Source organism: Rhodoplanes sp. (genome assembly GCF_013377085.1).
In the GTDB taxonomy this organism is placed as follows: Bacteria; Pseudomonadota; Alphaproteobacteria; order Rhizobiales; family Xanthobacteraceae; genus Rhodoplanes.
This window is the reverse complement of sequence record NZ_JACAAX010000021.1, coordinates 1-56384: the sequence shown is the minus strand read 5'-3', so window position 1 is coordinate 56384 and position 56384 is coordinate 1. Positions and strand designations below refer to the sequence as shown.

The 56384-nt window shown below is 68.9% G+C and carries 52 protein-coding genes and 1 pseudogene (1 of these 53 running past the window's edge); 35 read left to right on the top strand and 18 right to left on the bottom strand.

From position 1 onward, the window contains the following. On the top strand, nucleotides 1-283 hold the final stretch of the coding sequence (locus tag HXX10_RS15905; RefSeq protein WP_296523734.1) for an SPFH domain-containing protein. It extends 503 nt beyond the left edge of the window; 283 of the gene's 786 nt are visible here — the last part of the coding sequence; its start codon lies beyond the left edge, outside the window; its stop codon occupies nucleotides 281-283. Nucleotides 284-429: 146 nt separating this feature from the next. Here the strand turns inward: HXX10_RS15905 and HXX10_RS15900 are convergent, their stop codons facing one another. Together HXX10_RS15900 and HXX10_RS15895 are read right to left on the bottom strand one after the other, a co-directional pair. After that, on the bottom strand, nucleotides 430-2589 hold the full coding sequence (locus HXX10_RS15900) for an adenylate/guanylate cyclase domain-containing protein (RefSeq protein WP_296523733.1): 2160 nt from the start codon (nucleotides 2587-2589) through the stop codon (nucleotides 430-432). A gap of 111 nt (nucleotides 2590-2700) precedes the next feature. Next, entirely contained in the window at nucleotides 2701-3411 is a 711-nt protein-coding gene (locus HXX10_RS15895) for a hypothetical protein (RefSeq protein ID WP_296523732.1), read from the bottom strand. A 243-nt stretch (nucleotides 3412-3654) separates the two neighbouring features. Here HXX10_RS15895 and pap point away from each other — a divergent pair, with 243 nt between their 5' ends. From pap to HXX10_RS15835, 12 genes are all read left to right on the top strand, one after another. Further along, nucleotides 3655-5169 carry a polyphosphate:AMP phosphotransferase gene (pap, locus tag HXX10_RS15890; protein WP_296523731.1) on the top strand — a complete coding sequence of 505 codons (1515 nt, stop codon included), beginning with the start codon at nucleotides 3655-3657 and terminating at the stop codon, nucleotides 5167-5169. A gap of 257 nt (nucleotides 5170-5426) precedes the next feature. Next, nucleotides 5427-6461, top strand: coding sequence for a patatin-like phospholipase family protein (locus HXX10_RS15885; RefSeq protein ID WP_296523730.1), 1035 nt, complete (start codon nucleotides 5427-5429; stop codon nucleotides 6459-6461). Nucleotides 6462-6682: 221 nt separating this feature from the next. Then, on the top strand, nucleotides 6683-7366 hold the full coding sequence (locus tag HXX10_RS15880) for a GntR family transcriptional regulator (protein WP_296523729.1): 684 nt from the start codon (nucleotides 6683-6685) through the stop codon (nucleotides 7364-7366). Nucleotides 7367-7383: 17 nt separating this feature from the next. Beyond that, a complete protein-coding gene (locus HXX10_RS15875) occupies nucleotides 7384-8676 on the top strand; it encodes an ABC transporter substrate-binding protein (RefSeq protein WP_296523728.1) in 1293 nt (430 codons plus the stop codon). A 266-nt stretch (nucleotides 8677-8942) separates the two neighbouring features. Beyond that, nucleotides 8943-9836 (top strand): branched-chain amino acid ABC transporter permease, encoded by an 894-nt coding sequence (locus tag HXX10_RS15870; RefSeq protein WP_296523727.1) that lies wholly within the window; start codon nucleotides 8943-8945, stop codon nucleotides 9834-9836. A gap of 16 nt (nucleotides 9837-9852) precedes the next feature. Further along, nucleotides 9853-10857: a branched-chain amino acid ABC transporter permease gene (locus HXX10_RS15865; protein ID WP_296523726.1), complete on the top strand. Its 1005-nt coding sequence runs from the start codon at nucleotides 9853-9855 to the stop codon at nucleotides 10855-10857. Next, on the top strand, nucleotides 10854-11633 hold the full coding sequence (locus tag HXX10_RS15860) for an ABC transporter ATP-binding protein (protein WP_296523725.1): 780 nt from the start codon (nucleotides 10854-10856) through the stop codon (nucleotides 11631-11633). The genes HXX10_RS15865 and HXX10_RS15860 overlap by 4 nt, the downstream gene beginning before the upstream one ends. Then, on the top strand, nucleotides 11630-12343 hold the full coding sequence (locus tag HXX10_RS15855) for an ABC transporter ATP-binding protein (RefSeq protein ID WP_296523724.1): 714 nt from the start codon (nucleotides 11630-11632) through the stop codon (nucleotides 12341-12343). The genes HXX10_RS15860 and HXX10_RS15855 overlap by 4 nt, the downstream gene beginning before the upstream one ends. A 103-nt stretch (nucleotides 12344-12446) precedes the next feature. After that, complete coding sequence (locus tag HXX10_RS15850; RefSeq protein ID WP_296523772.1) at nucleotides 12447-13379, top strand: carbon-nitrogen hydrolase family protein; 933 nt, start codon at nucleotides 12447-12449, stop codon at nucleotides 13377-13379. Between the two features lie 136 nt (nucleotides 13380-13515). Beyond that, the gene (locus HXX10_RS15845) at nucleotides 13516-14001 is read left to right on the top strand and encodes a YcgN family cysteine cluster protein (RefSeq protein ID WP_296523723.1); all 486 of its coding nucleotides are present in this window, start codon (nucleotides 13516-13518) and stop codon (nucleotides 13999-14001) included. Further along, entirely contained in the window at nucleotides 13998-15512 is a 1515-nt protein-coding gene (locus tag HXX10_RS15840) for an MFS transporter (RefSeq protein ID WP_296523722.1), read from the top strand. The genes HXX10_RS15845 and HXX10_RS15840 overlap by 4 nt, the downstream gene beginning before the upstream one ends. A gap of 446 nt (nucleotides 15513-15958) precedes the next feature. Then, the gene (locus HXX10_RS15835; RefSeq protein ID WP_296523721.1) at nucleotides 15959-17260 is read left to right on the top strand and encodes a hypothetical protein; all 1302 of its coding nucleotides are present in this window, start codon (nucleotides 15959-15961) and stop codon (nucleotides 17258-17260) included. Nucleotides 17261-17266: 6 nt separating this feature from the next. Here the strand turns inward: HXX10_RS15835 and HXX10_RS15830 are convergent, their stop codons facing one another. Together HXX10_RS15830 and HXX10_RS15825 are read right to left on the bottom strand one after the other, a co-directional pair. After that, complete coding sequence (locus HXX10_RS15830) at nucleotides 17267-17392, bottom strand: hypothetical protein (protein WP_296523775.1); 126 nt, start codon at nucleotides 17390-17392, stop codon at nucleotides 17267-17269. Between the two features lie 12 nt (nucleotides 17393-17404). Beyond that, nucleotides 17405-17467 (bottom strand): annotated as a pseudogene (locus HXX10_RS15825) (hypothetical protein); the annotation flags it as partial. 15 nt (nucleotides 17468-17482) lie between these two features. Between HXX10_RS15825 and HXX10_RS15820 the strand changes: the two are divergent. Both HXX10_RS15820 and HXX10_RS15815 read left to right on the top strand, forming a co-directional pair. Continuing rightward, nucleotides 17483-18688, top strand: coding sequence for an MFS transporter (locus HXX10_RS15820; RefSeq protein ID WP_296523720.1), 1206 nt, complete (start codon nucleotides 17483-17485; stop codon nucleotides 18686-18688). Between the two features lie 263 nt (nucleotides 18689-18951). After that, nucleotides 18952-19560, top strand: coding sequence for a hypothetical protein (locus HXX10_RS15815; protein WP_296523719.1), 609 nt, complete (start codon nucleotides 18952-18954; stop codon nucleotides 19558-19560). 386 nt (nucleotides 19561-19946) lie between these two features. Here the strand turns inward: HXX10_RS15815 and HXX10_RS15810 are convergent, their stop codons facing one another. Continuing rightward, nucleotides 19947-23042, bottom strand: coding sequence for a DNA methyltransferase (locus HXX10_RS15810; RefSeq protein ID WP_296523718.1), 3096 nt, complete (start codon nucleotides 23040-23042; stop codon nucleotides 19947-19949). 214 nt (nucleotides 23043-23256) lie between these two features. Here HXX10_RS15810 and HXX10_RS15805 point away from each other — a divergent pair, with 214 nt between their 5' ends. The 3 genes from HXX10_RS15805 (at nucleotide 23257) to HXX10_RS15795 (ending at nucleotide 25014) form a co-directional block, all read left to right on the top strand. After that, a complete protein-coding gene (locus tag HXX10_RS15805) occupies nucleotides 23257-24462 on the top strand; it encodes a phage portal protein (protein WP_296523717.1) in 1206 nt (401 codons plus the stop codon). Nucleotides 24463-24652: 190 nt separating this feature from the next. Further along, the gene (locus tag HXX10_RS15800) at nucleotides 24653-24841 is read left to right on the top strand and encodes a hypothetical protein (protein ID WP_296523716.1); all 189 of its coding nucleotides are present in this window, start codon (nucleotides 24653-24655) and stop codon (nucleotides 24839-24841) included. Then, complete coding sequence (locus HXX10_RS15795; protein WP_296523715.1) at nucleotides 24841-25014, top strand: hypothetical protein; 174 nt, start codon at nucleotides 24841-24843, stop codon at nucleotides 25012-25014. The genes HXX10_RS15800 and HXX10_RS15795 overlap by 1 nt, the downstream gene beginning before the upstream one ends. Nucleotides 25015-25030: 16 nt before the next feature. Here the strand turns inward: HXX10_RS15795 and HXX10_RS15790 are convergent, their stop codons facing one another. Then, complete coding sequence (locus HXX10_RS15790; protein WP_296523714.1) at nucleotides 25031-25642, bottom strand: carbonic anhydrase; 612 nt, start codon at nucleotides 25640-25642, stop codon at nucleotides 25031-25033. Nucleotides 25643-25853: 211 nt separating this feature from the next. On the opposite strand from HXX10_RS15790, the gene HXX10_RS15785 reads away from it, so the two are divergent. From HXX10_RS15785 to HXX10_RS15765, 5 genes are all read left to right on the top strand, one after another. After that, on the top strand, nucleotides 25854-26348 hold the full coding sequence (locus tag HXX10_RS15785) for an HK97 family phage prohead protease (protein ID WP_296523713.1): 495 nt from the start codon (nucleotides 25854-25856) through the stop codon (nucleotides 26346-26348). 45 nt (nucleotides 26349-26393) lie between these two features. Beyond that, entirely contained in the window at nucleotides 26394-27665 is a 1272-nt protein-coding gene (locus HXX10_RS15780) for a phage major capsid protein (protein ID WP_296523712.1), read from the top strand. A 573-nt stretch (nucleotides 27666-28238) separates the two neighbouring features. After that, the gene (locus HXX10_RS15775; RefSeq protein ID WP_296523711.1) at nucleotides 28239-28469 is read left to right on the top strand and encodes a hypothetical protein; all 231 of its coding nucleotides are present in this window, start codon (nucleotides 28239-28241) and stop codon (nucleotides 28467-28469) included. 263 nt (nucleotides 28470-28732) lie between these two features. Beyond that, nucleotides 28733-29284, top strand: coding sequence for a hypothetical protein (locus tag HXX10_RS15770; RefSeq protein WP_296523710.1), 552 nt, complete (start codon nucleotides 28733-28735; stop codon nucleotides 29282-29284). Then, nucleotides 29253-30521, top strand: coding sequence for a terminase family protein (locus HXX10_RS15765; RefSeq protein ID WP_296523770.1), 1269 nt, complete (start codon nucleotides 29253-29255; stop codon nucleotides 30519-30521). The genes HXX10_RS15770 and HXX10_RS15765 overlap by 32 nt, the downstream gene beginning before the upstream one ends. 111 nt (nucleotides 30522-30632) lie before the next feature. On the opposite strand, the gene HXX10_RS15760 is transcribed toward HXX10_RS15765, so the two are convergent. Both HXX10_RS15760 and HXX10_RS15755 read right to left on the bottom strand, forming a co-directional pair. Beyond that, nucleotides 30633-33017, bottom strand: coding sequence for a PAS domain S-box protein (locus HXX10_RS15760; protein ID WP_296523709.1), 2385 nt, complete (start codon nucleotides 33015-33017; stop codon nucleotides 30633-30635). A 165-nt stretch (nucleotides 33018-33182) separates the two neighbouring features. Next, entirely contained in the window at nucleotides 33183-33974 is a 792-nt protein-coding gene (locus HXX10_RS15755; RefSeq protein ID WP_296523708.1) for a trypsin-like serine protease, read from the bottom strand. A gap of 51 nt (nucleotides 33975-34025) precedes the next feature. On the opposite strand from HXX10_RS15755, the gene HXX10_RS15750 reads away from it, so the two are divergent. From HXX10_RS15750 to HXX10_RS15725, 6 genes are all read left to right on the top strand, one after another. Continuing rightward, a complete protein-coding gene (locus HXX10_RS15750) occupies nucleotides 34026-34589 on the top strand; it encodes a head-tail connector protein (protein WP_296523707.1) in 564 nt (187 codons plus the stop codon). Continuing rightward, nucleotides 34586-34909 (top strand): phage head closure protein, encoded by a 324-nt coding sequence (locus tag HXX10_RS15745; protein WP_296523706.1) that lies wholly within the window; start codon nucleotides 34586-34588, stop codon nucleotides 34907-34909. The genes HXX10_RS15750 and HXX10_RS15745 overlap by 4 nt, the downstream gene beginning before the upstream one ends. Nucleotides 34910-35101: 192 nt before the next feature. Continuing rightward, on the top strand, nucleotides 35102-35509 hold the full coding sequence (locus tag HXX10_RS15740) for a DUF3168 domain-containing protein (RefSeq protein ID WP_296523705.1): 408 nt from the start codon (nucleotides 35102-35104) through the stop codon (nucleotides 35507-35509). Nucleotides 35510-35533: 24 nt separating this feature from the next. Next, a complete protein-coding gene (locus HXX10_RS15735) occupies nucleotides 35534-35941 on the top strand; it encodes a phage major tail protein, TP901-1 family (RefSeq protein ID WP_296523704.1) in 408 nt (135 codons plus the stop codon). Between the two features lie 94 nt (nucleotides 35942-36035). Next, nucleotides 36036-36740 (top strand): hypothetical protein, encoded by a 705-nt coding sequence (locus HXX10_RS15730; RefSeq protein ID WP_296523703.1) that lies wholly within the window; start codon nucleotides 36036-36038, stop codon nucleotides 36738-36740. Nucleotides 36741-36752: 12 nt separating this feature from the next. Continuing rightward, nucleotides 36753-37148, top strand: a complete 396-nt coding sequence (locus HXX10_RS15725; RefSeq protein WP_296523702.1) for a hypothetical protein — start codon at nucleotides 36753-36755, stop codon at nucleotides 37146-37148. 113 nt (nucleotides 37149-37261) lie between these two features. Here HXX10_RS15725 and HXX10_RS15720 read toward each other — a convergent pair whose 3' ends face one another. The 10 genes from HXX10_RS15720 to HXX10_RS15675 form a co-directional block, all read right to left on the bottom strand. Further along, a complete protein-coding gene (locus HXX10_RS15720; protein WP_296523700.1) occupies nucleotides 37262-37732 on the bottom strand; it encodes a DUF992 domain-containing protein in 471 nt (156 codons plus the stop codon). A 367-nt stretch (nucleotides 37733-38099) separates the two neighbouring features. After that, the gene (locus tag HXX10_RS15715) at nucleotides 38100-39137 is read right to left on the bottom strand and encodes an ABC transporter ATP-binding protein (protein ID WP_296523697.1); all 1038 of its coding nucleotides are present in this window, start codon (nucleotides 39135-39137) and stop codon (nucleotides 38100-38102) included. Then, nucleotides 39134-40219 carry an ABC transporter ATP-binding protein gene (locus HXX10_RS15710; RefSeq protein WP_296523695.1) on the bottom strand — a complete coding sequence of 362 codons (1086 nt, stop codon included), beginning with the start codon at nucleotides 40217-40219 and terminating at the stop codon, nucleotides 39134-39136. The genes HXX10_RS15715 and HXX10_RS15710 overlap by 4 nt, the downstream gene beginning before the upstream one ends. Beyond that, the gene (locus tag HXX10_RS15705; RefSeq protein WP_296523692.1) at nucleotides 40216-41109 is read right to left on the bottom strand and encodes an ABC transporter permease; all 894 of its coding nucleotides are present in this window, start codon (nucleotides 41107-41109) and stop codon (nucleotides 40216-40218) included. The genes HXX10_RS15710 and HXX10_RS15705 overlap by 4 nt, the downstream gene beginning before the upstream one ends. Nucleotides 41110-41122: 13 nt before the next feature. Further along, entirely contained in the window at nucleotides 41123-42076 is a 954-nt protein-coding gene (locus tag HXX10_RS15700) for an ABC transporter permease (RefSeq protein ID WP_296523691.1), read from the bottom strand. Between the two features lie 176 nt (nucleotides 42077-42252). After that, nucleotides 42253-43860 (bottom strand): ABC transporter substrate-binding protein, encoded by a 1608-nt coding sequence (locus HXX10_RS15695; RefSeq protein ID WP_296523689.1) that lies wholly within the window; start codon nucleotides 43858-43860, stop codon nucleotides 42253-42255. Between the two features lie 204 nt (nucleotides 43861-44064). Beyond that, nucleotides 44065-45654: an ABC transporter substrate-binding protein gene (locus HXX10_RS15690; protein WP_296523686.1), complete on the bottom strand. Its 1590-nt coding sequence runs from the start codon at nucleotides 45652-45654 to the stop codon at nucleotides 44065-44067. Between the two features lie 396 nt (nucleotides 45655-46050). Then, complete coding sequence (locus HXX10_RS15685; protein ID WP_296523684.1) at nucleotides 46051-48147, bottom strand: methyl-accepting chemotaxis protein; 2097 nt, start codon at nucleotides 48145-48147, stop codon at nucleotides 46051-46053. 186 nt (nucleotides 48148-48333) lie between these two features. Then, the gene (locus HXX10_RS15680) at nucleotides 48334-50430 is read right to left on the bottom strand and encodes a methyl-accepting chemotaxis protein (protein ID WP_296523681.1); all 2097 of its coding nucleotides are present in this window, start codon (nucleotides 50428-50430) and stop codon (nucleotides 48334-48336) included. A 189-nt stretch (nucleotides 50431-50619) separates the two neighbouring features. Next, nucleotides 50620-52665: a methyl-accepting chemotaxis protein gene (locus tag HXX10_RS15675; RefSeq protein ID WP_296523679.1), complete on the bottom strand. Its 2046-nt coding sequence runs from the start codon at nucleotides 52663-52665 to the stop codon at nucleotides 50620-50622. A gap of 284 nt (nucleotides 52666-52949) precedes the next feature. Between HXX10_RS15675 and HXX10_RS15670 the strand changes: the two genes are divergently transcribed. The 6 genes from HXX10_RS15670 (at nucleotide 52950) to HXX10_RS15645 (ending at nucleotide 56321) form a co-directional block, all read left to right on the top strand. Then, nucleotides 52950-53351: a gene transfer agent family protein gene (locus HXX10_RS15670; RefSeq protein ID WP_296523677.1), complete on the top strand. Its 402-nt coding sequence runs from the start codon at nucleotides 52950-52952 to the stop codon at nucleotides 53349-53351. Beyond that, the gene (locus HXX10_RS15665) at nucleotides 53348-53545 is read left to right on the top strand and encodes a rcc01693 family protein (RefSeq protein ID WP_296523675.1); all 198 of its coding nucleotides are present in this window, start codon (nucleotides 53348-53350) and stop codon (nucleotides 53543-53545) included. The genes HXX10_RS15670 and HXX10_RS15665 overlap by 4 nt, the downstream gene beginning before the upstream one ends. Further along, the gene (locus tag HXX10_RS15660; RefSeq protein ID WP_296523674.1) at nucleotides 53538-54137 is read left to right on the top strand and encodes a phage tail tape measure protein; all 600 of its coding nucleotides are present in this window, start codon (nucleotides 53538-53540) and stop codon (nucleotides 54135-54137) included. Before HXX10_RS15665 ends, HXX10_RS15660 begins: the two co-directional genes overlap by 8 nt. A 172-nt stretch (nucleotides 54138-54309) precedes the next feature. Beyond that, entirely contained in the window at nucleotides 54310-54945 is a 636-nt protein-coding gene (locus tag HXX10_RS15655) for a DUF2460 domain-containing protein (RefSeq protein ID WP_296523671.1), read from the top strand. A 30-nt stretch (nucleotides 54946-54975) separates the two neighbouring features. Beyond that, complete coding sequence (locus HXX10_RS15650; RefSeq protein ID WP_296523668.1) at nucleotides 54976-55827, top strand: DUF2163 domain-containing protein; 852 nt, start codon at nucleotides 54976-54978, stop codon at nucleotides 55825-55827. An 8-nt stretch (nucleotides 55828-55835) separates the two neighbouring features. After that, complete coding sequence (locus HXX10_RS15645) at nucleotides 55836-56321, top strand: NlpC/P60 family protein (RefSeq protein ID WP_296523667.1); 486 nt, start codon at nucleotides 55836-55838, stop codon at nucleotides 56319-56321. Nucleotides 56322-56384 lie beyond the last annotated feature (63 nt).

Genomic DNA, 56384 nt, shown 5'->3' with positions numbered 1-56384 from the left:
GCAGCGCGCCATGGCCAAGGAAGCCGAGGCCGAGCGCGAGCGCCGCGCCAAGATCGTCGCCGCCGAAGGGGAATACCAGGCGGCCATGAAGCTCGGCGAGGCCGCCGACATCATCACCGAGCATCCCGTGGCGCTGCAGCTCCGCACCCTGCAGACCATGGCGGAAATATCGGTCGAGAGGAACTCCACCATCATCTTCCCGGCGCAGTTCATGACGACCGTGCAGGACGCCGTCCGGCTGTTTTCGAAGGAACCGGAGACCGCGAAACCGTCGAAGAAATGATACGGCCTTCACAAACTCCGATTCGTCATTCGCGGGCTCGACCCGCGAATCCATCGCTCAAAAAGAGCTTCTTTCGAAGCTCGATGGATTGCCGGGTCGAGCCCGGCAACGACTATAAAGGTCGAGGACAACGAAGATCGGTATGACTACTTCCCCTCCAGCGTGAACACCGGCTCCCAGCCGGGGCCGGGGGGATGGGCGGCAAGATCCTCGGCGCGGGTCTTGAAGCGCGCGGCCGGCGGGTCGACGGCGGCGATGCGGGCGAAAACCTCGGCGGCGCCGGCGAAATCGCGGGCTCGGAAGCGGGCGAGGCCCATCGCGTACACGGCGGCGCACTCGGCCTGGGCGGGCGTGACGTGGCCGGCCGCGGCGATCGGCTCGAGGATCTTCACCGGTTGCATGCGGCCCTTCACCCGGATGGCGTCGAGCTCGCGCCAGGCGAAGGCGTCGCCGGTGCGGGAGACCGTCGTTTCCGACGCCATGATCGACGTGCCGAAATACTTGTTGGCGCCCTCGAGCCGCGAGGCGAGGTTCACGGCGTCGCTCATCACCGTATAGTTGAAACGGCGGCGCGAGCCGATATTGCCGACCAGCGCCTCGCCGGAGTTGAGCCCGATCCGGTGCGCCAGATGATGGCCCTGGAAGGTCGCGGTCTCGTTGAGGACGGCCAGCCGGTCGCGGCAGCGCAGCGCCGCCGTGACGGCGTTGCGGGCGTGGTCGGGATCGTTCGCCGGGGCGCCGAACACGGCGACGATCGAGTCGCCGATATACTTGTCGACATAGCCGCCGCAGCCCTCGACGATGTCGGTCATCTCCGACAGGTAGGTATTCATCCAGTTGACCAGCGCCTGCGGCGTCATCGTCTCGGCGATCGACGAGAAGCCGGCGATGTCGGAGAAGAACACCGTGACGTCGCGCATTTCGCCGCCGAGCGCCGGCGGTTCGTCGGCGTCGAGCATGCGGTCGATCACCTGGGGCGACAGATAGAGCGCGAAGCTCTTCCTCAGGAACCGGTCCTCGCGGTCGGCGGCGACCAGCCGCCAGCCGATCGTGCCGGCCGTCGAGGCGAGCGCGGCGACGAGCGGGGCGACGAGCGGCAGCGCGAGGCCGTGCTGGAGTGCGAGCGTGGCGGCGGCCGTGAAGGCGAGTGCGGTTCCCGCGACTGCGAGGGCGGCGCCGCCGGGCGCCAGCATCATGGCCGCGACCGCCGCCAGCGCCGCCATGGCCAGCGCGATCGCCGTCGCGCCGAGGCGGCCCGGCTCGGCCAGCACGTCTCGGCGCAGCAGGTCGTTGACGCCGGTGGCGTGGATGTAGACGCCGGAGATCGAGCGGCGCGTCGGCGCGGCGTCCGGGGCAGCGGCAGGGGCGGGGAGGGCGCAGCGCGGCGCGCGGGTGCCCTCGATGCCGGTGGCGAAGCGCTTCGACGTGAGCTTGCGGTCCTCGATGTCCAGGAGCGTGCCGAACAGCACCACCTTGCCGGCGAAGGCGCGGCGGAAGAAGTCGGTGTCGCCCTTGTCGACACAGGCGCGCAGATCGGCGAACGAGAAGGTCGGCACCTCGTCGGCGCCGCCCTCGAAGGCGAGCGTCTGGGTTTTTGCGACTGCGCTCGGGACCCGATAGTCGCCCAGCACCGTGGTGTCGTCGGCCTCCAGCCGCGGCTCGACGCCGCGCGCCCGGGCCGCGAGCTCCAGCGCCATCGACGGCAACGGACGGTTTCCGACCGTGAACCACAGCGGCAGGCGGCGCACCACGTCGTCCGGGTCCGCATGGGTGTTGAGGGCGCGGATGTTCGCCTGCTGGCCGACCGCGATGCGCTGCGCCGCTGCCGGCCGCACCGGCCGGTCCTGGTGCAGCACCTCGCCGAGCACGACCTTGCCGGCCCGTGCCCCGCCCGCCAGCGCCCGGAGGAAGTCGCGGTCGAACCCGCGCAGCCGGGCCCCGAGCGGCGCCTCGCCGAACGGGATCTCGGACTGCTCGATCGAGGCCGGGAAGACGATGTCGAAGCCGACCACGGCGGCGCCGGCGTCGACCACGGCGGTCAGCACGCGGCCGATCTCGCGCGTCCAGGTCAGGCTCGGCGAGCCGGCGAAGGGCGGGGTGCGGAACGTCTCCTCGTCGATGGCGACGACGACGGCGGGCGCGGTCGCGGGATCGTGGCGCAGGCCGAAGGCGCGCCAGCGCAGCGCCGTGAGAATGTCGAGCGAGACGCCGGCGAACCGATCCAGCGCCGGCGAGGCCGCGAGCGTGCCGCACAGCACCGCGACGAGGGCGACCGCAAGCACGTCGCGTTTACGGAAGCGCCTCATGGCACCTGCAGGGCGGCGTAGCCGCTCCGGACAATGACGGCGCAGGCGCGCCGCATGATGGCCGGCGACGCGGCGCCGGCCTGCGACCGACGCCGCCGCGCCGAGAAAGGCCTACTCGAACCGCACCAGGCGGCCGACCACCGGGGTCGCGCCCGTCTTGGCGTCGGGCGAGATCCGGAACACGACCTTGCGGCTGCCGAGCGTCGCCACGTAGCTGCCGCCGGCCGCCAGCATCTTGTCGGCCTTGGCCAGGTCGTAGAAGCGGCCGCGCACCAGGGATTTGCCCCGCAGCGTGATGGCCTGCTTCTCGCCCGCCTTGTCGAGCCGCTCGATCGTCAGCGTATCGGGCTCCTTCACCTCGAACACCGGCGAGCGGCCGTACAGGATCAGGGTGCGGGCGGGCTCTCCCGCCGCCGGCGTCTGGCCGGGACCCATGCTGCGGAACACCGTGGCGGCGCTCTCGATGCCCTGGCGCTCGCCGAGCTGGGCGGTGGCGTCGCACGGCACCTTGGCGCTGTCGATCGTGCCGAGATGGACCTTGCTCTGCTCGGCCCCGACGACGACCGTGCCGCCCGTGATGGTCTCGCGCAGGCAGGACTTCAGATAGCCGAGCACGATGGTGTCCTTGGCGCCGAGCTTGATGACCCGGCCCGCCTCGACATAGTCCATGAACTCGAGGCCGGAGGCCTTGCCCGTCACCTCCTCGACCACCGCGACCGGCACGCCGGTCCCGCTCTGCGCCGCTGTCGGCAGCGGAGCCGTGATCACGATCGCGAGGAGTCCGAACGTCGCGGACGCCGTCAGGAAAAGTCTCGTCGCCATAAACCGTCTCATCGCATGGCCCTCGCCGGACAGGCCCATCCCGTGCTTGACTATACCGGTCGTGGCGCGGAATGAAACCAGTTGGTCGTTCCAGACCGGTTCCGCGTTCACGCGGCGTGATGGTGTTTTCTTCACACCCTTATTACTTTAGGCTCCGAACGGCTGGAATTCTTGATTTGGATCAGTCCGCCGGACCACCGTCCGGCGATCATCGCCACCCCTGTCGAACGCATCGTATCGCCCATGTTCGAATCCGCCGACCTCCGCCATCACGTCGCCAAGGTCGCCTATAAGCGCGAGGAGACCGCGCTGCGCGAGGGGCTGCTCGACGCTCAGTTCGATCTCGCCGCGCAGCGCCGCTTCTCTGTGCTGATCCTGATCGCCGGGGTCGAGGGCGCCGGCAAGGGCGAGACCGTCAATCTGCTGAACGAGTGGATGGACCCGCGCCGCATCCACACCCGCGCCTTCTTCCAGCCGACCGACGAGGAGCGCGAGCGCCCGGACCACTGGCGCTTCTGGCGCGCGTTGCCGCCCAAGGGGGAGATCGGCGTCTTCTTCGGTGCCTGGCACACGATGCCGATGGTGCGCCGGGCCATGGGCGAGATCTCGGACGCCGAGTTCGCCCAGGCGATCGGCGACATCCGCCGGCTCGAGACCATGCTGTGCGACGAGGGCGTGCTGCTGCTGAAATACTGGTTCCACATGTCGAAGGACCAGCAGAAGAAGCGGCTGAAGGCGCTGGAGAAGAATCCCGCCACGCGCTGGCGCGTCACCGAGCACGAATGGACCTTCTACCGGAAGTACGAGCAGTTCGTTTCGGTCAGCGAACCGTTCCTGCGCGAGACCTCGACCGGCGAGGCACCCTGGATCGTGGTGCCGGGTGCCGACGCGCGCTTCCGTTCGCTGACGGTCGGGCGCCATCTGCTCGCCTCACTGCGCGAGCGGCTCGACCAGAAGCCGGTCAAGACGCTGCCCGACAAGACGCCGCCGCTGATCGTGCCGGCCGACAAGGTGACGATGCTGAGCGCGCTCGACCTCGACCAGCCGCTCGGCCGGGACGACTACGAGAAGGAGCTGGAGACCTGGCAGGGCCGCCTCAACGCCCTGGTGCGCGACCCGCGCTTCAAGACCCTGTCGGTCGTCACCGTGTTCGAGGGCAACGACAGCGCCGGCAAGGGCGGCGCCATCCGCCGCATCACCGGGGCGCTCGACGCGCGCAGCTATCAGACCGTCTCGATCGCGGCGCCGACCGAGGAGGAGCGCGCGCAGCCCTATCTGTGGCGGTTCTGGCGCCATCTGCCGCGCCGCGGCCAGATCGCCATCTTCGACCGCTCCTGGTACGGCCGCGTGCTGGTCGAGCGGGTCGAGGGCTTCTGCTCCGAGGCCGACTGGATGCGCGGCTACGGCGAGATCAACGACTTCGAGGGCGCCATGGTCCGCCACGGCACCGTGGTGGTGAAGTTCTGGCTGGCGATCAGCAAGTCCGAGCAGCTCCGCCGCTTCAAGCAGCGCGAGAAGGTGGCGTTCAAGCGCTTCAAGATCACCGACGAGGATTGGCGCAACCGCGACAAGTGGGGCGTCTACGAGACGGCGATCTGCGACATGGTGGACCGCACCTCGACGGCGGCGGCGCCGTGGACGCTGGTCGAGGCGAACAACAAGCTGTTCGCCCGCATCAAGGTGCTGAAGACCCTGTGCGGAGCGATCGAGGACGCGATGGAGTGCCAGGGTGGGAAGAAGCGCCGGAAGAAGGGGTGAGGGGAACTTGATCCTTCGAAGCTTGCCGCGGGTGCGTCTTACCCTCTCCTCGAGGAAGCGCTTTACACAGCCCGTCATTCCGGGGTGCGGGCGCAGCCCGCGAGCCCGGAATCCATACGCCCTGCATCAGTGGCTCACGACAGACAGGGGTTATGGGGTCCGGGCTCGGCGCTTGCGTGCCGCCCCGGAACGACCAGGACAAGCCTACAGAGTCTCTCACCGGGGAGAGGTGACGACGAAGCGCGGGGCCGGAATCGATGGCTGACGCCGCCCCCGCCCAAAAACCCGTGTCGCTCGCCCTGCAGGGTGGCGGCGCGCACGGCGCCTTCGCCTGGGGCGTGCTCGATGCCATCCTGGAGGATGGCCGCCTGTCGGTGGAGGCGATCAGCGCGACCAGCGCCGGCGCCATCAACGCGGTGCTGTTCGCCGACGGCCTCGCGGCCGGCGGCTCGACCGGGGCGCGTGACAAGCTCGCTGCGTTCTGGCGCGAGGTGTCGCGCATGGAGCAGCTTTTCGGGATGGCGTGGTCGTCGTTCGACCGGCTCGCCCAGGCGTTCGGGCTGCCGCCCGAATACATGCCCTCGCATGCGGCCGTGCACGCGCTGACCCACAGCCTGCCGCCCGATCTGCTCAACCCGTTCCGCTTCAACCCGCTGCGCAAGCTGCTGCTCGAGGCGATCGACTTCGAGCGGATGAACGCGGTTGCGCCGGTCCGCCTTTTTCTCGGCGCCACCAATGTCCGCACCGGCAAACTCGCCGTGTTCGAGACGCCCCGTATCACGGTCGAGACCGTGCTCGCCTCGGCCTGCCTGCCGCCCTATTACCAGGCCGTCGAGGTCGCCGGCGAATACTATTGGGACGGCGGTTTCCTCGGTAATCCGGCGATCTATCCGCTGGTCTATCGCGACGGCGCCCGTGACGTGATCGTCGTCCAGGTGGGCGCCATCGTGCGGCCCGAGCTGCCGCGCACCGCCGCCGAGGTGATGCACCGGATGAACGAGATCAGCTTCAACTCGTCGCTGATGCGCGAGATGCGGGCAGTCGCCTTCGTGACGCGGTTGATCGATCAGCACGAGCTCGACGCCGACAAGCATCCCCGCATGTTCATGCACTGGATCGGCGACGACGCCGACATGGCCGAGCTCGGTGCCGTGACCCAGTTTCATCCCGATTGGGGCTTGCTGTCCCGGCTGCACGAGCAGGGTCGCCAGGCCGCCCGAACCTGGCTCGCCGCCAATATCGAGCAGGTCGGCCGAAGCTCCACCCTCGACGTCGCGGCGAAGTTTTTGTGAGGCGGAACCGGTGATCTCGGCCCGGTGACGTCACCGGGCCGGCGAGCGCGGCGCCGCGGCGCCGCGGCACCATGCCGCCGGGCGCCGGCGCGATCGCGATACATCGATGAGCAGCGATAATCGCGGTGCGGACCCGCCGCGCCCTTGTGCATCTGCCCCATTTTTGATCTTGTATCTCATCAGAAATCTGATCAGATTTAGCCGCAGGAGACCTGCCGACCATGGCCGCTGCCCCGCCCAAGGCGCTCTCGAAGGACCTCGCGGCCTATCAGGCGATCAAGAACCTGTTGTTCCAGCGCCGGCTGCCGCCGGGCCAGAAGATCATCTACCGGGATCTCGAAGAGACGCTGGGGATGAGCAAGACGCCGATCATCACGGCGCTGGCCCGGCTCGAGTCCGAGGGGCTCGTGGTCTCGCACCAGAACCGCGGCTTCTATGTCCGCGAGCTGTCGGCCGACGAGATCCGGCAGATGTACGACCTGCGCATCCGGATGGAGTGGCTGGCGATCGACTATGCGATCGACAACCGGGCGTCGCGGTCGATCGACCGGCTGGCGACGGCGCTCGACCGCTATCTCGCCTATACGCCGCCCTTCTACGACGCCCGCTCCTTCCAGCTCGACTCGGAGTTCCACGCCGCCATCGCGGATCTCGGCGGCAACAGCTTCCTGCTCGGCATGCTGGAGCAGTTCTACCTGACCGGGTGGGTCAGCGTTAACGTCGCGGCCATGACGCCCCTGATCGATCAGTTCCGGGCCGACCACCGCGACATCTTCACCGCCATCGAGCGCGGCGACCGCAAGGCCGCCAAGGCCGTCCTGCGCCGCCACCTCGGGATGGCCCACGACGCCATCGCGGCGGCGTCGACCGCGACCATGCAATTCGCGCCGTTCACGGCACGTTAGCGAAGGGACAAGGGACCATGTCCGATCACGTGAAGTCCATGCTCGCCGGCATCGACCGCCGGCAGTTCGTCGTCGCCACGCTGGCCAGCGGGGCCGTGGCCGTGCGGCCGCGGCTCGGCTTCGCCCAGGGCGCCGAGCCGTACCGCATCGGCGTGCTGCTGCCCTCGACCGGCACCGGCGCGAACTATTCGGAGCGGCCCATCAAGGGGTTGCCGCTGGTCGCCGCCGAGATCAACCAGCGCGGCGGGTTTCTCGGCAAGCATCCGATCGAGCTGATCTTCCGCGACGACCAGACCAAGCCGGACGTCGGCGCCCGCGAGGCGCGCTCGATGATCCTGAACGACAAGGTGAAGACCATCATCGGGTCGTGGTCCTCGGCGGTCGCCATGGCGGTGCAGGAGATCGTCCACGAGTACAAGGTGCTGCTGCTCGCGGCCACCAGCAACTCGTCGAAGATCGTCAACGAGAACTACACGCCCTATGCGTTCCTGCTCGGCCCCAACTCGCAGATGCAGTCCTCGGCGACCGTGGTCGCCGTCGCCCGCATGATCAAGGAGAAGGGCTGGAAGAACTATGTGACCATCGGGCTCGACTACGAATGGGGCCGCGACGCCCAGAAGGTCTTCGTTTCCGAGCTCGGCCAGGTGTCGCCCGAGACCAGGCTGATGCGGGAGTTCTGGGCGAAGCTCGGCGAGACCGACTTCACCTCCTACATCACCGCCATCATGGCGATGAAGCCGGACTTCGTGTTCGGCGCCATCGCCGGCAAGGACAACGAGACCTTCCTGCAGCAGGCCAAGCCGGCCGGCTTCTTCCAGCGGGTCGCCTATCCGGGCGTGTTCCTGCCGGTGACCGAGCTGATGCAGCAGCGCAAGACGCTGCCGCGCGGCATCATCGGGCTCGGCCGGGCGCCGTTCTTCGCCCTGATGGAGTATCCGCTGACGCGGAAATACATCGCGCTGTACCAGGCGAAGTTCGGCAAGGACGACTGGCCGGACGATTTCGCCTGCATGTATTTCGACTCGCTGTACGCCCTCGAGCAGATCGTCACCAGGACCGGGTCGATCGAGACCGAGGCGGTCCGCAAGGCGATGACCGGCGCGACCATCGAGACCTGCCGCGGCAACCTCGCCTTCCGCGACTGCAACAACCAGCTCGATTGCCCGTCCTATCTGGGCGCCGTGGTCGACACGCCGGACTATCCGTTCCCGATCTTCGATCCGAAGAGCCTGATCGTCGTGCAGGGCCGCGACTGCTGGACGCCGAAGACCTGCGACGAGGTCCGCAAGATCCAGAAGCCGCGGGCCTGACGCGGCGGAGCAGGGCGCCGTCTCTGTCTTCACCTCCCCCTGGAGGGGGGAGGTCGGCGCTCCGCGCGACAGCGCGGAGCGCCGGGAGGGGGTGACAGCGGCGCGGCTTGGTGGGGCTTCTCCCATTTCGAGTCCTGCGCCCGGGGCTCTCACCCCACCCCGGTGCGCGCTTCGCGCGCCCCGACCCTCCCGTCGCGGCGAAGCCGCGAAACCCAGGGGAGGGTAAATCGGGTCCAGCACTTTTCGGGCAATTCGAGGATCTCCTCATGTCCATGGATTTCGGCAGCTTCCTGATCCAGCTTCTGAGCGGGCTGAGCCGCGGCATGATGCTGTTCCTGCTGTCGGCGGGCCTGTCGCTGATCTTCGGGGTGATGAACATCCTCAATTTCGCCCACGCCACTTTGTGGCTGCTCGGCGGCTACATCACCTTCTCGCTCTACACGGCGCTGGCGACGCAGTTCGAGCCGTCGCTGCTGCTGCTGGTGCCGGCCGTGCTGGGCTCGACCGCCATCCTGTTCGTCGTCGGCTGGCTGCTCGAGCGGTTCCTGATCCGCCGCATGTACGGCCGCGAGCTGCCCGAGCAGCTCCTGCTCACCTTCGCGCTGATCCTGATCATCGGCGACCTGATCAAGATGATCTGGGGCGTGCAGAACCGTCGCATCGTGCTGCCGATCGAGGCCTGGCCGGTGTTCGACTCCTTCATCAATCCCTATCTGTTCGTGATCATCGGGTCAGGGGCCGTGGTCGCGACCTTCCTGTGGTGGTTCCTGGCCCGCACCCGCATCGGCAAGATCGTCCGCGCCGCCGTCTACAGCCGCGACATGGTCTCGGCGCTCGGCATCCGCATTCCCACCATCTACGCCATGGTGTTCGCGCTCGGGGTCGCCATCGCGGGCTTTTCCGCCGGCGTCTTCCTGCCGATCATCCCGATCGGCCTCGGCCTCGACATGGATCTCATCATCCAGTGCTTCGCCGTGGTGGTGATCGGCGGCTTCGGCAGCATCGCCGGAACGCTGGTCGCCTCGCTGCTGGTCGGCATCGTCTACTCCTTCTCGGTCCTGATCTGGCCGGACGGGGCACTCGCCGTGATCTTCGTCATCCTGGTGGCGGTGCTGATCTGGCGGCCCTATGGGTTGTTCGGCACCGAGATGCGGTCGTGAGAAAGAGGACGCGGCCATGAGCCAGAAATCCCTCCTGTCGGCATCCCTGCTGGCCGCGGCGCGCGACCGGCTCGACATCTCCATCCCGGTGCTGCTCGTGCTCGCCGTGCTGTTCGTGCTGCTGCCGCTGATCCCGGGCGAGTTCATCCTGGTGGTCGGCACCGAGATCCTGATCCTCGGCCTGTTCGCCCTGAGCTTCAACCTGATCCACGGCTTCATGGGGCAGATCTCGTTCGGGCATGCCGCCTTTTTCGGGCTCGGCGCCTACACGACGGCGCTGATCCTGCAGCCGCTGACCGCGGCGGGCGGGCTCGGGACCATCACGTTCCTGCTGGCGATTCTGGCGGCCGTGCCGGTCTCGGCGCTGGGGGCGCTCGTGGTCGGCTATTTCTGCGTGCGCCTCACCGGGATCTACTTCGCCATGCTGTCGATGGCGTTCGGCGAGCTGATCTTCTACGTGGTGTTCTCCTGGTACAGCTTCACCAAGGGCGACGACGGCATCCAGGGGCTGATGCCGCCGCCGCTGCTGAAATCGCCGGTCGTCTATTACTATTTCACCTTCGTCGTGGTGGCGCTCGCCGCCGCGCTCTTGTGGCGGATCACCCGCTCGCCGTTCGGCTACACGCTGCGGCTCTTACGCGACAACCCGGCCCGCACGGCGTTCCTGGGCATCGACGTGCGCCGGGTGATGCTGGTCAATTTCGTGCTGGCGGGCAGCTTCGCCGGCCTCGCCGGCGCCCTGTGGGGGCCGTTCGCCCGCTCGGTGTCGCCGACGCTGCTCGGCTGGGCGCAGTCGGGCGTGCCGGTGTTCATGTCGCTGATCGGCGGCGCCGGCTACTTCGCCGGACCGCTGGTCGGCTCGATCGTCTACACCGGGCTCAACTCCTATGTGACGCGCTTCACCATCTACTGGCCGCTCACCATCGGCCTCGTCATCCTGGCCATGGTCCTGTTCCTGCCCGGCGGGCTCCTGTCGGTCGTCGACGGATGGCTGAAGGCGAAGCGGAGGGGCGAGCCGTGACCGTGACCCCGATCGAGACCGTCGCGGCGACCGACACGATCCTCGAGACTCGCGGCCTGACCAAGGACTTCGGCGGCCTGCGCGCCACCAACGACGTGAGCTTCACCCTGGCGCGCGGCGCCAAGGAGGCGATCATCGGCCCCAACGGGGCGGGCAAGAGCACCTTCTTCGCCCTGGTGAGCGGCCGCCACCGGCCCGATGCCGGGTCGGTGACGTTCGACGGGCAGGACGTCACCGGCCTGCCGCCGCACGAGATCGCCCGGCGCGGCATGTCGCGGGCGTTCCAGGTGAGCAGCATCTTCAACCGCCTCACCGTGCTGGAGAACGTCCGCTCCGCCGTGCAGGTGCGCCGCGGCCGGGCCTTCGACTTCTTCAGCGACGCGCGCCGCGTGGCGCTCGACCGCACCGAGGAGATCCTGGCGCTGTGCCGGCTCGCCGATCGTCGTCACGTACCTGCGGGCGAGCTGTCGCAGGGCGACAAGAAGAAGCTCGAGCTCGCGCTGGCGCTCGCCGGCGAGCCGCGCCTGCTGCTGCTCGACGAGCCGACCGCCGGCATGAGCCTGGAGGAGACCCGCGAAACCATGGCGCTGGTCGACGATCTCAACGAGTCGCACGGCCTCACCATCCTGTTCACCGAGCACGACATGTCGGTGGTGTTCAATCACGCCCGGCGCATCACGCTGCTGCATCGCGGCCGCATGATCCTGTCGGGCTCGCCCGCCGAGGTGCGGGCGAACGACGAGGTGCAGAGCATCTATCTCGGGGGGCAGGCATGAGCGACGGGCTCGAGGTCGCGGATCTCAATGCCTATTACGGCACCAGCCACATCCTGTTCGGGATCGCCCTCGAGGTGCGGGCCGGGGAATGCGTGTGCCTGCTCGGGCGCAACGGGGTCGGCAAGAGCACGACCCTGAAGAGCATCATGGGCCTGGTCGCTCACCGCACCGGAACCGTGAGCTTCGACGGGCATGATCTGATCGGCCTCGCGCCGCACCAGATCGCCCGGCTGGGTCTCGGCTATGCGCCGGACGAGCGGCTGATCTTCCCCGACCTCACGGTGCGGGACAATCTCGAGATCGCCGTCAAGCCGGCGGCGCGGGCCGGCCTCGAGCCGTGGACGATCGAGCGCATCTACGCGCTGTTCCCCAAGCTCGCCGAGCTCGACGGCCGCGCCGGCGGCTATCTCAGCGGCGGCGAGCAGCAGATGCTGACCGTCGGGCGCGCCCTGATGGGCAACCCGGCGCTGCTCCTGCTCGACGAGCCGGTCGAGGGCCTGGCGCCCGTGGTGGTGCAGGAGCTGACGCGCCAGATCGAGCACCTCAAGGACACCGGACTCGCCATCCTGTTCGCCGAGCAGAACCTCGCCTTCGCGGCCCGGGTGGCCGAGCGCGCCTACATCATCGAGGGCGGCCGCGTGCGTTACGCCGGCCGCCTCGAAGACCTGGAGCAGCAGCCCGAGGTGAAGCGGCAGTATCTGATGGTGTGACGGACGGCACGACGCCCGGGCTCCCTCGCCGCGCCTGCGGGGAGGGGTGAAAGAATCGGCGTGATGTGCGATGTGGACGGCCAGGAAGGACGTTGGAGTGGACATGATCGTCAAGGCGGGAGTAGCCCAGATCGGGGCCGTGCCGTTCGACAACGACGCGACCATCGGCAAGGTCGAGCAGTGGATCGCGGCGGCGGGGCAGGAGGGCTGCGGCCTGGTGCTGTTCCCGGAGGCGCTGATCCCGGGCTATCCGAAGGGGTCGGACTACGACATCAGCATCGGGGTGCGCACCGAGCGGGGCCGCGACGAGTTCCGCCGCTACTTCGACGCGGCCATCGACGTGCCCGGGCCCGAGACCGAGCGCATCGGCGCCGCGGCGGCTGCCGCCGGGATGCATGTGGTGATCGGCGTGATCGAGCGCGAACTCGGCACCGTCTACTGCACGGCGCTGTTCTTCGGGTCCGACGGCAGCCTCATGGGTAAGCACCGCAAGCTGATGCCGACCGCCGGCGAGCGGCTGATCTGGGGCTACGGCGACGGCTCGACCCTGCCGGTGTTCGACACCCCGGTCGGCCGCCTCGGCGCGGTGATCTGCTGGGAGAATTACATGCCGATGCTGCGCATGGCGATGTACGCCAAGGGCGTGTCGGTCTACTGCGCGCCGACCGCCGACGACCGCGAGAGCTGGCTGCCGACCATGCGGCACATCGCCTTCGAGGGCCGCTGCTTCGTGCTGAGCGCCTGCCAGGTGCTGCGCCGGGGCGACTTCCCGGCCGACTATCGGTGCAGCATCACGGACGATCCCGAGGCGCTGCTGATGCGCGGCGGCAGCGTCATCATCGACCCGAAGGGATGCGTGCTCGCCGGCCCGGTGTTCGACGGGGAGGCCCTGCTCACCGCCGATCTCGACTTCGACGCGCTGGCGCGGGCCAAGTTCGACTTCGACGTCGCCGGCCACTATGCCCGCCCCGACGTCTTCACCCTGACCGTGGACGAGACGCCGCGGGCGGCGGTGCGGACCGTCGAACGGCGCTGAGGGCTGCTCGGGGGGCGGGATTCGGGGCTCCCGCGGAGCGGACGGTTGAAACTCGGCGCCATGCGTGACATCTCAGGCGCGGGCCCCGACCCGCGCTCGACCGCCGGGCCGGCCGCACGGGGCCGCCAGGTGAGCGATGTCCGATCCACTCCCGTTCTGGAAGCGCAAAGCACTCGCCGAGATGACGGCGGCCGAGTGGGAGAGCCTGTGCGACGGCTGCGGGCGCTGCTGCCTCAACAAGCTCGAGGACGAGGACACGGGCGAGATCTTCTACACCGACGTCGGCTGCCGGCTCCTGGACGGCACCACCTGCCGTTGCCGCGACTATCCGAACCGGCACGTTCAGGTGCACAACTGCGATCGCCTCACCCCCACCAACGTGCCGCGGCTGAAATGGCTGCCCAAGACCTGCGGCTATCGCCTCGCCGCCGAGGGGCGCGACCTCTACTGGTGGCACCCGCTGGTGTCGGGTGACCCGGAGACCGTGCACGCCGCCGGTGTCTCGGTGCGCGGCCGGGTCGGCCTGTTCGAGGACGCCATGGGCGAGGAAGACCTCGAGGACCGCATCGTCTCCTGGCCGGCCCGCATCCCGCCGCGGGCGAAGCGGCTGCCGACAAGGTGACCGCGGCCGCGCCCGCCGTCTCCGATCCGCCGATCGAACCGCCGGCCGATCCCCCGCCGCTCGACGACGCCGCGGTCAAGCGCATCATCACCGGCGTGATGATCGCCATGTTTCTGGCGGCCCTCAACCAGACCATCATCGCCACGGCGCTGCCGACCATCGGCCGCTCGCTCGGCGACTTCGCCAATCTCGCCTGGGTCGTCACCGCCTATCTGCTCGCCGCCACCGTGGTGTCGCCGCTCTACGGCAAGCTCGCCGACGCCTATGGCCGCCGCATCATGCTGATGGCCGCCATCGGCGTGTTCACGGTCGGCTCGGTGGTCGCCGCGCTCGCCCCCGACATGCTGACCCTGATCGTCGGCCGCGGCCTGCAGGGGATCGGCGGCGGCGGCATCTTTCCGCTCGCCCAGACCATCATCTCGGACGTGGTGGCGCCGCGCGAGCGCGGCCGCTACCAGGCCTATATCGGCATCGTCTGGGTGGCGGCCGGGCTCGGCGGGCCGGTGGTCGGCGGCGTGCTGGCCGAGCACGGCCACTGGTCGATGATCTTCTGGAGCAACCTGCCGCTCGGCGTTGCCGTCGCGGCGACGACCTGGCGCTCGCTCGCTCGCCTGCCGCGCTTCGACCGCCCGCACCGGATCGACTGGCTCGGCGCCGCCCTGATGACGATCGCGTCGATCTCCTTCCTGCTGGCGCTCGGCTGGGGTGGCACCCGGGTGCCGTGGTTTTCGCCGACGATCTTTGCTCTCGTCGCCGCGTCGGCTCTGTTCTCCGGGTTGCTGGTCTGGCGGCTCGCCACCGCGGCGGAGCCGTTCCTGCCGCCGGCGATCCTGAGCAACCCGGTGGTGCGGCTCGGCACGCTGGCCAGCGCCGGGGCGGTGTCGACCCCGATGGGCCTGACCATCTTTCTCCCGCTCTACTACGAGACCGTGCACGGCCTCTCGGCCGCGATGGCCGGCTTCGCCCTGGTGCCGATCGCGCTGGTCTCGGCGCCGGGCTCGATCCTGTCGAGCCGCTTCATGATGTTTCGCCTCGGCTACAAGCTGGTGCCGGTGCTGGGCTATGCGGCCGCCGTGGCGGCGGCGGCGGCGCTGGTGGCGCTGCCCGACGCCTCGCTCGCCGTGGTGATCGCGCTTTTGTGCGTGATCAGCTTCGGGGCCGGCACGGCGATCCCGGTGTGCACCGTGTGCATCCAGAACGCCGTCGCCCCGCATCAGGTCGGCACCGCGACCGGCGTGATGAACTTCATCCGGGCGCTCGCCGGCTCGCTGCTGGTCGCCGCCATGGGGGCGATCGTGCTGGCCGGCTTCGGTGCCGTGCCGGAGCGCGGCGGGGCCGGCGCGGCGACGGCGGCCGCGCATCTCGCCTCGGCCGACGCGGCGCACGTCTTTCGCTGGCTGTTCGCCGCCGCCGCCGTCACACTGGCGATTGGGCTGGTCGCCCTGATCCGCATGGAGGAGCGCCCGCTCGCCGGCCCGGGGCCGAGAGGCAAGGCGAACGGCACGCCGTAATGGACTGATCCCGACCCTCGACACCGGCGAGCGTCGCGCGGTGCCCGGCGGCGGGGGCTCGAGTGTGGCCCGTTTCGGACAACGCCGGAGGGCGATGCGCCGGTGAGGTGCGAAAAGTCCGGATTGCGTATTTCCCCGACTGACGAGGTTGTGGCCGAGGCAGCGACAATAACACTGTGCGAGTCGTCGCGATTCCGAAGTCGTGGGCGATCGGAGCGCGCAGTCTGCGTTGCGTTCGGAACGAATCCGGCTCCGTCCCGTCGTCGCACGGTCTCGCTCGGGATCCCTCGCCCGAGCCGGCGTCCACCGTTACGCGGCGGGTCGTCGTCACTCGCCGGTCATCGTAACTGCGTCGTCGTTACGCGTGCGTCGATCGTGACTGTCGTCGGCTTTCGACCCGCCGGGCCGCAATCGGCCGATGCGCAGCGCACTTGCGGAAGAGACACATGATGCAGACCGGCCCCGGATATCGTAGCTCGACGCGATCGGTGCGGGCGTCCGGCGCCCCGACACGGACACCGCAGCACGCGCTGCCCTACGTTGTTCTGCTCGCCACGGCGCTGGCCACGATGGCGAGGCCGGGCGCGGCATTCGGGCAGAGCTGTATCGGGCCGTGTCTGCTCGACCGGCCGGCGGCGGCGGTCACGGCGGCGGCCGGAGGCCAGAAGAGTCCGAACGCCCGACCGGCGGATCGCGAAGGGGCGTCGTCGTCCCGGACGCGCCCGGACGCCGCGTCGAGCCGGAGCACGCCGCGATGGACCGTCTCGGCCGAGGCCATCGGCCTGGGCCGCGTGGGTGGCGTCGACCGGACTCTCGTGTCGCGCGTGCCCGGCACCGAACAGTTCCTCGCCACGTCGCATGTCCCCGGCGTCGAAGCGTTGAACAGCAATCAGCTGAATGGCTTTTCCGCCGGACCGCGAATCAGCGTCGTCTATCACGGCGATTCCGGCTACGGCGCCGAGCTGACCTACTTCAATGTCTTCGACCAGGGCGCCACCAGGGCGGTCGGCCCCGACAATCCGGCGGACTGGCTGGTGATGAAGGCTCCCGGCGTCTTCTGGCAGACGCAGGACTTCCCCTACCAGGCGATGGTGTGGCGATCCACCACCAGTCTTTACGGCGCCGAAGCGAACGGGCGGCTCGAACTGTCCAGCCGCGTGACCGTGCTGGCCGGAGTCCGCTGGTTCCAGCTCAACGACAATCTCTCCGGTGATCTCACGCCGGCGGATCAGACGGCGCCGACGTGGAAGACGCCGTGCTCCAACCCGTTGAACCTGAACTGCACTCTTTTCGACATCACGGCCGGCAGCATGGCCGCGGGCAATTACCCGCCCTTCTGGGTCGCGAGCACGACGAACAATCTTTACGGCTTGCAGGTGGGCGCCGATGCGAAGCTGGTGGAGTACGGCCGTTTTTCGCTCGGCGGACAGATCAAGGCCGGCCTCTTCGAGAACAGGGCCGAGCAGCGGGCCGGCGTCAGCATGGCGAAGGTGGTGTTTCTGTCGCAGGCCGCGACGGATCACGCGGCCTTCGTCGGCGAACTCGGACTGCATCTGAGGTACCTGGTCGCCGACGGTCTTGCGGTGAAGGTCGGCTACAGGGCGCTGTGGTTTGCCGGGGTGGCCTTGGCGCCCGGACAGATCCAGGAAACCTATTCGTCCATGAGGAGCGTGACCGCCCTCGGCGTCGATTGCGGTTCGCAAGCGCTCTTTCATGGCGCCACGGCCGGCCTGGAGTATTCCTTCTAGACGCGGCTAGCCGACCGGCCGGGTGGTCAGCACCGGCACGCCGAGGCGCGGCAGCGTACGGGCGAATTTCTTCGGGTCCATCGACCGTGCATAGATGAAGCCCTGCACCATGTCGAAGCCGAGCGCGCGCACGGCCTGAAGGTCCGCCTCGGTCTCGACGCCCTCGGCGACGGCCGGAACGCCGGCGCGCCGCGCCTGCCGGACCAGATCCTCGCACAGCGCATGCTTGGCCGGATCGCCGGCGCAGCCGTCGACATGCTGACCCTGATCGTCGGCCGCGGCCTGCAGGGGATCGGCGGCGGCGGCATCTTTCCGCTCGCCCAGACCATCATCTCGGACGTGGTGGCGCCGCGCGAGCGCGGCCGCTACCAGGCCTATATCGGCATCGTCTGGGTGGCGGCCGGGCTCGGCGGGCCGGTGGTCGGCGGCGTGCTGGCCGAGCACGGCCACTGGTCGATGATCTTCTGGAGCAACCTGCCGCTCGGCGTTGCCGTCGCGGCGACGACCTGGCGCTCGCTCGCTCGCCTGCCGCGCTTCGACCGCCCGCACCGGATCGACTGGCTCGGCGCCGCCCTGATGACGATCGCGTCGATCTCCTTCCTGCTGGCGCTCGGCTGGGGTGGCACCCGGGTGCCGTGGTTTTCGCCGACGATCTTTGCTCTCGTCGCCGCGTCGGCTCTGTTCTCCGGGTTGCTGGTCTGGCGGCTCGCCACCGCGGCGGAGCCGTTCCTGCCGCCGGCGATCCTGAGCAACCCGGTGGTGCGGCTCGGCACGCTGGCCAGCGCCGGGGCGGTGTCGACCCCGATGGGCCTGACCATCTTTCTCCCGCTCTACTACGAGACCGTGCACGGCCTCTCGGCCGCGATGGCCGGCTTCGCCCTGGTGCCGATCGCGCTGGTCTCGGCGCCGGGCTCGATCCTGTCGAGCCGCTTCATGATGTTTCGCCTCGGCTACAAGCTGGTGCCGGTGCTGGGCTATGCGGCCGCCGTGGCGGCGGCGGCGGCGCTGGTGGCGCTGCCCGACGCCTCGCTCGCCGTGGTGATCGCGCTTTTGTGCGTGATCAGCTTCGGGGCCGGCACGGCGATCCCGGTGTGCACCGTGTGCATCCAGAACGCCGTCGCCCCGCATCAGGTCGGCACCGCGACCGGCGTGATGAACTTCATCCGGGCGCTCGCCGGCTCGCTGCTGGTCGCCGCCATGGGGGCGATCGTGCTGGCCGGCTTCGGTGCCGTGCCGGAGCGCGGCGGGGCCGGCGCGGCGACGGCGGCCGCGCATCTCGCCTCGGCCGACGCGGCGCACGTCTTCCGCTGGCTGTTCGCCGCCGCCGCCATCACGCTGGCCATCGGCCTCGTCGCGCTGATCCGGATGGAGGAGCGCCCGCTCGCCGGGCCGGGGCCGCGGGCGAAGCCTGATACCGATTCCGGTTGATCGCTTGACGTCATGTATGGACGGCGCCGAGCGCCGGACCCGGAATCCAGCCGAGAACGCTGAATGTGTTGCTGGATTCCGGGTTCGCGGCGTTGCCGCGCCCCGGAATGACGGAGAGCTGATCAGCCGGATTTCGGGTGATCCGGCGGCCGGGAGCCGGGGCGACCGGCGAAAGCCTGCCGGACGCCGCAATCCGGTGTTAAGGGTGACGGTATATACGCACCGGGCTGCAGGGCCGGCCGCGCCGGCGTGGGAGGTCGGTCATGGCCGCCATTCTGGCATTCCTTCCCTTCATCGTGTTCGCGGTGCTCGACCGGCTGGTCGGCTCGACCGTCGCGCTCGCGGCCGGCGCCGCCACCGCCATCGTGATGGTGGTGCACGGCTCGCTCCTGCACGGCCGCAGCCTGAAGGTGCTGGAGGCCGGCACCATCGTGCTGTTCGGCGGCCTGGCGCTGTGGGAGATTTTGGGCGGCACCACCTGGTCGATGCTGGAGGTGCGGCTGCGCGTCGACGCCGGCCTGATGCTGGTGGTGCTTCTCTCGATCGCGCTGAAGAAGCCGTTCACGCTGCAGTATGCGCGCGAAAGCCGACCGAAGGCGCAGTGGAGCGATCCGGCGTTCGTGCGCTCGAACTACGTGATCACGTCCGTGTGGGCGGCGGCCTTCCTGATCATGGTGATCGCCGACCTGGTGCTGATCTATCGCCCCGACGTGCCGGTGCGCTGGGGCATCATCGCCACCATCTGCGCCATCCTGCTGGCCGTGAAGTTCACGGCGCTCTACCCGAAGTGGGTGCGAAGGCAGGCGGAGAAGGCTGCGGCCGCTGCGGCGGGCGCCGTGCCGGCGGAGGCGGGGAGCCGAAAAGCGGGGTAGGGGCGAGCGCAGGACGCACTCGGCTGCCGGCGGCTTCGCCGAAGCGCTCCTCTTCACCTCTCCCCGTCGGGGAGAGGTCGGAGCCGGCGCGCAGCGACGGCTCCGGGTGAGGGGTTGGAGCGTATCGAGAGGCCGGTTCCCCCTCACCCGCCGCGCTTCGCGCGTCGACCTCTCCCCGACGGGGAGAGGTGAAGGGGGCGCCTCGGCCCGGCGACCACCGATCTCGGGTTTACCCGAGATCGGAACATCGGGTCGTTGTCGTCGACCTTATCGTCATTGCCGGGCTTGACCCGGCAATCCATCGAGCTTCGAAAGAAGCTCTTCTTCAGCGATGGATGCGCGGGTCGAGCCCGCGCATGACGAGTCGGAGTTCGTGAAGACTTGTGTCACTCCTCCTCCGCCTCCTCGTCCTCCTCGACGGGCGGCTCCGGCGCGGCCCCGGCGGCGGCGCGGGCGAGGTTGAGCGCCAAAAGCTTCGCCAGCGCGTCCTCTTCCGAAATGTCGGCCGGCCAGCCGTAGGCGGCGGCGACCGCAGCATCGAGATCGCGATGCGCGTCGAGCAGCCATTGCGGCCGCTCGTTGTAGAGTTTGGTCAGCGTACGCGTCTTCAGGATCACGGCCGCGTGGACGTCCTTCGGAAGAATGCGGTCCGGATAGCCGGGGACCACCTCGGGCTCGATCTTCACCAGATCCGGCGGGTTGAGCCAGGCGTTGCGCAGATCGTCGAGTCTTTTGGCCGCCGCCGCGATGGCGATGGCGTGCGGATCGTCGGCGTATTTTTCAGCCGAAATGTTCGGCGTCAGGCCCTCGGGGAACGGGAAGGTCTCGAATCCCAGGGTCGGGGTGTATTGGGGGTCGTTACCAACACCGTGCCAGCCCCCTAGTCGCAGAGACCAGCATTCGTGAAAGCGAGATTGTAGAATTCCGAAACTCGTATTGTCAGCTCTAGCAATCGCGACAAGCCGACTGTCTGGCAGAACTGTTGCATGTGACCAGACGAAAACGCGATGTTTCGCCACGCGAGGCGTGAGTATGTGACGACTCAGAGAGCGCAAAGCAGCTTTCAGGCCTGGGACGGTTTCGCCATGCTGCCACCAATGAACTCGGCGTCGTGCTCGCTTGTTGGTTCTTCTAATCGGAAGCACGTTCGATTGAACATGATCGAACGGGGTCGTAAACAGGGTTGCCTCCGATAAGCTCATCTCTCCAAAGTCAACTATCCACCGTCCGGCTGGACGGCGAACAACGTCCGCTCCATTAACCCATGGCCATAGTACCGAGCTGTTCGGCTGGCCATTGGGGTTCAGAGGTTCGCGGAGCCACAGCCGAGCTACCGAACCTTCTACTTCGAAAGGTCCGACCTTCACCGGTCCTTGAAAGCAAACGTGAAGGTTCTGGTGAAGACGCTTTGCGGTTGTTAAATCGGTCGCGCCTGAGGAGAGGTCCGCATTGATCTCTCGAACGATTGTTCCGTCTAGATGCTTGTCTGCTTGGTGTGTACCGAAACAAATTAATGAGACACGTACGTTCGCGCCATCGACGGTCCACTCTTCGTCCGACCATGCTTCGAAAATCACAGAAGAAGATTTTATGCGGTCCAAGACAGTGCGGTTGGTGCCACGCCGGATGGATTGGGTGGCTACGAGACCAGCTCGTGCAGTCGATTTTTGTTGAATCGAATTGTGAGATTTCTCGAACCAATACCCCACCAGATCGATGCTTCCTGGGAGCCGGTTGAAGATGCTCCGAAGCGTATTGGTGTAATCCTCGCCGAGTGAGTTCAGCATGTCCTTGTTGCCCAAGAACGGCGGGTTCCCGACGATGAACTCGGCGGCGGGCCATTCGGCCTCGACGAAGCGTTCCACTTCACCTCTCCCCGGTGGGGAGAGGTCGGAGCCTGCACGCAGCGGCGGCTCCGGGTGAGGGGGCTCGGGCGTATCGAGAGGGCGGCTCCCCCTCACCCGGACCGCTTCGCGGTCCGACCTCTCCCCGTCGGGGAGAGGTGAAGAGGGGGCCGCGTCCGGTTGCGCTGTCGTTTCGCTCGAAGAAGAGGCCGAGGCGACCCTGGTGATCAGCGCGTCGCGGCACTCGATCGCATCGAGCTTGCGCAGGATCGGCTCGGGGCGGGCGTAGATGGCGTTGCGGATGCCCCACTGGATGTCGCCGATCCAGATCGTCGTGCGGGCGAGCTCGGCGGCGAGCGGGTTGATCTCGATGCCGCGGACGATCTCGGGGCCGACGGCGGGCGCGCGCGGCGAGAGGCCCAGCGCCTCGCATTCGAGGTTTGCGCGCAGCTCGAGATCCTTCACGGCCTGCAGGGCGAGATAGAGGAAATTTCCGGAACCGCAGGCGGGGTCGAGGATCGAGACGTTGCGCAGCCGCTCGAGATGGCGCGAGCGCACCTCCTCGGCGGCCTCCACCGGGCTCATGGCCCGGCCGGTCTTGGCCCGCTTCGGCGGCTTCTGCTGCTTGGTGAGCAGCGCCTCGATCTCGGCGCGGGCCGCCTCCCATTCCGTCGCCAGCGGACGGACGACCACCGGCTCGACGATCATCATGATCTTCTCGGCGTCGGTGTAGTGGGCGCCGATCTGGCCGCGCTTCTCCGGATCGAGGAAGCGCTCGAACAGGGTGCCGAAGATGGTCGGGTCGATCTGGCTCCAGTCGAGGCTCGCGGCGGCGACCAGAAGGCCGCAATCGCCGGCATCGAGGGGCAGGGCGCGGCGCCCGTCGAACAGGCCGCCGTTGAAATAGGCGATCTCGGTGAGGTCGTAGTCGCCGCCCGTCTCCATCGCGGCGAACAGGCCGTCGAAATAGCCTTTGGCGTTTTGCGGCTTCTGCGCGGCCCGCTTGAGCAGCTTCGGGAAGAAATCGTTCGGCAGCAGCTTCACGCTGTGGGCGAAGAAGCAGAAGACGAGCTGGTTGACGAAGTGGGCGATCTCCTCGGGCGTGCCGCGGCCCTGCAGGCGCAGCGCGATGGTGGAGAACTTGTCGGCCGCCTCCTTGGTGACGGCGGCGCGCGTCCGGGTCGAGCGCAGCTTGTGCGGCTCGAAAAAGACGGCGCGCAGGATGTCGAGGTTCTTGGGCTCGGCCAGGTCGTCGAGGGCGAACTCCCAGGTCGTCGGCACCTCGTTGGTCCATGCGCTGCGAATCAGAAAACGGTCGGTGTCGCAGGCGACCTGCAGCGGCGGGTTTTCCAGCGCCGCCGCATAGCGGACGAGCTGGGTGAGGGCGTCGTCGAGATTGCGCTTCTTCTTCTTGTACTCCCAGGCGAAGAACCCCTTCTTCCACACGTCGGCGAAGCCTTCGCCGCCGCCCGTCTTGGTGACGCCCTTCTCGAAGGCGAACGATTCGCCGGTGGGATCGGCCGTGACCGGGTCGTCGTGGCCGACGAGGGCGCACAGATCGAGAAAATGCGAATGCGCGGCAGCCCGTTCGGTGAGCGCGACGGGCTTCCACTTCTTGATGAACTGCAGCGGGGTCATGCCGCAGGACCTAACAGGGAATCGCGCCGGGCGGAATGATGCGAAAGCGGCCTCGGCAGCCTCGGTCAGACAATCGTCCTAATAACGGAATAAAATCCTTGACAGCGTGACGCTGGTCCGGTAGGTCTCGGGCACGGTCGAAAATTGCGTCGGGCGGCGGCACGGTCTGGGGCCGCAGCGTTGCCCGCATCGCCGACATCCCGAAAGCATCGCCATGCCGAACCGTCTGACGCGCCTCTTGCGCGCGCCTTTCCGCGCGCCGCGCGAGTCCTCGCCCTTGTCGCGCGAGCAGAAAAGCTCGCGTGTCGCCCGCCTGGTGCAGATCGAGTCGGGCGGCACGGCCCGCTGGACGCCGCGCGACTATGCGGCGCTGGCCCGCGAGGGTTTCGTCAAGAATGCGGTGGCGCATCGGGCGATAAAGCTGGTCGCCGAAAATGTCGCGGCGCTCACCTACCTCGCCTACGAGGCGGGCGAGCCGCAAGACCATCATGCGCTGACCGATCTCTTGGCGCGGCCCAATCCGCGGCAGGACGGGGCGGCGTTTCTCGAAGCCGTCACGGCCTATCTGCTGATCAGCGGCAACGGCTATGTCGAGGCCGTCAGCCTCGACGGAACGGTGCGCGAGCTCTATGCGCTGCGGCCCGACCGCATGCGGGTGGTGCCGGGCCCGGACGGCTGGGCGCAGGCCTACGACTACACGGCCGCGGGCCGCACCGTGCGGTTCGAGCAGGCGGGCGCGCTGCCGCCGATCCTGCATCTGGTGCTTTTCAATCCGCTCGACGATCACTACGGCCTCGGCGCCCTGGAGGCGGCGGCCGTCGCGGTCGACACCCACAACGCCGCGGCGCGCTGGAACAAGGCGCTGCTCGACAATGCGGCGCGGCCCTCCGGCGCGCTCGTCTATGCGGCGCCGGACGGCGCGATCCTGGCCGAGGACCAGTACGAGCGGCTGAAACGGGAATTGGAGACGAGCTATCAGGGCGCCGCCAATGCCGGCCGGCCGCTGCTGCTCGAAGGCGGGCTCGACTGGAAGGCGATGTCGATGACGCCGAAGGACATGGATTTCCTCGAAGCCAAGAACAGCGCCGCGCGAGAGATTGCTTTTGCCTTCGGGGTGCCGCCGATGCTGCTCGGCATTCCGGGCGACAACACCTATGCGAACTTCCAGGAGGCGAACCGGGCGTTCTGGCGCCACACCGTGCTGCCGCTGGCCAGCCGGGTCGGCGGTGCGCTCGCCCAGTGGCTGGCGCCGGCCTTCGGCGAGCGTCTCACGCTGGTGGTCGACACCGACCGGGTCGATGCGCTGGCCGGCGACCGCGCCGCGCTGTGGGACCGCCTCACCGCCGCGCCCTTCCTCACCGTCAACGAGAAGCGGGCGATGCTGGGCTTCGGTCCGATCGATGGTGGCGACCGGGTGTGAGGCCACGTCCTCCGCCGCTCGTCCCCGCGAAAGCGGGCGCTTTCCAATTCCGTCATTCCGGGACGCGCGTAAGCGCGGGCCCGGAATTCATACTCCCGGTGCTGATTGTTCTCGAAGCACAGGGGGTATGGGTCCCGGGCTCGGCGCGTCGCGCCGCCCCGGGACGACGGACGCTGGCGGGAGACGCGTGATGACCGACCTGATCGCGATCTTCTCCCAGCGCGGCGATCTCGCCCATCTGGCGCTGTTCCTGTGGGCGTCGTCGTCGAGCGTGCTGGCGGCTTACGCGCTGCGCGAGCTGGCCGCGGCGTCGCGCCGCTTCGACGACTTCGTCCATGCGCTGTCGCGCTTCAACGATCATCTGCGGAGCAAGCCCTGATGGATACGCTGCATGCCGTGCTGCGCAGCCTGCGCGGAGAAACCAAGTCGCGGCCCGACCATGCCGCGGTGTTTCGCGAGTTCCTCGATCATCTCGAGCGGATCGGCCGCCGCGACCGTCGCGAGCCGCCGGCCAAGCGCACCAAGCCGCGCCGCCGCCGCACGGCGAAGTGAGCTGGCGTCCGAGTGATCAGTCGAGCATCGCCTCGGCGATGCCGCCGACCGTGACGCCGAGATCGGTGATCAGCCCGTTCGCCAGCGAGTAGACCCAGCCGTGCACCCACAGGGGCTGGCCGCGCGCCCAGGCGTCCTGCACGAAGATGTCGGACACGACGTTGCGGACTTGGCGCTCGACATTGAGCTCGCACAGCCGGTCGAGCCGCGCGGTCTCGTCCGCGATCGCGGTCAGCGAGCCGTGGTGCTCGTGCCAGACCTCACGGATCGGATGCAGCCAGTGGTCGACCAGGCCACGGCGGACGCCGTCGACGGCCGACCGCACGCCGCCGCAGCCGTAATGCCCGACCACCAGGATGTGCTTCACCTTCAAGACCTCGACGGCGAACTGCAGCACCGAGAGATAGTTCGCGTCCTGCGGCGGGGCGAGATTGCCGACGTTCCGGTGCACGAACAGCTCGCCCGGATCGAGGCCGACGATCTCGTTGGCCGGCACCCGGCTGTCGGAGCAGCCGATCCATAGATATTCGGGCGCCTGCTGGCGCTCCAGCCGCAGGAAGAAATCCGGGTCGCTCTCGACCTTCCGCTCGGCCCAGCCGCGATTGTTGGCTTTCAGGTTTTCCAGCATGCCGCCGCCCGCGAACGGTTCACACGCGGCGGCGGGTGACGGCTGTCATCCGGGCCGCGGGCATCTTTTGTAGCCCCTCCGTGCCGCCTCCGGAAGGGCCGGGCTCCGGCACGCATGCGCACCACCGGCCGCGCCGCGTCCCGCAAAGAATCGATTCTTTCAGCCGTCTCTCTCCCTCTCTCTCAGGTCGCTCGTTCCGACGGACTCCGCCATGCTCAGCCCCGTCTCCGACATCCTCCGCACCGCGCCGACTGTCGACCGCGACGGCACGGTCGAAGGCTATGCCTCGCTGTTCGGCGAGGTCGACCAGGCGCGCGACATGGTGATGCCGGGCGCCTTCGCGCAGACGCTGCGCACCCGCGGGCTGCGCCGCATCCCGATGCTGTTCCAGCACGACCCGGCCGAGCCGATCGGCATCTGGCTCGACCTCACCGAGGATTTTCGCGGCCTGAAGGCGCGCGGAAAGCTGATCCCCGACGTCGCCCGCGCCCGCGAGGTTTTGGCGCTGGTGCGCGCCGGCGCCGTCGACGGGCTCTCCATCGGCTTTCGCACCGTGCGGGGCCGCATCGATCCGGCGACCCGCATCCGCAAGCTCGAGGCGATCGATCTGTGGGAGATCTCGATCGTCACGTTCCCGCTGCTGGCCGGCGCCCGCGTGCGCGCGGTCAAGAGCATGCCGTCCCGCCGCCTCGTCGCGCGGTGCTGATCGCGTCGTTCGAGCCCCCTCCGAAACGTCCACCCAGGAGCCATCATGGACATCGACACCGACCCCGTGCCGTTCGCCTCGCCGGAGACCAAGGCCGGCCCCGAGAGCCGTCTCGAGAGCCGTCTGGGCCTCGACGATCTCATGCGCAGCTTCGAGGCCTACAAGCAGACCAACGATGCGCGGCTCGGCCAGATCGAGCGGCGCGGCGCTGCCGACCCGCTCACCGAGGACCGTCTCGCCCGCATCGATGCCGGCCTGATCGATCAGCAGCGCCGCGTCGACGAGCTGGTGCTCAAGGGTTTTCGCCCGCCGCTCGGCCGCGACGGCGCCGACGATCCCGGCCGGCGCGAGCACAAGGCGGCGTTCGACACCTATGTCCGGCGCGGCGACGCGACCGGCCTCCTCGCCATCGAGCGCAAGGCGCTGTCGGTCGGCTCGGCGCCGGACGGCGGCTATCTGGTGCCGCCCGAGGTCGAGCGCGAGATCGGCCGGCGGCTCGGCGACGTGTCGCCCATCCGCGCCATCGCGGCCGGCCGCACGGTCAGCGCCAGCGTCTACAAGAAGCCGTTCATGACCTCCGGCCCGACGGTCGGCTGGATCGGCGAGACCGACGCGCGGCCGCAGACCGGCTCGCCGGCGCTGGCCGAGCTGAGCTTCCCGACCATGGAGCTCTACGCCATGCCGGCCGCCACCGCGACGCTGCTCGACGACGCCATGGTGAGCATCGACGAGTGGCTCGCCGCCGAGGTCGACCAGGCGTTTGCCGAGCAGGAGGGGGCGGCGTTCGTCACGGGCGACGGCGTCAACAAGCCGAAGGGCTTTCTGGCCTATCCGACCGTCGCCGCCGCGTCGTGGAGCTGGGGCAATCTCGGATACGTGGCGAGCGGCTCCGCCGGCGCCTTCCCGGCCACGAACCCGGCCGACGTGCTGATCGACTTCGTCGGCGCATTGCGCACCGGCTATCGCCGCAACGCCGCCTTCGTGATGAACCGCAGGACCGAAAGCGTCATCCGCAAGTTCAAGGACTCCACCGGCCAGTATCTGTGGAGCCCGGGCCTGCAGGCCGGCCAGCCGGCGACGCTGCTCGGCTATCCGGTGGTCGCCGACGACGCCATGCCGGACATCGGCGCCGGTGCGCTCGCCATCGCGTTCGGCGACTTCCGCCGCGGCTATCTGGTGGTCGACCGCGCCGGCGTGCGGGTGCTGCGCGACCCCTACAGCGCCAAGCCCTACGTGCTGTTCTACACGACCAAGCGGGTCGGCGGCGGCGTCCAGGATTTCGACGCCATCAAGCTCTTGAAGTTCTCGGCGAGCTGACGACAACGGGGCCGAGACGGCGCCTGAGATTCGCGCGAGACTGCTTGGCTCCGCTCATTCCCGCGAAAGCGGGAATCCAGTTTTTTGCGCTGGATCCCCGCTTTCGCGGGGATGAGCGGAGGCGGTGGGTCGCTGCTGCATGCACGACTCGATGCAACTCGGCCCGCCCCTGAAACGGCGGGCGCGGGCCCGCTCGGTGTCGGAGGCGGTGCGATCCGGCGCTCCACCTTCGGCGCCGGCGGCCTGGCGTCGCGCGAGGCCTCCGAGCGTCCGACCACCGCCGGGGGCGGCGCCCGCTCGACGGAGCCGACTGTCGAAGCTCCTGTTCTGGAGGGCGACCTGTGCCGGGCCGCCGAGGGCCGTATCGAGGGGGCATGACGGCCGCGGAGAGACGGTCCGGCTCGACCATTCTGCCCCGGTGCAGCGCGGCTCCTCTTGACCGCGCCCGGGACCCCGGTTACGCCTTTTACGGAATTGTTCGAACGGATTTTTTAGGCGGCCGGCCAACGCCCAGTCGCTGATCTCGATGTCGCTGATCTCGATTGAGCCGGACGCCCCTTTTGGAGAGTCGTCATGCGCACGTTGTTTGCCTTGCTGGTTATCGTCGTGATGCTGTTCGTTCTCGGCAAGCTGCCGTTCCCGGGTAAGCAGCATCCGCTGCCGTCGGCCACCCAGCAGGCCGCGATCGCCAAGGGCACGTCGGACGCGAAGCCCGCCGAGGCTCCCAAGCCCGTTACGGTTCGGGAATGCGTCCGGACCATTTTCGGCGGCCAGAACTGCAAGGAAGTCGTCGTCACCAAGTGACACGGACGCCCGGACGGCGCCTCGGACCCGGACCCGGCTCCTCGGCCGGGGGCAGGGCCTGCCGCGGCCGGCCTTCGGCGTCGATGGGCGTTCGGGTTTCGCCCGGACGGTGAGGCGGGCTTCCGCATGAGCCGGCCTCGATACTGATGATCCGGTGGCGGATCGCGCCAGGCCGGGCGACGCGACTTTGCGCGCCCGCAGCGCCGGCGCCTGTGCCGCGCCTGCTGCTCTCCCGTTCCATCGATCGACCCAGCGGGGCCGCCATGCGGGACCGGTTCACCAAGCGTATCTGGAGTCCCGAAGTCCTCGAGGCGCTGCGCCGACGCTACGAGGAGACGGACGAGTCGAAGACAGCGATTGCGCTGGCCTTCGATCTCCCGGTGTCGACCTTTCACAATCTGGTCGAGAAGCAGGGATGGCTGAGGCGCGACAGACCGGCCGGCGACATGGGCGATGCGCCTACTTCGCCGAAGCGACCTGGCGCGCCGGACACGCTGATCCGGCGCCTGGAGCAGGCGGTGGCGAAGGAGCTCGCCGCCATCGAGAAGGCCCGCGCCGGAAAGGTGCGCAAGATCGCCTCGGCGACCGACAGCGAGCGTATCGTCCGCAGCCTCGAACGCCTGACCGACACGCTCGCAAAAGTGCGCCGCATGCGCGAGCCCGACGCCGCGCAGGACCCCGATGACGACATGCCCCGAGACATCGACGAGTTCCGTCGCGTGCTTGCGCGCCGCATTGAGCAGCTCGTGCGCGACCGGCCTGACGACGACGCTCCTGCGGGAGATGCCGCCGGCGATCCTGAGGCGGCTCGCTGACGACTTCGCGCTGTTCGCCCATCCGCACCAGCAGCATGCCGAGGCCGGCCAGGACGGCACGCCGTGGATCACCTGGCTGGTGCTGGGCGGGCGCGGCGCCGGCAAGACCAGGCTCGGCGCCGAATGGGTGCGGGCCCTGGTGCACGGCACGCCGCCTTGGGCGGCGCATCGCTACGGCGCGCTGGCGCTGGTCGGCGAGAGCGAGCGGGACGCCCGCGACGTGATGGTGGAGGGGCCTTCGGGGATCCTGAAGACGTCGCCGCGGGCGCAGCGCCCCCTGTGGGTGCCGACCCGCCGCCGGCTGGAATGGCGCAACGGCGCCGTCGCCCAGGTGTTCTCGGCCGACGACCCGGATTCTTTGCGCGGCCCGCAGTTCGATGCCGCGTGGTGCGACGAGCTGGCCAAGTGGCGTTATGCCGAACAGGCTTTCGACATGCTGCAGTTCGGCCTGCGCCTCGGCCCAAGACCGCGCCAAATGATCACCACGACGCCGCGGCCGATCCCGCTGATCAAGAGACTGATCGCCGATCCGCACACGCGCCTGACGCGGGCCGGCACGGCGGCGAACGGCGCCAACCTCTCGCCGGCGTTCCTGGAGACGGTGGTCGCGCGCTACGCCGGCACCCGCCTCGGACGCCAGGAGCTGGACGGCGAGCTGATCGAGGATCGCCCCGATGCGCTGTGGTCGCGCGCCCTGATCGAGGCCTGCCGGGTGCGGAGCGCGCCTGCCTTGTCGCGCATCGTGGTCGGGCTCGATCCGCCCGGCTCGTCGCGCCGCGGCGCCGACGCCTGCGGCATCGTCGCCGCCGGACGCGGCGAGGGCGGTGTCGTCTACGTGCTGGAGGATGCCTCCAGCGCCGGGCTGACGCCGGCCGCCTGGGCGGCGCGGGCGGTCGCGCTGGTCCGCCGGCTCGAGGCCGACGCCATCGTGGCCGAGGTCAACATGGGCGGCGAGATGGTGAGGACGGTGCTGCGCGAGGTCGATCCCGCCGTGCCGGTGAAGGCCGTGCATGCGACGCGCGGAAAGTGGCTCCGGGCCGAGCCGGTCGCGGCGCTCTACGAGCAGGGCCGGGTGAAGCATGTCGGCGCCTTTCCGGCGCTCGAGGACGAGATGGCCGATTTCGGCCTCGACGGCCTCTCCTCCGGCCGCTCCCCCGACCGCCTCGACGCCCTGGTCTGGGCCGTCACGTCGCTGACCGCAGGGTCTCGCGGGGGACCACGGGTGCGGCGGCTGTAGATCGAGGCTCGCCGTAGGGTCGAAGGCGACGCGTGCCCACCGTCGCGTAATCGTCTGCGTGGGCACGGCGCGCGTTGCGCGCCTTTGCCCACCCTACATTCTGCATCGAGCTCACGCCTCGTCGTCGCCGTGCGGGCGGCGGCGTGCCTTGCTGAGCCGGACCAGATTGCTCGGCGCGCCTTCGCCGGCCTCGACGATCGCCTTGGCGGTGGCGCGGCTGAGGTCGGCGAGCTGGAACGGCTTTCGCACCACCGTGAATTCGGCGGCGGCCTTGGCGGCAGCCTCGCTGTAGCCGGTCACCAGCACGATCGGCATGTCGGGCCGGCGCTGGCGGATCGTGCGGGCGAGCGCGAAGCCGTCCATGTCGCCGGCCATCACCACGTCGCTGACCATCAGGTTGAAGTCGCGCTCGGCCAGGATCGCCAGCGCGCCGGCGGCGTTGCTTGCGCGCTCCACCTGGTAGCCGAGCTCGACCAGCATGGCGGCGCTGATCTCGGCGACGTCGGGATTGTCCTCGACCAGCAGGGCCGTGCTGTCCGGCGCGGCGGTGGCCGGTGGGGTGCTGCCGCTCTCGCGCATCCGTTCATGTGAGCGCGGCAGATAGAGCGTGACGGTGGTACCGGCATTCAGCCTGCTGTCGATCGTGACGGTGCCGCCCGATTGATGGGCGAAGCCGTGCACCTGGGAGAGGCCGAGGCCGGTGCCCTGCTGGGCCTGCTTGGTGGTGAAGAAGGGATCGAACACATTGGCCAGGATGTCGGCCGCGATACCGGTGCCGGTGTCGGCGACCGAGATGGCGACGAATTCGCCCGTCAGCGGATGCGGCGTGTCGCCGGTGGCGAGATGGACGTTCTCGCAGACGATCGTGATGATGCCGCCGTTCGTCATGGCGTCGCGCGCATTGACGGTGAGATTGACCAGCGCGAGCTCGAGCTCGCTGACATCGACCTTCACGGGCCAGACGGCGCGGCGCACGTCCAGCGCCAGCGTGACGGTGCCGCCGATCGAGCTTTCCAGCATGGTGCGGAAGCCGTCGAGGTGCTCGTCGACCCGGATCACCACCGGATTGAGCGTCTGTCGGCGCGAGAAGGTGAGGAGCTGGCGGGTCAGCGTCTCGCCGCGCCGGGTCGCGATGGTGATCGCCTCGACGGCGCGCAGGCTCTTCGGCTCGGTGCCGGCGAGGCTGCGCAGTGTCCCGAGGTGGCCGCCGATGATCATCAGCAGGTTGTTGAAGTCGTGGGCGACCCCGCCGGTGAGCTGACCCAGCGCCTCCATCTTCTGGGCGCGGGCGCGCTGGGCCTCGGCCTGCTGCAGCGCCTTCTGGGCCTCGCGCCGCTCGGTGATGTCGCGGGTGATCTTGGCGAAGCCGATCAGGGCGCCGCGCTCGTCGCGGATCGGGTCGATCACCACATGGGCCCAGAACAGCCGGCCGTCGCGGCGCACGCGCCAGCCCTCGGCCTCGTAGCGGCCCTCGCTGGCCGCGGTCTGCAGGGCGCGGGCCGGCGCGCCGGTGGCGCGGTCCTGCTCGGTGTAGAAACGCGAGAAGTGCTGGCCGACGATCTCGTCCGCCGCATAACCCTTGATGGCCTCGGCACCGGCGTTCCAGTTGCTGATGATGCCGTTCGGATCGAGCATGTAGAGCGCGTAGTCGGTGACGCCCTTCACCAGCAGGCGGAACTGGCGCTCGCTCTCGCGCAACGCCTCCTGGGCGGCGCGGCGCTCGGTGACGTCGCGGGTGATCTTGGCGAAGCCGATGAGCTTGCCGCCCTCGGCGCGGATCGGCTCGACCACCACGGAGGCCCAGAAGCGGCTGCCGTCCTTGCGCATGCGCCAGCCTTCGGCCTCGTAGCGGCCCTCGCGCAGCGCGGTGTCGAGCACCCGCACGGGAACGCCGCCGAGCCGGTCCTCACGGGTGTAGAAGTGCGAGAAGTGCTGGCCGAGGATCTCGTCGGCCGTGTAGCCCTTCAATCGCTCGGCACCGGCGTTCCAGTTGGTGATCACCCCGCTCGGATCGAGCACGTAGATGGCGTGGTCGGACAGGCTGTCGATCAGCAGGCGGAAGTTGCGCTCGCTGGCGTGCAGCGCAGTCTCGGCCGCCTTGCGCTCGGAGAGATCGCGGGTGACGAGGGCGAAGCCGATCAGCCGCTTGGTGCCGTCGTGAACCGGCCGTATCACCGACGAGGCCCAGAATCGCGTCCCGTCCTTGCGCAGCCGCCACGTCTCCGCTTCGGCGCGGCCGTCGTTGCGCGCGGAGTCGAGCAGCCGGTGCGGCACGCCGGCGGCCTGGTCCTCAGCCGTGAAGAAGCGGGCGATCGGCACGCCGATCGCCTCCGCGGGTGAGAAGCCCTCGATGCGCTGGGCACCCGCATTCCAGGTCGTCACCGTCCCATCCGGGTCCAGCATCGAGATCGCATAGTCCGTCACGGCGTCGACCAGCAGATGGAAATGCTGGTCGGCGCTGGTCTGGCGGGTTGGGCCGGGGGTGCTCAGTTTCATGATCCGAAGAGAGTCGGCGTCCGGAGGCTCCGGGCAGGTTTTGGGGGCCGGTCTTGAGCGGTGCCGCCCGTCTGGCTCGGCGGGCTTCGCATCGATGCCAACGCGATGGGCCCTAGTGAGTTCCGTCGCCTGTGGAAAGACGCTGACGAGCCGCGGCCGGCGCCCTCAGGGGGCGAGCCTGGTGCCGAGCTTCTGGGCCGCCTCGGCGATCCAGGAGCGGTAGCGGGAGAGGGGCGTCACCCCGGTGAGGCCGCCGCAGCCGGCGGTGAGTTTCGGCCCTGTCGACCAGCTCACCACGCCCGCGACGGCCAACCGGCCGTCCTCCTCGGCGAAGGCCGGTGCGCCGGAATCGCCCGTGCAGGCGCCGCGGCCGGGCTGCTCGCCCTTGGTCGCCGCATCGACCAGACGGAGCTGCAACGAGCCTGGCTGGCCGGTCGCGACCAGGGACGCCGCCCGCACGGTGCCGCCGCTGCGCCCATCGCCGCGCACCGCCACCCCCATGCCGGCCACCGTGAAGGCGTCGCCGACCGCGATCTCGGTCCGGCGTGCCAGCGGCGCCGGCGCGAAGCTCGCGGGCAGCGGCGACTCGGCCTTCAGCAGCGCCACGTCGGCGGTGGCGCGGTGCCCGAGCAGCGCCGCCATCTCGAACCCGGGATGCCGCGCGATCGTCGCGACGGGCAGCAGCGTCGGGTTCCGCGCCGCATCGAACCTCACCAGCTTGTAGTCGGAGCCAGGCTGCACGCAATGCGCCGCCGTGAGCACCACGCTCTGCGAGATCAGCGTGCCGGTGCACGAGGTGCCGTGCGAGCCGACGATCATCACGACATGGCGGGCGATCGACGCCGACGCCGGGGGCGCGTCGCCGACCATGGCGGCGGCGGGCGACGGCAAGAGCGACGAGACCGGCATCAGGACGAGGGCCGAGAGGCCGGCGAGGGCGGCGGGGATGCTTCGCATCCGCACGATGAGCCGCACGGCGAAAAAATTGTCAACCGAGCGGAGACCGCGATGTCCTCCATGCTTCTCGTCCCGCCCGCGGCCGAGCCGCTGACGCTCGCCGAGGCGAAGCTGTATCTGCGCGTCGACCACGACGACGACGATGCGCTGATCGGGTCGCTCGTCGCCGGCGCACGAAAGCTGGTGGAGACGGCGACGCGTCGCGCTCTGCTGACGCAGACCTGGCGGCTCGTGCGCGACGCCTGGCCGGCGGGCGGTCGCATAAAAGTGCTGCCGGCGCCGCTGTGCGCCGTCGCTGCGGCGCGTGTCTACGATGCGGACGGGATGCCGCATGCGATCGACCCGTCGGTGTTCACACTGGACATTGCCGCGGCCCCGGGCGTGATCGCCTTCGCGTTGCCGGCGGTCCCGGCGCCGGGCCTGAGAGTCGCCGGGATCGCGCTCGATGCCGTGGTCGGCTACGGCGCCGACGCGGTGGCCGTGCCGGCCCCGTTGGTGCAGGCCGTGCGGTTGTGGCTGGCGCATTTCTACGAGCACCGCGGCGTCGAGCCCGAGACCGGCCCGCCGGCCGCGGTCGCCGCGCTGGTCGCGCCCTATCGGGTGCTGGCGCCGTGATCGATCCCGGACGCCTCCGCCGCCGCCTCGTGCTCGAGGCGCCGGTGGAGACCGCCGACGACGCCGGCGGGGTGCTGATCACTTACACGGCGGTCGTGACCCTGTGGAGCGCCGTCACGTCGCGCAATGCGCGTGACGACGTCGAGGCGGATGCGGCGGGCGCCGCCGTCACGCATCGCATCGTGGTGCGGTCCGGACCCGAGATCACGACGCGCCATCGGCTGCGTCTCGGCCCCCGCCTGTTCCGCATCGCCGGCGTCCGCGACCTCGACCCGGCCGGGCGTTTCCTGGCGATCGACGCCGAGGAACGCACCGACTGATCAGATCGGTTTGTTCGGCCGTGCCGCCTCCGCAGCCTGCTCCCTCCCACCTTGTGGGGGAGGGTCGGGAAGGGGGGGGATCTTGCTCTGCGGCGGGTGGCTTACCCCCCTCCCTGTCCCTCCCCCACAAGGGGGGAGGGAACCACGGGGCGACACTTCTCCGCGTCACATCGCATCGTCATGAGGCTCATCATGTCCACGGCTGCCGTGGCGCTGCGCAGCGCCGTCCACTCCGCCCTTGCCGCCGACGAGGCGCTCGTCTCGCTGCTCGGCGGGGCACGTGTCTACGACGCGCCGCCGCGTCACGTCGCCTTTCCCTATGTGACGCTCGGCGAGGCGCGCGTCACCGATTTCTCGGCCGACGAGGCGCCCGGCGAGGAGCATCAGCTCACGCTGCATGCCTGGTCGCGACAGGGCGGGCATCGCGAGGCGCATCTGATCGCCGGCGCGCTCTTGCAGGCGCTCGACGACGCGCCGCTGACGCTGTCGGGTCATCGCCTGGTCAATCTGCGCTTCTCGCTCGCCGACGTGCGCCGGGAGAGCGACGGGCGAACCCATCACGCGCTCGTCCGCTTCCGCGCCGTCACCGAGCCGGCCTGACCCAGAAAAATACGGAGAGACATCATGGCCGCCCAGAAAGGCAAGGATCTGCTGCTGAAGGTGCTCGACGGCGCGAGTTTCGTGACGGTCGCGGGCCTGCGCTCGCGAAAGCTCGCCTTCAACGCCGAGACCGTGGACATCACCCACGCCGAATCCGCCGAGCGCTGGCGCGAGCTTCTGGACGGCGCCGGCGTCAAGCGCGCCTCGGTGTCGGGGCGCGGCCTGTTCAAGGACGCGGCCTCCGACGCGCTGTTGCGCCAGACCTTCTTCGACGGCGCCGTGCGGACCTGTCAGCTCGTGATCCCGGACTTCGGCACCGTGACGGGTCTGTTCCAGATCGTGAGCCTCGAATTTGCCGGCGAGCACAACGGCGAGGTGACGTACGACCTGGCGCTCGAGTCGGCCGGCGCGCTGACGTTCGCGGCGGCGTGAGGCCGACCGGTCCCCAGTTGCCGCCGGGCCGTCTCCTATCGGCCTGTCCGGGTCGGCCCACTGCCGCTGCCCCATCTTCGTTCCGGATCATCCGATGTTGCAGGACTCCTCCGTCGCCGCGGAGCTCTCTCGGTTGCGCATCTCCACTGGTGCGCTTCTCGTCGAGGTGAAGCTCCTGCGGCTGCACCTTCGGCTCGCGCGCGAACGCCGCCAAGCGCTTGCCGCCTCCTCGGACGCCGCCTTCGCACATTGTCTCGCGACGCTCAGGCGCTACGCAGAAACGTGCTGCAAGGCCGGCTTCAACCCGGACCAACCGCGCCTGCCGGCCGGAAGCCCGGACGGTGGCCAGTGGACGAGCGGCGGCGGCGACGATCCGCGTGTCCTCTCCGATGCGACGCCCGACAACGAATGGAGTCCGGGGACGCAGTATGCAGCCTCGAAATCGAGGGCCAGCGGACATCACTTCATGCCTCAAAGTGTGTTTCGCAAGCTTTCGCTACCCGACGAAACGCGTAAAGTCTTTGAAGATGCGAAGACGGGCCCTTTGTACTACGAAGGCAACAACGCCTGGGACAAGGCGCATCGGACATACAGAGACGCAGTCGAAGAGAGGTTTGAAAAGTTCATCGACGTGAATGGAATCAGCGTCGAGAGAATGACCCCTGATCAGGCGCGAACCTTCCTCAGAGAGATCGAAGAGTCCGCAGATCACAGAATACGAAACTTCAATCGAATGATCAGAATGCGGGAGTTGATTTACGGCTACAGAAATCGATTTATCTTCCGCGGCAACGAATGATCGGCGATCGCGATGACTGACGATGATGAGCAGGCGAGACTCTGGGCCGAGCTGTACGACAGGATCGCCGCCGTGCTGCAGCGTCACGGCACCGAGGACCCCCATGCCCGGGCAGACTATTTCGTGTTTGACGACAATTGGGGCGGGCCGGAACAGAGGGTCGAGATCAACAATCTCGCCATGCTGAGGCCGCCGATCGTGAAGGAGCTGCAGGGGCTGCTCCGTGAGTATCCGGACTGGAAGATCGTCGTCGCCGTCGACGTTCGCGGGAAAGAGACGGAATGGCCACCGATGGGCTTGATCGTACGCGCCCACGAGATCATCGACGGATTGCAACGGCAGTATTTACCAGAGGCGTTCCGGGATCTCCGCTACGAGGGAAGCCGACCGGGAACGGCCAGCGATTGAACGAAGAGATCGATGATCGGAGCTCGTCGACCTCGCTCTGCCGCTCCAAACGCGATCGGCCGCGGCGCTGCCGCCGCGGCCGATCGATACGATGAGCGTTCGTGATCAGCAGTTCACTGCAGCGTCAGGCTGGAGATTCCGAGCGCGACATTGACGCCGACATAGTTCTGCAGGCCCACCGGCTGCAGCGAGATCGAGCGACCGGCGCCGCCGACCAGGAAGTTGCTGCCGAGGCCGACGCCGACCGCGAGCGAGCTCGAAGCGCCCGAATAGTTGCCCGCGAGGGCGTGGCGCGGAATGCGCTTCACCGGACCCGGCACCCACACGGACCACACCAGCGGGCCGCCTTGGCTGACGCCGACATCGACACCGACGCGCGAGATCGCCGCCGCATAGGCCTGCCGACGGCCGCGGTTCGGCGTGAACACGCAATGCGCCTGCTGGTTGGAGCCGAGCACCATGCCGACCGTCGGGGACACCTGGCACGCCAGCGTGCCGACATTGACGGCTGTCTGAGCGGACGCGGGCGAGCACGCGAGAACTGCACCGCCGGCGAGCAACAGAGCCACTTTCAACCGAGACATTTCACCTCCAAGTCCTTCACCACATCGTCCTTCGTCACGGCGCGCCTGCATGCGCGAGGGCGTCGGCAGCCGCACCGATGGTGGACGATAGAGGAGCGTCGTGACGTCGAGTCAATGCCCCATTCCGCAATCTTCGGTGACTCGTCGATTTCGCTCGAGGGTGACCGAAACAACACGCTGCTGCCATGGTTTCGGCACGGTCCGTGCGCACTATCGCCCCCGCGGGGACGTGCATCAGGCAGATCCTCCGATACGTTTTTCGATGATGCTCTGCCGATGACGCGAGGACATATTCAGCGCCGCGCGGGGCAGTTGTCACAGTCCTCGAGCAGCGCGATTGTCACGAGCCGTGATCAGGCCGCCGTGATCAGGCCGCCGCGGTCGCGTCGGCGCGGTGACAGGCGCCGTCCTCTGCCGGCGCGGGCAGGAGCAAGCAGCGGGCGACGTGATGAGGAGACGCAGTGCGCTCCTCCGGCACGCCGGCGTTGCAAGCCGGGCGCGCCTGCGCGCAGCGCGGCGCGAAGGCGCAGCCGGGCGGCAGAGCGGTGAGATCGGGCGGAGCGCCGGGAATCGTCTCCAGCCGCGTGCCCTTGGTGAAGACGTGATCGGCCCGCGAGGCCAGCAGCCCGCGCGTGTAAGGATGCGCCGGCGCCCGGATGACGTCGCGGCAGGCTCCGCTCTCGACGATGCGGCCCGCATACATCACGGCGATGCGATCGGCCACCTCGGTGGCCACCCCGATATCGTGCGTCACGAAGATGACGGCGAGCCCGAGCTCACGTTGCAACTCGCGCAGCAGGAGCAGAATCTGGATCTGCACGGTGGCGTCGAGCGCCGTCGTTGGCTCGTCGGCGAGCAGCACCTTGGGCCGGCAGGCGAGGGCGAGCGCGATCATGGCGCGCTGGCGCATGCCGCCGGACATCTCGTGCGGATAGTTGTCCAGCCGCTGCTCCGGCGAGGGGATGCGGACGCGCTCGAACAGCGCGAGCGCCCGCGCCCGTCCGGCGGCGCGCGACACGCGCTCGTGGCGCACCACCGCTTCGGCAATCTGGTCGCCGACCCGGTAGACCGGATCGAAGGCGAGACCGGGCTCCTGGAAGATCATTGCCACGGTGCTGCCGCGGAAGGCCGAGAGCTCGCGGCGCGACAGCGCCGTCACGTCGCGGCCGTCGACCCGGATCGATCCGCCGATCTTTGCGCGCTTCTCCGGCAGGAGACGCATCAGGGCGCGCAGCGTGACGCTCTTGCCCGAGCCCGACTCGCCGAGCAGCGCCACCACCTCGCCGGGCGCCAGCGTGAGATCGACGCCGGCGACTGCGCGCACCGGTTTTCCCGTGCCGACGAAGTCGACGGTGAGGTTCTTGGTCTCGACAAGCGGCGCGCCGGCGGGCGAAAGGCTGCTCATGCGGCGACCTCGCGGGATGCGGCCGCCTGCGGATGGCCGGAGCCCGGCTGCGTCATCAGGCACGCCACCGCATGCGGGCCGGCGACCGCGGCGAGCGGCGGCTCCCGGTTGGCGCAGATCGCCGAGGTGAAGCGGCAGCGGGTGTGGAAGCGACAGCCCGGGGGCGGATCGATCGGGTTCGGCGGATCGCCGTAGAGCGGCGCCTCCTCGGTCCGGTTGTCCGGGTCCATCGACGGCATCGAGGCGAGCAGCGCCGCCGTGTAGGGATGGCTCGGGTTGTTGAGGATCACGTCCGACGGACCGACCTCGGCGACCTTGCCGAGATACATCACCATCACGCGGTCGGCCATGAAGCGCACCACGTTGAGATCGTGCGAGATGAACATATAGGTGAGGCCGAACTCGGCTTTCAGATCGAGCAGCAGGTTGAGCACCTGCGCCTCGACCGATTTGTCCAACGCCGAGACGGCTTCGTCCAAAATCACCAGGCGCGGCTGCAGGGCGAGCGCGCGGGCGATGTTGATGCGCTGGCGCTGTCCGCCCGAGAGCTCGTGCGGGTAGCGGCCGGCAAAGCGGCCGGGCTCGAGCCCGACGCGGGCCAAGAGGTCGTGCGCTCGGCCGGTCGCCTCGCGGCGCGGAGTGCCGTGTACGCGCGGGCCGAAAGCGATCGTGTCCTCGACCGTCAGCCTGGGGTTGAGCGAGGCATAGCTGTCCTGGAACACCATCTGGACCTCGCGGCGATAGGCCGTGAGGTCCAGGGCACGCGAGCCGACCTCCTCGCCGTCGAAGACGATCTCGCCGGCATCGGGCGGAATGATCTGCATGACGAGGCGCGCCGTGGTCGACTTGCCGCAGCCGGACTCGCCGACGATGCCGAGCGTCTCGCCCTTGGCGATGGCGAAGTCGACGCCGTCGACCGCCCGCACGGCGCCCTTGGTCTCGCCGCGCCAGCGCCGCTTGCCGCCGAAATGCTTCACCAGACCGGTGACCGAAAGCAGAGGCTGCGCCGGGCCGCCGCGATCGCGCAACGTGGGATCCGGGAAAGCGGGATCGTGGGCGAGATCATGGGCGAGGACGGTCACGCCTTCACCTCCATGGCCGAGCGCAGCCCGTCCGACAAGAGGTTGAACGAGATCGAGGTGATGAAGATCATCACGCCGGGCAGGGCGGCCACCATCGGCTGGGTGTAGATGGCGGTGCGCAGCGTGTTGAGCATCAGGCCCCATTCCGGCTCCGGCGGCTTGGAGCCGAGGCCGAGGAATGAGAGGCCGGAGGCCAGGATCATCGACACGCTGATCAGGCTGGTCGAGTAGACGAAGATCGGCCCGAGCACGTTGCCGAGCACATGCACCCGCACGATGGTCGGCGCGCGGGCGCCGCTCACGCGGGCCGCCTCGACATAGTCGCGGTTGCGGATCTGCGTCGTGACGCTTTCGGCGACACGCGTCACCTGCGGCACGAACACGATGGTGAGCGCCACGATGGCGTTGAGGATGCCGGCGCCGAGCGTGCCCGACAATGCGATCGCCAGCAGCACCGACGGGAAGGCGTAGAACACGTCGACGGTGCGCATCACCAGCGTGTTGAGCCAGCCGCCCGCATAGCCGGCCATGATGCCGAGCATCGAGCCGACCACGAAGGCGAAGAACACGGGCAGCACGCCCATCACCAGAGACAGCCGGCCGCCGTAGATCAGCCGGCTGAGCATGTCGCGGCCGAGCTCGTCGGAGCCGAGCAGATAGACGGCGTCGCCGACCGGCTTGAGCCGGCGGATCATCGAGCTCTTGTAGGGATCGGCCGGCGCCACCCAGGGGGCGAAGATCGCGGCGAGCACGATGGTCAGGATGATGGCGGCCGCCACCAGGGCGACCGGGTCGCGCGCCAGGCGGCGGACGACGCCGGCCCAATAGCCGCGCCCGAGGCGGCTCGCGGTGCGGACCGTCTCTGCGGCCGGTTCTGCCAGGACGGTCATGTCGGCCTCACGGTCAGCCCCGCTTGATGCGCGGGTCGAGCGCCGTCTGCAGGACGTCGACGGCGAGGTTGAGGGCGACGAAGAACATCGCCAGCACCAGGATGGTGCCCTGCAGCAACGGCAGGTCGCGCTGGAAGATCGCGGCGTTGAGCAGGAAGCCGGAGCCCGGCCAGGAGAACACCGTCTCGATCAGGATCGAGCCGCCGAGCAGATAGCCGAGCTGCAGGCCCATCACGGCGAGCGCGGTCGGCGCCGCATTGGTGACGACGTGGCGGAACACGCCGAACTCGCTCATGCCCTTCGCCCGCAACGCCTCGACGAAATCCTGGGAGAGAATGTCGCCGACCAGCGCCCGCACGGTGCGGGCGATGACGCCCATCGGGATGACCGACATGGTGATGGCCGGCAGGATCAGGTAGCGCAGATGCGCGGCGTCGGGCCGCCAGTCGCCCGAGCCGTCCGGGCCGGCGCCGGTCGGCGGCAGCCAGCCGAGCTGCGCCGAGAAGATGATCACCAGCACCATGCCGAGCCAATAGTGCGGCACGCTGACGCCCAGCACCGAGACGAAGGACGCCAGCTTGTCGAGCCAGGAATCGCGAAAATAGCCGGCCACGAAGCCGAACAGGGTGCCGAACGTGAAGCCGATCGCGGTCGCCACCGTGGCCAGGATCAGCGTGTTCTTGACCGCCCGCATCACTTCGGTGAGCACCGGGCGGCCGGTGGCGATCGAGTGGCCGAGATCGCCGTGCAGAACCTTCCAGAACCACAGCGCGTACTGCACCGGCAGCGGCTTGTCGAAGCCGTAGGCGGCCTTCATCTGCTCTTGCAGCTCGAGCGTCGCATCGGCCGGCAGGATGGCGGTCAGCGGATCGCCCGGTGTGAGATGGACGAGCAGGAAGCACACCACGGTGACGCCGATCGCCACGGGCGTCACGTAGAGCAGGCGGTGGAGCAGGAAGGCGAGCATCGTGGCGCTTTCGGTCCTCGGCGACAGCGATCGTGGCGGTTCTCAGCGCCGTCGTTCCGGGGCGCGGGCTGCGGCCCGCGAGCCCGGAACCCATAATCCCTGTCTGTGAGTATGGATTCCGGGCTCGCCGCTTCGCGGTGCCCCGGAATGACGGTGGAGAGGCGTCGACACGATGCTCACTTCGTCATGGTGATGGGCGAAAAGTCCTGGAACCAGTTCTGCGCCTGGACGAAGCCCTTCACCTTGGCGCTCATGGCGCGCGGGTTGACGTCGTGGGTGACCATCAGGAACAGCGCGTCGTCGACCATCTTCTCGTGAGTCCGGCGCAAGACCTTGTCCTGCTCGGCCTTGTCGAAGGTGGTGCGGATCTGATCGAGGAGCTTGTCCATCTCCGGGTCGCAGTAATAGCCCCAGTTGACGCCGGCCGGCGGCGACAGGTTGCACTGGGAGAAGCGGATGAAGCCGGTGAACGGATCCTGGATGAAGTAGGAGTAGTTCATCGCCGTGGTGCCGAGCGCGGTCGGGTGCCTGGCGCCGGCCCGCCAGATGTTGATCATGGTGTTCCACTCGACCACCTGATACTCGACCTTGATCCCGACCTCGGCGAGAGTCTGCTGGATGAACTCGTTCATCGGCAGCGGCTGCATCTGCCCCGAGCCGGAGGCCGAGATCAGCACTTTTGTCACCAGCGGCTTGGCCGGACTGAAGCCGGCCTCGGCGAGCAGCGTCTTGGCCTGCGCCGGATCGTAGGTCGGCTTGAAGCCGGGATTGCCGAACCACTGGTGACCGGGCGGGAAGAAACCCTGGGCCGGGATCATCAGGCCGCCGAGCAGCTCCTTCAGCCCGTCGCGGTCGACCGCGAGGTTGGCGGCCTTGCGCACCCGGATGTCGTTCCAGGGCGAGCCCTCGACGCGGGAGAGATGCCAGGTCCAGTTGTGCGGATAGGCGTTGGTGACGATCGCGAAGCCGGCCTTCTTCAGCAAGTCGACGGCGTCGGGGGCGGGCGCCTCGATCCAGTCGACCTGGCCGGAGCGCAGCGCGGCGACGCGGGCGTTCGCCTCCGGCAGCGGGATCAGAATCAATCTGTCGAGCTTGGGCACCCGGCTCTTGTTCCAGTAGGCCGGGTTCGGCGCCATCTCGGCGCGCTCGCGCGGCACGAAGGCGGTGAGCTTCCACGGCCCGGTGCCGGCCGGTGTCTTGGCGAAGGCCTCCCAGCTCCGGCCGACCTTCTCCCACTGGCCCGGCGACGACATCATGATCCAGGCGAGCTGATAGAGGAGCGTCGCGTCGGGCGTCTTGGTGACGATCTCCAGCGTCGTCTTGTCGATCGCTCGGTACGAGGCGATCGCCGGCACGCGCGAGCGACCCTGCGCCGACTGGCGCGGATCGTATTGCGGCGCCTTGTCGTCGAGGAGCTTGTCGAGATTCCACACGACCGCGTCGGCGTCGAACGCGCTGCCGTCGTGGAACGTCAAGTCGTCGCGCAGCTTGAAGGTCCAACGGGTCTTGTCGGCCGGATCGACCGTCCACGCGGCGGCGAGGCCGGGGCGGATGTCGGAGGGCTTGTCGGCCGAGCCGAGGTCCCAGTCGACCAGCGCGTCGTAGACCGTGTAGCCCATGAACCGCATGCCCTCGCCGCCATTGTCGGTCTGGCCGGTGGTGAGCGGGATGTCGGAGGCGGTCATGCCGATGCGCAGCGTGCCTTGCGCCTGCGCCGGAAGGGCGGCGAAGACGGGCGTCAGCAGGGTCGCGGCGAGCAGGACGGTCAGTTTGCGGGACGTCATCGCGGGCTCCTGAACGGGGATCAGAGCAGGGCACGGCACGGCCGGAGTCGTGCGTCTTCGAATGCCGGTCGAAACGATCAGGCCCGTCATTCCGGGGCGCGGGCGAAGCCCGCGAGCCCGGAATCCATACTCACGGACCGGGGTTATGGGTTCCGGGCTCGGCCCTTCGGGCCGCCCCGGAACGACGCGCTGGGGCGAGGGCCCTCACTCCAGCCCGATGGTGGTCAGGTCCTGGAACCAGTGCTGCGCCTGGACGAACTTCTTCACCTTGGGCGACAGCGCGTGCGGGTTGGTGTCGTGCACCACCCAGACCAGCGGCGCGTCGTCGACGATCAGGCTGTGCGCGGCCGCCATCAGCTCGTCCTGCTTCTTCGGATCGAAGGTCTGCTTCGCCTCGTCGATGATGGCGTCGACCTTCTCGTTCTTGTACCAGCCCCAGTTGACGCCGGTCGGCGCCACTTGGCCCGAATGGAAGAAGCGGATGATGGCGTAGAGCGGGTCGGACGTGACATAGGCGATGTTGTTGGCCGTGAGGCCGGCGCTCATCTCGTCCTTGGCGCCCTTGCGCCAGTAGGTGTAGAGCGCCTCGAGCTCGACCACCTTGAAGTCGACCTCGATGCCGATCTCCTTGAAGCTCTCCTGCAGGAACTCGTTCATCGGCAGCGACAGCATCTGCCCGGTGCCGCCCTGGGCGATCACGAACGTGGTCTTCAGCGGCTTCTCCGGACCGTAGCCGGCCTCCTTGACCAGGCGCTTCGCCTCGGCGACGTCGTACTTGATCTTGAAGCTCGGCGTGCCGAACCACGGGCTCGACGGGTCGACCTGGCCGATCGCCGGCTTGGCCAGCCCGTTGAGGAGCTGCAGCATGGCGTCGCGGTCGATGGCGAGATTGAGGGCGCGGCGCAGCCGCACGTCGGTCCAGGGCGAACCCGGCAGCATGCTCAGGTGATAGTTCCACACATGCGGCGTGACGTTGGTCACGATGGTCATGCCCGACTGTTTCAGGCGCGGCACCACGTCGGGGGCGGGTGTCTCGATCAGGTCGACCTGGCCGGCGAGCAGCGCATTGGAGCGCGACAGCGCCTCCGGCATGGGGATCAGCACTAAGCGGTCGACCTTCGGGAGCCGTGACTTGTTCCAGTAGTCGGTGTTCTTGACCAGTTCGGCGCGTTCGCGCGGCACCAGCTTGTCGAGCTTGAACGGGCCGGTGCCGGACGGGGTCGCGGCAAACTTGTCCCAGTCGCGCCCGAGCTTCTCGTACTGGGCCGGGCTCGACACCAGGAACCACAGCATCTGATAAGGAAAGAAGGAGTCGACCTCCTTGGTGGTGATCTCCACCGTGCTCGCGTCGATCTTGCGCCAGGAGGCGACCGAGGGCAGGCGCGGCTTCACCTGGGCGCTCTGGCGCTTGTCGAACTGCGGCGCCTTGTCGTCCAGAACCTTGTCGAGGTTCCAGATGACGGCGTCGGCGTCGAAGGCGCTGCCGTCGTGGAACTTGACGCCCTGGCGCAGCGTGAACACCCACTTCTTCTTGTCGGCCGCATCGACCTTCCATTCGGTGGCGAGGCCGGGAACGAGCTTGCCGGGCCGGTCGGCGACGTCCATCTCCCAAGCCACCAGCGGGTCATACAAGGTATAACCCGTGAACTGATAGGCGCCGGCGCCACGGTCGGGCTGGCCGGAGGTGAGGGGGATGTCGGCCAGCGAGATGCCGTAGCGCACCACCGACTCGGCGTGCGCCGGCGTGCCGGCGATCAGACAAATCACGGACAGGGCGGATACCAAAAAGCGCATCGACGTCTCCAGCGAGGGTTCGGCGCTGGAAAAGCAATATCGGTGCCACCCCCGCGGGATTGTTGCCGCGGGCTTATCGGCCATGGCGCGGGCGCCCGCCGAGCATTTCATCAGCCGCCGATGGAATGCTGGGCAGATTCGGTGAGGGGAGGCATGAATGGCGAGGCTTGGCGCTGCCTCATCATACCGGCTGAGCATTCGGCCTTTTAGGGGGTGCCCGGATCGCGTCGCATGCCATGCATACAAGCGCCGTGGGGTGCCTCGTCGGTGGGCTCGGCCGGTCGCCGGCCGCGGGCCGACGACCTCGGCGCCATCGTCGGCATCCGGGTGGTATGCGATCTCGGGCGCTGAGCGGAGCCGGGCCGACGAAAGCCGGGGCGTCCGTCAGGCGCCGCGTCAGGCGGCGCGGATGTTGTGCAGGAAGGTGTCGACCTCGCTGCGCAGCTTGTCGGCCTGGAGGTTGAGGATCTCGGCGCTCGACTTGACGCCGTCGGCGGCCGCCCCGGTCGCATCGGCGCCGGCCCGGACGCCGCCGATATTCTCGGAGACGTCGCGGGTTCGTCGCGCGGCTTCCTGGGTGTTGCGGGTGATCTCGGCGGTCGCGGCGCCCTGTTCCTCGACGGCGGCGGCGATCGAGCTGGCCACCGCAGAGACCTCGGTGATGGTGCTGCCGATCCGGCGCATGGCCGCGAGCGCCTGGTCGGCGACCGTCTGGATGGCGCCGACCTGGCCCGAGATGTCCTCGGTGGCCTTGGCGGTCTGGCCGGCCAGCGTCTTCACCTCGGAGGCGACGACGGCAAAACCTTTTCCGGCCTCGCCGGCGCGGGCCGCCTCGATGGTGGCATTGAGCGCCAAGAGGTTGGTCTGGCTGGCGATGGCCGTGATCAGGTTGACGATCTCGCCGATCTTGTGGGCCGCGTCGGTGAGGCCCTGAACGGTCGCGTCGGTCTCCTGGGTCTCGGCGACGGCGCGCTTCGCCACCGTGGCGGCATGCGACACCTGGCGGCTGATCTCGTGGATCGACGAGGAGAGTTCCTCGGAGGCGGCCGCGACGGTCTCGACGTTCTGCGAGGCTTCGGTCGAGGAGGAGGCGGCATCGCGGGCCTGGCCGTTGGTGCGGTCGGCGGTGGCGGAGAGCGTGTCGGAGGTCTGCCGCATTCCGGTCGCGGCCGAGCCCAGCGCCTGCAGGGCGTCGCCGATGCCGGCCTCGAAGGCGGCGATGTGGCGCTCGATCGCCTGCTGGCGATGGGTCGCCTGGGCGCGGCGCTGCTCCTGCTCCTGCTCGATGCGGGCCTTCTCGACGGCGTTCTGCTTGAAGGTGGCGAGCGCGGCGGCGAGGCTGCCGATCTCGTCGGTGCGGTCGCGATAGGGCACCTCGGTCGAAAGATCGCCGTCGGCGACCTTCACCATGGCGGCGCGGATCACCTGCAGCGGACCGATGACGCGCCGGCTGACGATCAGGATGCCGCCGGCGGCGAGCACCAGCGCGGCCGCGAGCAGCACCAGACGCACGATCAGGTTGGTGCGTGCCGAGGTGACCTGGGCCTGGGCGTGGTCGCGCGCCGCATCCAGCGCCGCTTCCGGAATGACCGCGACGAGGTCGAGGCGCGGAACAGAGTCGAGCCTCCAATCGCTCGACGGAATGGCGATCTGGTCGCTCGACCCGAGCGCCGCCATGATGCGGTTGCGATTGGCGGTGAAGCTCGACTCGAAGTAGGCGGCCTTGGCCCTCTCGATCGCCTGGGTCGCGGGCGACTGCGGCGTGAGCCCGAAACGGATCCTGTCCAGCAGGTCCCAGCCGGCCTCGGCACGGGCGACCGAGCCGGCGAGCTTCTGCAGGGCGACCGGGGGCAGGTGCTGCTTGAATGCGAGCGCGTTGGAGATCGCCACCGAGATGTCGCCGAAGTCGCTGCGGATCATCCAGCCGGCATCCTTGATCATCATCATCTGGTCGATGAAGGCGTCGCGGTTGCGGGAGACCAGGTCGAGCGAGGCGTTGATCTGCGTGATCAGCTCCATCAGGGCATCCGTCGTCGCCTGGATCTCCTTGGCGAGGGTTCCCCGCCGCTCGCCTTTCGGCCTCGTGACGTCGCGTGCGATGTCCTGGTCGAGCTCCCGAAGCTTGGTCGTGAGTTGCGAGATGTTCTTGACGGCAACCTCACGTTGAGCGAACTGGATCGACGGCAGGAGCAGCAGGGCGCTCTGCAGGGAGGCGATGCCGATCGTCCGCGATTCCTCGAGCTGCTTGAGATCGTCGGGCGTTGCCATGCCGTCGATACTGACGGCGCGCACCGCGCGGGACCGGATCAACCGGATGTTCGCCATGGCGCGGAACATGTCGCGCGACACGTCGGCGACGTCGGCGAGATGGCTCGCGGTCGCGTGGATGCGCCATGCGTCCCAGGCCCCCGTCGCGAGGACGGCCACGATCACGGCGGCCATGAGGGCGATGACGGACTTCAGCAGAATGTTGGAAGAGAGACGTGAAAACATCGGGCACCCCCCGAGCATGATGCCGCACGATAGGGGCTATACATTAAGTGCCAGTGAAGCGTACTTGCCGGACTGGGCCGTTTATTTGCGTCGGCGCAGCAATTCCACCCTGCAAAAGAAAAGCGCCGGCGGGTGAGCGCCGGCGCGTCCTTCTCTGCGATCGGGTCCTCGGCGGACGCCGCCGTCTCAGGCGGCGCGGATGTTGTGCAGGAAGGTGTCGACCTCGCTGCGCAGCTTGTCGGCCTGGAGGTTGAGGATCTCGGCGCTCGACTTGACGCCGTCGGCGGCCGCCCCGGTCGCATCGGCGCCGGCCCGGACGCCGCCGATATTCTCGGAGACGTCGCGGGTTCGTCGCGCGGCTTCCTGGGTGTTGCGGGTGATCTCGGCGGTCGCGGCGCCCTGTTCCTCGACGGCGGCGGCGATCGAGCTGGCCACCGCAGAGACCTCGGTGATGGTGCTGCCGATCCGGCGCATGGCCGCGAGCGCCTGGTCGGCGACCGTCTGGATGGCGCCGACCTGGCCCGAGATGTCCTCGGTGGCCTTGGCGGTCTGGCCGGCCAGCGTCTTCACCTCGGAGGCGACGACGGCAAAACCTTTTCCGGCCTCGCCGGCGCGGGCCGCCTCGATGGTGGCATTGAGCGCCAAGAGGTTGGTCTGGCTGGCGATGGCCGTGATCAGGTTGACGATCTCGCCGATCTTGTGGGCCGCGTCGGTGAGGCCCTGAACGGTCGCGTCGGTCTCCTGGGTCTCGGCGACGGCGCGCTTCGCCACCGTGGCGGCATGCGACACCTGGCGGCTGATCTCGTGGATCGACGAGGAGAGTTCCTCGGAGGCGGCCGCGACGGTCTCGACGTTCTGCGAGGCTTCGGTCGAGGAGGAGGCGGCATCGCGGGCCTGGCCGTTGGTGCGGTCGGCGGTGGCGGAGAGCGTGTCGGAGGTCTGCCGCATTCCGGTCGCGGCCGAGCCCAGCGCCTGCAGGGCGTCGCCGATGCCGGCCTCGAAGGCGGCGATGTGGCGCTCGATCGCCTGCTGGCGATGGGTCGCCTGGGCGCGGCGCTGCTCCTGCTCCTGCTCGATGCGGGCCTTCTCGACGGCGTTCTGCTTGAAGGTGGCGAGCGCGTCGGCGAGGCTGCCGATCTCGTCGGTGCGGTCGCGATAGGGGACCTCGGTGGCCAGATCGCCGTCGGCGACCTTCACCATGGCGGCGCGGATCACCTGCAGCGGGCCGATGACGCGCCGGCTGACGATCAGGATGCCGCCGGCGGCGAGTACCAGCGCGGCCGTGAGCAGCACCAGGCGGATGATCAGGGTGGCGCGTGCCGAGGTGACCTGGGCCTGGGCGTGGTCGCGCGCCGCATCCAGCGCCGTCTCGGCGACGGCCGGCAACGCCATCAGGCGCGGCACCACGATGCCGAGCCATTCGGCGACCGGCGTCACGATCGGGTCGTTGCCGCTCAGCACCGCGACGATGCGGTCGCGCGGCACGGTGAGGTCCGGGCCCAGATAGACGGTGCGGGCCTTCTCGATCGCGGCCGACACGGGCGAGGCCGGCGGCAGGCCGAGCCGGATGGTCTCCAGCATCTCCCAGGCCGCGTCAGCGCGCCCGAGCATGCCGGCGAGCGACTGCTTGTCCTGGTCGGTGAAGCGTTTCTTGAAGGCGAGGCCGTTGGACAGCAGGATCGACATGTCGCCGGCGTTCACGCGGGTGAGCCAGGCGGCGTCCTTGAGCAGCACCATCTGGTCCACGAAGGCGTCACGGTTGCGGGCGGCGCCGTCGATCGCCTTGGCGATCTCGCCGATGACGACGACCAGCCTGTCGGCCGACGCTCCGACCTCGTTGGCCAAGCCGGCGCGGCGCTGGCTCTTCGGGCGGCCCAGCTCGGCGATCGCTTCCTTGTCGAGCGGCAGGTACGTCCCGAGCTCGCTCTCGAACGCCTTCAGGCGCCGGTCGCGGTCCGGGAAGTCGATGGCCGGCAGCAGGGTCCGTGCGGCCTCGAGGGCCGGAAGCGAGACCTTCTGGACGTCGTCGATCTGCTTGACCAATCCCGGGTCCGGCACGCCGTCCAGATTGAGGGCGCGGACCACCAGCGAGCGGTTCAGACGCACATTGACCATGCCTCTGAACAGATGCCCCGACGTGTCGGCGACGTCGGCGAGGCGGCCCGCCATCTGCAGGGCCCGCCAAGCGTCCCAAGCGCCCACGGCCAGCACCAGCACGATGCCGGTGGCCATCAGGGCGATGACGGATTTGAGGAGGACGTTCGAGGACAGGCGATTGAACATGGCGGGCTACCCGATTTGCGTTGCCCGCAGAGATAGCCCGTCCGCCTTAAGCCCCCGTAAAGGAATGGATCGATTTGGAGTCGTCGTGGCGCCGTGCAGGCGCGGTATTCACGCGCCGCAGCGGTTCGCCCAAAAAGCAGAGCGCCGGCGGGTGGCCGCCGGCGCTCCGGAACGACGATCGGGTTTCGATCAGGCGGCGCGGATTTTCTGCAGGAAGGCGTCGACCTCGCTGCGCAGCTTGTCGGCCTGACGATTGAGGACCTCGGCGCTCGACTTGACGCCGCCGGCGGCCGTGCCGGTGGCGTCCGCTCCGGCCTGGACGCCGACGATATTGTCGGAGACATCGCGGGTTCTTCGCGCGGCTTCCTGCGTGTTGCGGGTGATCTCCGAGGTGGCGGCGCCCTGTTCCTCGACCGCGGCGGCGATCGAGCTGGCCACCGCAGAGACCTCGGTGATGGTGCTGCCGATGCGCCGCATCGCCGCGAGCGCCTGGTCGGCCACCGTCCGGATGGCGCCGACCTGGCCCGAGATGTCCTCGGTCGCCTTGGCGGTCTGGCCGGCCAGCGTCTTCACCTCGGAGGCGACCACGGCAAAGCCCTTGCCGGCCTCGCCGGCGCGGGCCGCCTCGATGGTGGCGTTGAGCGCCAGCAGGTTGGTCTGGTTGGCGATCGCCGTGATCAGGTCGACGATCTCGCCGATCTTGTGGGCTGCGTCGGTGAGCCCTTGCACGGTGGCGTCGGTCTCCTCGGTCTCGGCGACGGCACGCTTGGCGACGGTCGCGGCATGGGCGACCTGGCGGCTGATCTCGCTGACCGAGGCGCTGAGCTCCTCCGAGGCGGCCGCGACGGTCTGGACGTTCTGAGAGGCGTCTGCCGAGGAGACGGCGGCCGTGCGTGCCTGACCGTTGGTCTGGTCGGCCGTGGAGGACAGCGCGTCCGAGGTGTGGCGCATGTCGGTCGCCGCGGTGCCGAGCGCCTGCAGGGCCTCGCCGATGCCGGTCTCGAAGGTGGCGATGTGGCGCTCGATCGCCTGCTGGCGATGGGTCGCCTGGGCGCGGCGCTGCTCCTGCTCCTGCTCGATGCGGGCCTTCTCGACGGCGTTCTGCTTGAAGGTGGCGAGCGCGGCGGCGAGGCTGCCGATCTCGTCGGTGCGGTCGCGATAGGGCACCTCGGTCGAAAGGTCGCCGTCGGCGACCTTCACCATGGCGGCCCGGATCACCTGCAGCGGGCCGATGACGCGCCGGCTCACCATCACGATGCTGGCGGTCGCGAGGGCGAGCGCGCCGGCGAGCAGCACCAGGCGGACGATCAGGGTGGTACGGGCCGAGGCGACCTGGGCCTGGGCGTGATCGCGCGCGGTGTCGAGCGCCGTCTCGGCCATCTTGGTCAACAGCAGGAGCCGCGGCACCGAGTCGAACGTCCACTCGCCGACCGGCACGGTGATCGGCTGGTCGGAGCCGAGCTGCGCGATGATGCGGTCGCGCTTGGCGATGAACTCGGGCGCGAAGAATTCGGCCTTGGCCTTCTCGATCGCCATGGCGGCGGCCGAGCCGGACGCTAGCCCGAGCCGGACACGCTCGATCATGTCGGCACCGGCCGTGGTTCGGCCGATGATCTGCTGGAGTGTCTTCAGGTTCGCCGGGGAGAGGTGCTCCTTCTTCGTCAGCGCATTGGAGAGCATGACCGAGATGTCGCCGCCGTCGCTGCGCACCAGCCAGGCGGCGTCCTTCAGCAGCATCATCTGATCGATGACGGCGTCGCGGTTGCGGGCCGCCGTGTCGATGGCCGTGCCGGCTTTCTGGAGCAGGTCGATGAGGGCTTCGGCGGTGGCGACGATCTCATTGCCGAGGCCGGCGCGGCGTTGCGCCTTGGGCTTCATGATGTCGGCCGCAGCCTCCTTGTCGAGCGCTTCGTAGCGCTGGGCGAGCTGCATGAACTCGCGCACGCTCGCGTCGTGCCCGGCGAATTCGATCTCGGGCAGCAGCCGTGCCGTGTTCTTCAGGGCCGGGTTCCCGACCGCACGGGTCTCCTCGATCTGCTTGAGCTGGGCCGCATCGACGGCGCCATCGAAGGCGAGGGCGCGTGGCGTCAGCGCGCGGATGAGCCGTAGGCTCGACATCGCCCGGAACATGTCGCCCGAGACTTCCGCCGTCTCGGCGAGTCGGCTCGCGGTCGTCAGATTGCGCCAAGCATCCAAGGCACCGCTGGCCAGCACGATCACGATGATCGCTGCCATGATGGCGATGACCGACTTCAGCAGGACATTTGACGATACACGGTGAAGCATTGGGGCCAACTCGCATTGTAAAATGTGCAAATATATTCATCCGCCGGTGTTAACCGGTCGTGAAATCTCGCTCAATTCATGAAGATTATGCCCCGTCGGACCCTGATCGATCAGAACGGAAACAATCGTTCTATACGGCATAACCCGAGCGAACTAATCAGTGGGGCTCCAGTTCGCCATCGCGTTGTTTCAGCTCGGGAACGTACATCATCACGTTTTTTAGGAGCAGGGCCATGGCTAATCGTCACCGGGGCGAGATCGAGGCGGAGCTCGCTGGCGCCACCCGCCGGCTGGTGCTCACCCTCGGCGCACTGGCCGAGCTCGAGTCCGCCTTCGGCGCCGACGATCTGGTCGATCTCGCCGAGCGCTTCTCCGGTGGTCGGCTGCGGGCCCGCGATCTCGTCTGTGTGGTCGGGGCGGGTCTGCGCGGTGCCGGCGAGAGCGTGACAGACCAGGAGGTCGCCGCCATGACGACGCCCGGCGGGGCCGCCGGCTTCGTGCGGATCGCGGCGGATCTTCTGGCCGCGACCTTCGGCACGGACGATGCGCCCCGAGGCGCAAGCGCGCTGGGTCGGCATCCGCCGGGCGGAGATCCGCCGGACCCTTCGCGGCCGCAGGACGTCGCCCCGGTGTGAGCCGCCCGGCGCCGTTCCCGTGGGACGAGGCGATCGGTCTCGGCCTCGGCGTCCTGCGGCTGTCTCCCGAGTCCTTTTGGCGGATGACGCCGCGCGAGTTCGCCCATGCACTGCGGGCGCACGGGCTTGGTGTCGTCGCGCCGCTCACCCGTACGATCCTGGGCGATCTGATGAGGAGATATCCGGATGGCTGACACCACGGATCCCGGCACGCACGGCACCGCGTCGTTCGACGAGACCGAGCGGCAGGCCGAGGCGCTGTCGGGTCGTCTGGTCGACCTCCAGCTCAACGCCAAGGCCTTCTCCAGTGCGATGACGAGCGCGCTCACGGGTGCGGTGAGCGGCGGGCGCCAGCTCGACGACGTGCTGAAGACGCTCACCCTGCGTCTCTCCGACCTGGTCCTCAAGGCCGCCCTGAAGCCGTTGACCAGCGGCCTCGCCGGCGGACTTCAGGATCTGTTCGGCGGCCTGTCGGGCGGCAGCCTCGATCTCAAGGCGGCGACCGGGGCGATCAAGCCGTTCGCGGCGGGCGGGGTGATCGGCACGCCGACCTACTTTCCGCTCGCCGCCGGCGGCCTCGGACTCGCCGGCGAGGCCGGACCCGAGGCGATCGTGCCGCTCGCCCGTGGCGCCGACGGGACGCTCGGCATCGCCGCCTCCGGGGCGGGCGGCGCCAACGTGACCATCAACATCGCGGCCCAGGACGTCGGCAGTTTTCGCGGGTCCGAGGTCTATCTCACCGGCCAGATCGCCCGCGCCGTCGCCCGCGGCCGGCGGGGATTGTGATCTGATCAGTTCATTTCCTCTTCGTCATTCCGGAAGCGCCGCGCAGCGGCGCTGTCCGGAATCCATAAGCCCTGTCTGGGGGTATGGAGTCCGGGCTCGCGGGCTTGCAGCCCGCGCCCCGGAATGACGGAGGCATAGTCGACCAGACCACACGTCATCATCGGACATCGCCATGGCCGCCTTTCACGAGGTGCTGTTCCCGCTCGACATCGCACTGAAGAGCGCCGGCGGGCCGGAGCGCAGGACCGAGATCGTCGCGCTCGGATCGGGACGCGAGGAGCGCAACGCCCGCTGGACGCATGCGCGCCGGCGCTTCGACGCCGGCTACGGCGTGAAGAGCGTCGCGGCGCTGTCGGCCGTGGTGGCGTTCTTCGAGGAGCGGCGCGGCCGCCTCTACGGCTTTCGCTGGCGCGATCGGCTCGACCATTCCTCCGCCGCCGGCGCCCCGGGGCCACTCGACCAGACTCTCGGAACCGGCGACGGCACGACTGCGGCCTTCGATCTGGTGAAGGTCTACGGGACGATCCACGCGCCCTATCGCCGGCCGATCGCAAAGCCGGTCGCCGGCAGCGTGCGGGTCGCGGTCGGCGGGGTCGAGCAGATTCTTAGCACGCACTTCACCTGCGACCCGACGAGCGGGCGCGTCACCTTCCTGGCGGGCCATGTGCCGGCGGCCGGGGCGGCCGTGACGGCGGGCTTTCTGTTCGACGTGCCGGTGCGGTTCGACACCGACTATCTCGAGGTCGACCTCACCGCCTTCGCGGCGGGGGCGATCCCCAAGATTCCGCTGATCGAGATCCGGCCGTGACGGTCCGGCCCTTCATCCGAGAGCATCACCATGCGCACCATTCCGGCGGGCCTGCAGGCCGCGCTCGACACCGGCGTCACCACGCTGTGCCGCTGCTGGCTGATCCGCCGCGCCGACGGGCTTTTGCTCGGCTTCACGGATCACGACGAGGATCTTCTGCTCGGTGCCACGCTTTGTCGGGCCGCGAGCGGGCTCGACGCTTCGGAGGCGACGGCGCGGTTCGGCCTGCAGGTCGACGGAAGTGAAGTCTTCGGCGCGCTCGCCGACGACGCGCTGTCCGAGGCCGATCTGGCCGCCGGCCGCTTCGACGGCGCCGCCATCGAAACCTGGCTGGTCGACTGGACCGCGCCGGGCGAGCGCCTGCTTCTGGCGGCGGCGACGCTCGGCGAGGTGAGGCGGGAAGGCGCCGCCTTCACGGCCGAGCTGCGCTCGCTCGCCCAAAAGCTCGGCCAGGAGAGCGGGCGCCTCTACACCGGCGCCTGCACGGTGGATCTCGGCGATGGGCGCTGCCGGGTCGATCTCTCGGCGGCGGCGTTCCGGGTGAGCGGCAGCGTCGCAGCGCTCGCCGGCACCTCGGTGCTGCGCGTCGCCGGCTGCGACGTCTATGCGACGGGCTGGTTCATGGCCGGGCGGCTGGTGTTCACCAGCGGCGCCAATGCCGGCGTCGCCTGCGAGGTGAAGCGCCACACCGCCGATGCGGGCGGCGTCACCGTGACGCTGTGGCAGGCCATGCCCGAGCCGATCGCGCCGGGCGACACCTTCGTGATCACGGCCGGCTGCGACAAGCAGTTCGCCACCTGCCGCGACCGCTTCGGCAACGCCGCGAATTTTCGCGGTTTTCCGCACATCCCCGGCAACGACTACGTGATCAGCCACGCGTGAGCACCGCCATGAGCCTTTCCACGACAGCCCCGGCGTCGCGTGAACGAATCGTTGCGGAGGCGCGCGGCTGGATCGGCACGCCCTATCGCCACCAGGCCTCGCTGAAGGGGATCGGCTGCGATTGTCTCGGCCTGGTGCGTGGCGTGTTTCGCGCCGTCGTCGGCCGCGAGCCGGAGGCGCCGCCGCCCTATACGCCCGACTGGGCCGAGGCGACCGGCTGCGACACGCTGCTCGACGCGGCGATCCGGCATCTGATCAGAATCGATGCGGAGGCGTCCGCTTCAGGCGCTTTCGCCCTCGGCGCGTTCGCGCCCGGCGACGTGCTGCTGTTCCGCTGGCGCGCCGGCCTGCCGGCCAAGCACGCCGCCATCGTCACGAGCGACGACACGATGGTGCATGCCCACGACGGTGCCCGCGTCGCCGAGGTGGCGATCGCGCCCTGGTGGCGCCGCCGCATCGCCGGCGTGTTCGCTTTTCCGGGCGTGAGCGACTGAAGGTCTTTACCTCCCCCTGGAGGGCAGGGGAATCGCGTTTGAAGTAGCGCAGGATTGGGGTTG

Bases quoted from the DNA above. Each gene is read 5' to 3' on its own strand.
- HXX10_RS15680 (WP_296523681.1), bottom strand. From the start codon at position 50,430: ATGTTCAATCGCCTGTCCTCGAACGTCCTCCTCAAATCCGTCATCGCC.
- HXX10_RS15895 (WP_296523732.1), bottom strand. From the start codon at position 3,411: ATGGCGACGAGACTTTTCCTGACGGCGTCCGCGACGTTCGGACTCCTC.
- HXX10_RS15855 (WP_296523724.1), top strand. From the start codon at position 11,630: ATGAGCGACGGGCTCGAGGTCGCGGATCTCAATGCCTATTACGGCACC.
- HXX10_RS15835 (WP_296523721.1), top strand. From the start codon at position 15,959: ATGATGCAGACCGGCCCCGGATATCGTAGCTCGACGCGATCGGTGCGG.
- HXX10_RS15870 (WP_296523727.1), top strand. From the start codon at position 8,943: ATGTCCATGGATTTCGGCAGCTTCCTGATCCAGCTTCTGAGCGGGCTG.
- HXX10_RS15875 (WP_296523728.1), top strand. From the start codon at position 7,384: ATGTCCGATCACGTGAAGTCCATGCTCGCCGGCATCGACCGCCGGCAG.
- HXX10_RS15695 (WP_296523689.1), bottom strand. From the start codon at position 43,860: ATGACGTCCCGCAAACTGACCGTCCTGCTCGCCGCGACCCTGCTGACG.
- HXX10_RS15900 (WP_296523733.1), bottom strand. From the start codon at position 2,589: ATGAGGCGCTTCCGTAAACGCGACGTGCTTGCGGTCGCCCTCGTCGCG.
- HXX10_RS15755 (WP_296523708.1), bottom strand. From the start codon at position 33,974: ATGCGAAGCATCCCCGCCGCCCTCGCCGGCCTCTCGGCCCTCGTCCTG.
- HXX10_RS15670 (WP_296523677.1), top strand. From the start codon at position 52,950: ATGGCTAATCGTCACCGGGGCGAGATCGAGGCGGAGCTCGCTGGCGCC.
- HXX10_RS15845 (WP_296523723.1), top strand. From the start codon at position 13,516: ATGTCCGATCCACTCCCGTTCTGGAAGCGCAAAGCACTCGCCGAGATG.
- HXX10_RS15685 (WP_296523684.1), bottom strand. From the start codon at position 48,147: ATGTTTTCACGTCTCTCTTCCAACATTCTGCTGAAGTCCGTCATCGCC.
- HXX10_RS15730 (WP_296523703.1), top strand. From the start codon at position 36,036: ATGTTGCAGGACTCCTCCGTCGCCGCGGAGCTCTCTCGGTTGCGCATC.
- HXX10_RS15715 (WP_296523697.1), bottom strand. From the start codon at position 39,137: ATGAGCAGCCTTTCGCCCGCCGGCGCGCCGCTTGTCGAGACCAAGAAC.
- HXX10_RS15810 (WP_296523718.1), bottom strand. From the start codon at position 23,042: ATGACCCCGCTGCAGTTCATCAAGAAGTGGAAGCCCGTCGCGCTCACC.
- HXX10_RS15785 (WP_296523713.1), top strand. From the start codon at position 25,854: ATGCTCAGCCCCGTCTCCGACATCCTCCGCACCGCGCCGACTGTCGAC.
- HXX10_RS15690 (WP_296523686.1), bottom strand. From the start codon at position 45,654: ATGCGCTTTTTGGTATCCGCCCTGTCCGTGATTTGTCTGATCGCCGGC.
- HXX10_RS15805 (WP_296523717.1), top strand. From the start codon at position 23,257: ATGCCGAACCGTCTGACGCGCCTCTTGCGCGCGCCTTTCCGCGCGCCG.
- HXX10_RS15760 (WP_296523709.1), bottom strand. From the start codon at position 33,017: ATGAAACTGAGCACCCCCGGCCCAACCCGCCAGACCAGCGCCGACCAG.
- HXX10_RS15820 (WP_296523720.1), top strand. From the start codon at position 17,483: ATGCTTGGCCGGATCGCCGGCGCAGCCGTCGACATGCTGACCCTGATC.
- HXX10_RS15790 (WP_296523714.1), bottom strand. From the start codon at position 25,642: ATGCTGGAAAACCTGAAAGCCAACAATCGCGGCTGGGCCGAGCGGAAG.
- HXX10_RS15885 (WP_296523730.1), top strand. From the start codon at position 5,427: ATGGCTGACGCCGCCCCCGCCCAAAAACCCGTGTCGCTCGCCCTGCAG.
- HXX10_RS15765 (WP_296523770.1), top strand. From the start codon at position 29,253: ATGCCGCCGGCGATCCTGAGGCGGCTCGCTGACGACTTCGCGCTGTTC.
- HXX10_RS15660 (WP_296523674.1), top strand. From the start codon at position 53,538: ATGGCTGACACCACGGATCCCGGCACGCACGGCACCGCGTCGTTCGAC.
- HXX10_RS15740 (WP_296523705.1), top strand. From the start codon at position 35,102: ATGTCCACGGCTGCCGTGGCGCTGCGCAGCGCCGTCCACTCCGCCCTT.
- HXX10_RS15775 (WP_296523711.1), top strand. From the start codon at position 28,239: ATGCGCACGTTGTTTGCCTTGCTGGTTATCGTCGTGATGCTGTTCGTT.
- HXX10_RS15655 (WP_296523671.1), top strand. From the start codon at position 54,310: ATGGCCGCCTTTCACGAGGTGCTGTTCCCGCTCGACATCGCACTGAAG.
- HXX10_RS15645 (WP_296523667.1), top strand. From the start codon at position 55,836: ATGAGCCTTTCCACGACAGCCCCGGCGTCGCGTGAACGAATCGTTGCG.
- HXX10_RS15750 (WP_296523707.1), top strand. From the start codon at position 34,026: ATGTCCTCCATGCTTCTCGTCCCGCCCGCGGCCGAGCCGCTGACGCTC.
- HXX10_RS15720 (WP_296523700.1), bottom strand. From the start codon at position 37,732: ATGTCTCGGTTGAAAGTGGCTCTGTTGCTCGCCGGCGGTGCAGTTCTC.
- HXX10_RS15865 (WP_296523726.1), top strand. From the start codon at position 9,853: ATGAGCCAGAAATCCCTCCTGTCGGCATCCCTGCTGGCCGCGGCGCGC.
- HXX10_RS15815 (WP_296523719.1), top strand. From the start codon at position 18,952: ATGGCCGCCATTCTGGCATTCCTTCCCTTCATCGTGTTCGCGGTGCTC.
- HXX10_RS15735 (WP_296523704.1), top strand. From the start codon at position 35,534: ATGGCCGCCCAGAAAGGCAAGGATCTGCTGCTGAAGGTGCTCGACGGC.
- HXX10_RS15675 (WP_296523679.1), bottom strand. From the start codon at position 52,665: ATGGCAGCGATCATCGTGATCGTGCTGGCCAGCGGTGCCTTGGATGCT.
- HXX10_RS15880 (WP_296523729.1), top strand. From the start codon at position 6,683: ATGGCCGCTGCCCCGCCCAAGGCGCTCTCGAAGGACCTCGCGGCCTAT.
- HXX10_RS15795 (WP_296523715.1), top strand. From the start codon at position 24,841: ATGGATACGCTGCATGCCGTGCTGCGCAGCCTGCGCGGAGAAACCAAG.
- HXX10_RS15650 (WP_296523668.1), top strand. From the start codon at position 54,976: ATGCGCACCATTCCGGCGGGCCTGCAGGCCGCGCTCGACACCGGCGTC.
- HXX10_RS15705 (WP_296523692.1), bottom strand. From the start codon at position 41,109: ATGACCGTCCTGGCAGAACCGGCCGCAGAGACGGTCCGCACCGCGAGC.
- HXX10_RS15780 (WP_296523712.1), top strand. From the start codon at position 26,394: ATGGACATCGACACCGACCCCGTGCCGTTCGCCTCGCCGGAGACCAAG.
- HXX10_RS15700 (WP_296523691.1), bottom strand. From the start codon at position 42,076: ATGCTCGCCTTCCTGCTCCACCGCCTGCTCTACGTGACGCCCGTGGCG.
- HXX10_RS15770 (WP_296523710.1), top strand. From the start codon at position 28,733: ATGCGGGACCGGTTCACCAAGCGTATCTGGAGTCCCGAAGTCCTCGAG.
- HXX10_RS15725 (WP_296523702.1), top strand. From the start codon at position 36,753: ATGACTGACGATGATGAGCAGGCGAGACTCTGGGCCGAGCTGTACGAC.
- pap (WP_296523731.1), top strand. From the start codon at position 3,655: ATGTTCGAATCCGCCGACCTCCGCCATCACGTCGCCAAGGTCGCCTAT.
- HXX10_RS15800 (WP_296523716.1), top strand. From the start codon at position 24,653: ATGACCGACCTGATCGCGATCTTCTCCCAGCGCGGCGATCTCGCCCAT.
- HXX10_RS15850 (WP_296523772.1), top strand. From the start codon at position 12,447: ATGATCGTCAAGGCGGGAGTAGCCCAGATCGGGGCCGTGCCGTTCGAC.